Source organism: Hymenobacter lapidarius, from assembly GCF_001816145.1.
Taxonomy (GTDB): domain Bacteria; phylum Bacteroidota; class Bacteroidia; order Cytophagales; family Hymenobacteraceae; genus Hymenobacter; species Hymenobacter lapidarius.
On record NZ_MDZB01000131.1, the window covers coordinates 56,121 to 111,358 of the forward strand.

Consider the following 55,238-nt stretch of genomic DNA (forward strand, 5'->3'; position numbering starts at 1 on the left):
TAGTTCAATCCGAACGCTGTGCATCCAATTCAGGTGGAGCTTGCCAAAGTCGATGTCGTAGTTTTCAAACATGGGGAGCGGGTTAGCAAAACGCCACCCTGCTTTAAGGGTGGCGTTTCATTATGGTGAGGGTGGTTATCCAGGTCTAAAACGCCCCACCTCCATCAGCTGTTAGCCGACAATCTCATAGTTTTTACGACCCACACGCCTCGCACCCATCCGGGTTATCCAGCGAGCAGCTCATGTCGGATTGGTTCTGCTCCACCAGGGCCATGGGCTCCAGGGTTTCGGCGGCTTGCTTTTCCACCGTGAACTTGATGGCGTCGGCGGCGGCTTTGGTGCGCAGGTAGTACATGCCGGTTTTCAGGCCGCGCTTCCAGCTGTGGAAGTGCATGCTGGTGAGCTTGCCGAAGTTCACGTTTTGCACGTGCAGGTTCAGGCTCTGGCTCTGGCAGATGTAGGCCCCGCGGTCGGCGGCCTGGTCGATGATGCGGCGCTGCGAAATTTCCCACACCGTCTTGTACAGGTCCTTGATGTGCTGCGGAATGCGGGCAATGCCCTGCACCGAACCGTTGGCCGCGATGATTTCCTGCTTCATGCCGTCGTTCCAGAGGCCCAGGGCCACCAGGTCCTTCAGCAGGTGCTTGTTCACCACCATAAACTCGCCGCTGAGCACCCGACGCACGTAAATGTTGCTCGTGTAGGGCTCAAACGACTCGTTGTTGCCCAGAATCTGGGCGGTGCTGGCCGTGGGCATGGGCGCCACCAGCAGCGAGTTGCGGGCCCCGTGCTTCACCACCTCGGCGCGCAGGCTTTCCCAGTCCCAGCGGCCCGAGTCGGGCGTCACGTTCCAGAGGTCGAACTGGAACTTGCCCTGGCTCAGGGGCGAGCCGGGGAAGGTTTCGTAGTGCCCGTCCTTGATGGCCAGGTCCTTCGAGGCCGTCATGGCCGCGAAGTAGATGGTTTCGAAGATGTCCTTGTTCAGGCCCGAGGCTTCGTCGCTCTCGAAGGGCATGCGCAGGGCAATGAACGTGTCGGCCAGCCCCTGCACGCCCAGCCCGATGGGCCGGTGGCGGAAGTTCGACTTCTGCGTTTCGGGCACCGGGTAGTAGTTCACGTCAATCACCTTGTTCAGGTTCAGCGTGGCCTGGTAGGTCACCTCGTACAGCTTGTCGTGGTCGAAGGTGGTGTTGCCCTTGGCGTCCGTCACCAGGTAGCGGGGCAGCGCCAGCGAGGCCAGGTTGCACACCGCAATTTCGTCCTTATCGGTGTACTCAATAATCTCGGTGCACAGGTTGCTCGACTTAATCGTGCCCAGGTTCTGCTGGTTCGATTTGCCGTTGGCCGCGTCCTTAAACAGCATGTAGGGCGTGCCCGTCTCCGTCTGGCTTTCCAGGATGGCAAACCACAGCTCCTGCGCCTTGATGGTCTTGCGGCCCCGGCCCTCCTTCTCGTATTTCAGGTACAGCTTCTCGAATTCCGGACCCCAGGAGTTTTCCAGGCCGGGGCATTCGTGGGGGCACATCAGCGTCCAGTCGCCGTTTTCCTCCACCCGCTTCATGAACAAATCGGGCGTCCAGAGGGCGTAAAACAGGTCGCGGGCGCGCATTTCCTCCTTGCCGTGGTTCTTCTTCAGGTCTAGGAATTCGAACACGTCGGCGTGCCAGGGCTCCAGGTAAATGGCGAACGCGCCCTTGCGCTTTCCGCCGCCTTGGTCCACGTAGCGGGCCGTGTCGTTGAACACCTTCAGCATGGGCACCAGGCCGTTGGAGTTGCCATTGGTCCCTTTAATGTAGGAGCCCGTAGCCCGCACATTACTCACCGAAAGGCCAATGCCGCCGGCGCTCTGCGAAATCAGCGCGCAGTTCTTCAGCGTGTCATAAATGCCGTCGATGGAGTCGTCCTTCATCGTCAGCAGGAAGCAGCTGCTCATCTGCGGCTTCGGCGTGCCGGCGTTGAACAGCGTGGGCGTGGCGTGGGTAAACCACCGCTCGCTCAGCAGATTGTAGGTTTTGATAACCGAGTCAATATCCTCCTTGTGGATGCCCACCGACACGCGCATCAGCATGTGCTGCGGCCGCTCCACCACCTTGCCCTCCAGGCGCAGCAAGTACGAACGCTCCAGCGTCTTAAAGCCGAAGAAGTCGTAGTTGTAGTCCCGGTCGTAGATAATAGCCGAATCCAGGGTGTGGGCATTCTTATGAATCACCTCCCACACGTCGGTGGCGAGCAGCGAGGCATTGTCGCCGTTCTTCGGGTCCTCGTAGGTGTACAGCCGCTTCATGGTGCTGCTGAATGACTTAGAAGTCACCTTGTGCAGGTTGCTCACCGCGATGCGGGCCGCCAGAATGGCGTAGTCCGGGTGCTTGGTGGTGAGCGAGGCGGCCGTTTCGGCGGCGAGGTTGTCGAGCTCGATGGTCGAAACGCCGTCGTAGATGCCGTCAATCACCTTCATGGCCACGGCTATCGGCGAGACGAAATCCTGATTCAGGCCGTAGCACAGCTTCTCAATGCGCGCCGTGACTTTGTCAAACTTCACGGATTCGCGGCGGCCGTCGCGTTTAATTACTAGCATACCAGTGGTGTTTTGGTGTGGGTTTTTTCGTATAAAAAGCAGCCGCCGGATGGCCCCGTAGCCGCAACTTGTTAGCGCAGATGTGAAAGGGTAGCCTCGAAGGCACCGGAAAGTGAATGCCTCGTTTCATTCAATCCCGGAAATTACCGCTTCTGTTTTGGGAGGGCAAGGGAAAAATAGAGAAGTTTTCCACATAGGGCCTAAACAGAACGTCCGGCCGCATTTTGATACCAAGCCGGGCGGGAAAGAGATATACCGATACAATTACGCCCCACCTCACCTGGTGCTTTAGTCGCAAGTCTTGCGCTACTTGCTTTGACATTTCATCCATCCCGATTGTCACCAGCGCCGAGGGCGCGCCGGCTCTTGCTAACACCACTCGTTTTGCACAAAATTCTTCTGGCCACACTCCCCGTTCTGCTTTACGTTGTTGCCGCCTGCCAATCATCGCCCGAACACAAAATGCAAGCCCCTGCCTCTGCTGTTCAGCAGCTACAAGCCTTCAAAGCCTTACCCAAATTCGAGCCCGATGAAATGTATACCGGGGCTTGGCCGGCGGAAGTGCGCCCCGTACTAAACTCGGTCCTTAACCAATCAGCCGATGAATTTCTGGCCATCGCGACCTCCGGCCCTACCCAGGAGCGGTACCAACAAGCCCTTGCAACTGGCTTGGATAAAATTGACGGAGACGAGCTGGATACCGAAGACCGAGAACGGGTAGCCGTGCAGTACCAAAATCTCATGGACATTGTCGGTTTGCAAAGCTCGAATGGCCTGTTGAACAAATTCATGTACGGCGCCGTGCTGGGCAGCATCTTATCCGGCAGCCAAGACGCCCAAACCAACAGCACCCAAAGCTCCCCCAGCAAGTAGGACACTGGCCTGCCGGCTACCCCAATGGCACCTTACCGCCTTCAGCCAGCAGCAGCACCGCAGTTTCTACCCGGGCCACCTGCTGCTCTTCGGTATCCGCCGCTGCCACCCATCCGAGCCATTGCCGCTGCTGAGCAGGCGCTAACGCCTCAAAGCGGTGAAACGCCGCTGGCGCATCGGCCAGGCATTCCACAAAATCATCCAGCGAAACCGTCATGGCCGTCGGTTCTTCCACCGCAAATAGCTGCAGGTGCACCGTGTCGCCGGCCTGTTTGCCCAGCTTCTTGCGCAAAGCCGCATTCACTGGCAGGAAACGGGCACCCTTCCCCATGGGCATCAGGTGGGCGCCATCCAACGCCACCTCATCCAGCCGCCCCCTGACTTTCAGCACGCCGAAGTGGGTTTTGGGCTTGAAAGGCAGTTCACCTACGGGGGCATAGGTCCAGCCGCCCTTGCCGGGGAATTTGACCAGTATAACCTGAGCGTTGAACAGTTCCAGCATATGCCACACGCAGAAATGGGATTCTGCCCTCAAGGTATGAAGGCAGAATCCCATTCCAGTAGGTGGCGCGTTACGCCTGGCCCAGCAGTTGGCTTTGACCGTTGCTCAAGATGTACCTCCTAGAAGTCTTCGTCCAGCGAAAAGGCGTTTTCGGTGCGCTCGCTCATCACGCCGGCTTTCTGATACTCGGCCACGCGCTTCTCGAAGAAGTTGGTTTTGCCCTGCACCGAAATCATTTCCATGAAGTCGAAGGGGTTGGCCGTGTTGTAGATTTTGCCGCAGCCCAGTGACACCAGCAGGCGGTCGGCCACAAATTCGATGTAGTTCGCCATGTTCTTGGCGTTCATGCCAATCAGGCTAACGGGCAGGGCATCGGTCACGAACTCCTGCTCGATGCGCACGGCGTCGGCGATGATGCTCTGCACCCGCTCGGGGGCCAGCTTGTTCTGCAGGTAGCCATAGAGCAGGCAGGCGAAGTCGCAGTGCAGGCCCTCGTCGCGCGAAATCAGCTCGTTGGAGAATGTGAGGCCGGGCATCAGGCCGCGCTTCTTCAGCCAGAAAATGCTGCAGAACGAGCCCGAGAAGAAGATGCCTTCCACCGCGGCGAAGGCGATGAGGCGCTCGGCGAAGTTCTCGGAGTTAATCCACTTCAGGGCCCACTCGCCTTTTTTCTGCACGGCAGGCACCGTTTCGAGGGCGTTGAACAGATAATCCTTTTCCTTGGGGTCTTTGATGTAGGTGTCAATCAGCAGCGAATAGGTCTCGCTGTGAATGTTTTCCATCATAATCTGGAAGCCGTAGAAGCAGCGCGCCTCGGGCATCTGCACTTCCTGCATGAAGTTTACGGCCAGGTTTTCGTTCACGATGCCATCGGAGGCGGCGAAGAACGCCAGCACGTGCTTGATGAAGTGCCGCTCGTTGTCGTTCAGGTTGTTCCAGTCTTTCTGGTCTTGGCTCAGGTCGATTTCCTCGGCCGTCCAGAACGAGGCCTGCGACTTTTTGTAGAACTGCCACACCTCATCGTTCTGGATGGGGAAAAGCACGAAGCGGTTGGGGTTTTCGGCGAGGAGCGGCTCCATAACTATTGGGTTCTAAGTGGCGGGTTTCGTCGGGGAAGGTGAACAGTCAACTGCTGATATCGGGCAGATGTTTGGCGGACGGCGCAGAAAAGCGGCCCGCCTTCCAGCACCAAATATAGCCCAGTCCTGAAGGGGTATTGCCACATTTTTTGGGTTTTTATTCGTTAATTTTTCGTTAAGACCGCTGCGGTTTCAACTGGGCAATCGGTGCGTGCCGCCCCTGCACCGTTGCTCCGGCGACTCAAAAAACCCTCAAAATCAGCCGCTTTTCTTCTACTTATCCACATTTTGACTGTGGATAAACCCGCTTGTCCCCAAAATGGCAGACTGTACGTACGTGTTAGCGTAAATTATCAGGGCATCCGTAACCCGCACATCCTCCGCCTGAAGGCGGTTCTGACGGGTACTCCTGCGGCCAGCCAATGACGATTAACAACTTAGGCTTGGAAATCCCAAACCATAGTCGTACTTTTGCCTTCCCATTTCAGAAAAACCCGCGAAAGCTGATGTACGCAATTGTTAACATAGCTGGCCAGCAGACCAAGGTTGAGGCCAACAAATTCGTTTACGCTCACAAACTGGCCGGCAACGTCGGTGACGTCGTTACGCTGGGCAATGCCTTGCTGACCGATGACAACGGCACGCTGACCATCGGTGCCCCCGAGCTGAACATCGCCGTAACCGGCACCATCCTCGCTCACGTGAAGGGTGACAAAGTTCTCGTCTTCAAGAAAAAGCGCCGCAAGGGCTACCAGAAGATGAATGGCCACCGCCAGTCGTTCACCAAAGTAATGATTAACAGCATCGGTTAAGGGCAGTTATGAGTTAAAAGTTATGAGTTATGAGTTGGCAAATTGCCCGCTTTGACTCTGACCGAAACTCATAACTTTTAACTTTTAACTCATAACTATAACAACATGGCTCACAAGAAAGGTGTCGGCTCGTCCAACAACGGCCGCGAATCGCATTCCAAACGTCTCGGCGTAAAAATCTTCGGTGGCCAGGCCCTCGTTGCCGGCAACATCATCGTGCGTCAGCGCGGTACCAAGCACCACGCCGGCGAGAACGTAGGCATGGGCAAGGACCACACGCTGTTCGCCCTCGTTGACGGCGAAGTACAGTTCAAGAAAGGCCGCAAAGACCGTTCGTTCGTGACGGTGTTGCCCCGCGAGGTAGTTTCGGTTCCAGCTTAATTGCTGCTAGCCTGATACGAAAAGGGCTGCTCCTCACGGAGCAGCCCTTTTCGCGTTGTTGCTTACTGCGCTTGCGTTCTACTACACATAGCAGATGCATCAATTGACAGCGAAGTAGCCCAGCGGCCGCCTACCGCCCGAAGTACAAGCTGGCGTTGAGCTGGGTGGTGAAGGTGAAGGGGGCCGAAGAAAGGCCCAGCGTGGCGCCGTTGTAGCTGGCCCCGGCGCCAATGCCGGCGTTAATATCGAACAAGAGGCTGCGGTTGATACGCCGCTGCATGCCCCAGAGCAGGTTCAGGGAAGGCATGGTCTCCACGCTCCGGCCGTAGAGGCGGCGCATTTCGGCGTGCGCCTCCAGGCCCAGGTAATTGCCGATGAACTGCCCGTGGGCGCGGTTGTTGCGCGCACGGCCGACCTGGTTGTAGTAATAACGGCCGCCCAAGCCTATAGCGCCGGAGGGAATCAGGTTGCTGCGCTCGCCATTGAAAGTGGGTCGGCGTAGGCTGAAGTCGGCGTCAGCTTGGCCGTACAGGGTGAACTTAGAGCTCAGCGCAACCTCCGCTCCCACCGACAGTGGCACTCGGCCCAAGAACCCATCATAGCCACCCATCGTAATAGCGCGCCCTGCATTAAGGCCAACTTTTAGCAGGAGTTTATCGGAGGCCGCATCGGTTGGGGCCGGCCCGGCAGTTGGTAGCGATGGTGCGGCGCCGGGCGTGGCTGCCGGCGCCGGCGCAGTTTGGGCTGAGCTACGAGCAGTGCTGGCAACCAGCAGAACACCGGGCAGAAAAAGGCGAAGGGTACGCATAACGGGTATGTGAATAAGGGAAAGGTTCGTGCGGTAGATTCCGTGGCGGCCGGCACGGTTGCATGAACAGTCCGAACTCAAGCAGTAGCCAGCACCTTCAGGCGGTATAGCACGGGCTTGCTGGGGCTGGCATCCAGCTCCAGGCTAGTGACTTGGATGTTGAGGAGGTATAACCCATCCTGCGCTTCATCGGGCACGAAAATCAGCTCGGTGATGGTGGCGCTGCAGCGGGGAGCGACGGGGTACGTCCAGAAGGCGTGGTGGGCCAGGAGCTGGCCGGCATCTTCTTCGCGGTCCACGCTGGGCAGGTCGAGGAGGAAATGCTCGACGCCGTGCGCTACCAGGAAATGCGCCAGTGCGGGCTCTATGTAGGTGGGATTGGTGCCGGAATACTGGCGGGTGCGCTTGGCGGGGTCGTTGGGCAGGGTACGCAGTACCAGGGCTTCGGGCAGGGAGCGGTCGGGCTGCAGGGCCAGGGCGGCCTGCACATCGGCCAGCAGCACCACCAGGTCGCCGTTGGGCTGGGGCACTGGGGCCACGCTCACCAGCCGGGCCACAAACAGGAAGCGGCGCAGGCACTTGTTGAGGGTGGCGGCCGGGTCGGGCGAAATATGGCCGTAGCATTCGGTGTGGGTACCGTTGCCGTGGGGCGTGAGGTGCACGCGCTGGTAATTGGTGCTGCCGCCCAGCGCCACGCTGCCCACAAAGCTGCCCACCCGAATGGTATCGAACTGCACGGGCTCGGCCCAGAAGCAATTCACCTGGTCGGGGCCGGGGGCCAGGGGCAGGGAAATATCAATGGGCGCGGCGGGGTCGAAGGCGTAGGTGCGGCCGGCGTAGGGGTAAGTAGGAAGCATTGATAGCTGGCGTTAATGGTGCGTTGCGCAGGAGCCCACCCCGCCGTGCAGATGGCGTCTTGGTACAATAACCTAAAAATTACGTTGGCTCCACGGGTACGGCTTCGGCAAGTTGATTGAGGATGCGGCTGATTTCGGCGGCGCGGCTCACGACGATGAGATGGCCGCCTGGCAGCCGGTACTGGCTGTGCGTGGCCCCCTTGGGCAGCAGGCGGTCGGCGGTGCCGTGAATGCGGATGACGGCAGCATTGAGCTGGCCCGGCCACTGCACCAATTGGCCGATGGCCCAACGCGTAAAATCCGGGGCGGTATCGTGCAAAATCTGCCGAAGAAGCTGGTATTCGCTGCCGTTTTTCACGCCAAAAAACCACTGCGCCAGCCGCGGCAGGCGTGGCAACAGCTGCGGCGGCAGCAGGCGATGCAGGCCGGTGGCCCGCGCCAGGCCCGCCGCCCACGGCAGCTCGGCGGGCCCCGCGAAGCTGGATACCAACACTACGCGGGCCAGGGGACGCAATTGAGCTACTTCTAATGCTAATACGCCCCCAAAAGAAACGCCAACCAGCCAGCAGGCTTGCGCTGCGGGCACGGCCGCCGCGAGGCGGGCGGCGTAATGCGGCAGCGCCTCCCGGGGGGTTTGAGGCGGCAGCCAGCGTAGCACGTGTACCTCGCCCCGCAGACGCAGGAACTGAAACACCCGCTCATCGGCTCCCAGTCCGGGAATGAGATAAAAGATGGTGGGTGAAGCTTCCATTTTTACGTTTTCAGGCTCCCGGGCGAGCCCGGCAGCAACCAGCGGCCCTCACGTATCGAGCCGTACGAACACGCCTTCGAGATAGAAGATGTTGTGGGGCTGGGGGTCATCAGGACCTTCTTCGTCGCCGCTTTCATCGTCCTCGGTGGCGGGGTAGGTCACGGATAGTTTGAGGGCGACGCTGGGCAGCGGCACGGGCAGCTTGTCATCGGCGTTGTATTCGAGCAGGGCGGGCCACTCGGCGGCGGCCAGGGCCTCAGCCACTTCCTCCTGCAAGTCGGCGGCGCGGGTGTGGGCCAGGCCCAGCAGCACGTCCAGCGACTTGAAGGGCAGGGCGAGGTGGAAAAAGTGGCTGTCGTTGTCGAAAAACGTAGTAGCCCACACGGTCACGTCGTCGGTATTGTCGAAGACGATGGCCACAAGGTGAATTTGCTCCACGAAGAAGTCGGCATCGTCGGCAATGCTGTCGCTCAATAGCTTCATAGAATCACGGGTTTAGGCAGATTTAGCGGATAACACGGGCTAGCGGCTGTGCGGGCAGGGGCTTTTTTCGGGGCGCAATGCGTCAGTGCCAACCAATAATCCGTGAAATACGCCAAATCCGTCTCAATCCGCGACAAATAGCTCCAGGGTAATGTGGTCGGCCAGCAGCTTGCCGGCGTCGGTCAGGGTCAGGACTTCGCCGGCGAGGCGGGCCCAGCCGTTGGCCTGCAGCTCGGCCAGGTAAGCGGGGCGCGTGGCCAGCAGGTCGAGGCCGAGATGGGCGCGCAGGTGGGCCAGGTCGCAGCCGCGCGCGGTGCGTAGCGTGGTGAGCAGGTATTCGTTGGCGCGGTCGGTAGCGGTGAGGGCGTCCAGGGTCACGGGCACTTCGCCGCGCTCAAGCACGGCGGCCACGTACTGCGGGTTATTGGCCAGAGTAGACTGGCGGTTGCGGCCGTCGTAGCTGTGGGCGCTGGGGCCCAGGCCCAGGTAGGGCACGCCGCGCCAGTAGTTGCCGTTGTGGCGGCTCTCGCGGCCGGGCCGGCAGAAGTTGCTGATTTCGTACTGCTCGTAGCCGTGGGCGCGCATGGCCGCCAGCAGCATCTCAAACTGCGTGGCCACAAACTCATCGGGCGCGGCCCGGAAGGTGCCTTTCTGCAGGCGGTGGCCGAAGGCCGTGCCGGGCTCAATGGTGAGGGCATAGGCCGACACGTGCGGCACGCCCAGCGCAAAGGCATTGGCCAGGTCGGCCTCCCAGATGTGGTGGCCGGGCGCGGGCACCCCGTAAATCAGGTCAATGGACAGGTTTTCGAAGCCCGCGTCCTGGGCGCGGCGCACGGCCGTGGTGGATTCCTCGGCGGTGTGGGCGCGGTTCATCATCCGTAGGTGCGGCTCGTAGAAGCTTTGCAGGCCGATGCTGAGGCGGTTGACACCTGCCTGCCGCAGCTCCTGCAGCTTGGCGGCGCTCAGGTCGTCGGGGTTGGCTTCGAGGGTAATTTCGGCCTGCGGGGCCACGGCAAAATGGCGGTGAATGGCCGCAAAAATCTGCTCCAGCTCCGGGGCGGTGAGCAGGGAGGGCGTGCCGCCGCCGAAGTAGATGGTTTCCAGTGCCGGGGCAGCGCCCAGGTAGTCCCGGCGCAGCTCAATTTCCCGCACAATAGCTTCCACCAAACGGCTTTTCAGCCCCAGCGAGGTGCTGAAGTGGAAGTCGCAGTAGTGGCAAGCTTGCTTGCAGAAAGGAATGTGGAGGTAGAGGCCGGCCATGAAAGCGCGAATGCGGGGTATCAGCCGGCCACGGAACACCCGCCCCAGCCAGCGGTGCAGGGCCGCGCCCCGCAAAGGTAACTCCGGTGCCCAGGGCCAGGCCATCCGTAGCTACCTTTCATATTCCAAATGCCTCATCTGGCAGCGGGCAGCGGCTCAGGGGCCGCTTTACACAACAGCACGATGCAATGGAAGTTTTGAAGCGCAACAACGTCACGGTAACGGGGACGGGCCAGCAGGCCATGGTTTTTATGCACGGGTTTGGCTGCAACCAGCACATGTGGCGGCTGGTGGCCCCCGCTTTTGAGGACCGGTACCGCGTGGTGCTGCTCGACCTGGTGGGGGCGGGCAAGTCGGACCTCGCGGCCTACAACCCGGCCCGCTACAGCACGCTTGATGCCCACGCCGAAGACGTGCTGGACGTGCTGCAGGCGCTGGACCTGCACGACACCGTGCTGGTGGGCCATTCGGTGAGTGCCATGATTGCGGTGCTGGTGGCCATTCGGGAGCCGGCCCGGGTGGCCAGGCTGGTGCTGGTGGCGCCCTCGCCGCGCTACCTCAACGACGCCGGCTACACCGGCGGCTTCGAGCTAGCCGACATCGAGGAGCTGTTCGACACCATGGACAACAACTACCTGGGCTGGTCGGCGGGCATCACCCCGGTCATCATGGGCCACCCCGAGCGGCCCGAGCTTAGCGAGGAGCTCAACAACAGCTTCTGCAACACCGACCCCACCATTGCCCAGCATTTTGCCCGGGTCACGTTTCTCTCCGACAACCGGGCCGACCTGCCGCACGTGCGCACGCCGGCGCTCATTCTGCAATCGGCACAGGACGCCCTGGCGCCGCTGGCCGTGGGCCAGTACCTGCACCAGCACCTGGCCAACAGCCAGCTCACCGTTCTCAACAACCCGGGCCACTGCCCCCACCTCAGTGCCCCGCAGCAAACCATCAGCGCCATCAACCTATTTCTGGAGCCGGCGCGTATAGCGCAGGTATGAAGGAGGGCGACTTTATGAAGATGCCGGTGCTGGACCTGCGCCTGACGGAGGAAAACCTCGACGACCTCTACGATAACGCCCCCTGCGGCTACTGCTCCTGCCTGCCCGATGGTACGCTGGTTAAGCTCAACCACACCCTGCTCCAGTGGCTGGGCTACCAGCGCGAGGAGCTGGTGGCGCGCCAGTGCCTGCAGCAGCTCCTGACGGTGGGTGGGCGCCTGCACTTCGAAATGCACGGCGTGCCCCTGCTCCTGCTGCAGGGCCACATCCGCGAAATCAGCTACTCGCTGCGCACCAAAACCGGTGCCGCCGTGCCGGTGCTGCTGAATGCCGTGCTCCTGCGCGACGCCAATGGCAACCCGCTGGTGGTGCGCGTGACCCTGTTCGACATCACCGACCGCCGCAAGTACGAGCAGGAGCTGCTCCGGACCAAGGCCGAGGCCGAGGCGCAACGCGAGCAGCTGCGCAGCCAGAACGAGGAGCTCATCCGCATCAATGCCGACCTGGACAGCTTCGTGTACACGGCCTCGCACGACCTCCGGCAGCCGGTGCACAACCTGGCCGGCCTGTTCCAGGAGTTTGAGCGCAGCGCCACCTTTCACGACCCGGCATCGGCCAACATGGTGGGCATGTTCCACGAAGCCCTGCAGCAGCTTCTGGGCACAATTGACGGCCTCACGGAAGTGGTGCAGCAGCAGCGGGAACTGGCGCAGGCCCCCGCGGAGGCCGTGGAGCTGCAGGCTTTCACCGAAGAAGTTATCCGCAGCCTGCCCGCGGCGGTTGGCGAGCCGGAGGCGGTGTTCACGCTGGATTTTGGGGCGGTGCCCACCCTGCACATGGCGCGGCCCGGCCTGCAAAGCGTGCTTTACAACCTGCTCAGCAATGCCCTGAAGTATGCGCAGCCGGGCCAGGAGCCGCGCATTGCCGTGCGCACTGCCTACCACGACGACATGGTGGTGCTGAGCGTGCAGGACAACGGGCGCGGCATCGACCTGGGACGCCACGGCGGCGAGCTGTTTCAGCTGTTCCGGCGCTTCCACCCCGACGTGGCCGGGTCGGGCGTGGGCCTGTACCTAGTCAACCGCCTGGTGCACCTGGCCGGCGGGCGCATCGAAACCAGCAGCGAAGTAGGCCAGGGCACCACCTTCCGGTTGTTTTTGCCAAAGTAGGGGTTGTTTGTGGGTGCCCAACCTGGACGCTGGTTTCACGTTTCTGTCCCAAATTAAACAGACCAGACAGTTGACGCAAAGGCTTGTTATTGAACAAAAAAGCTGATTGCTATCAGCCAAAAGCTAATGGTTCGGCACTTACCTTCGGGAAATTAAACGCCGGCTTTCGCGTTGTGTGTCCGAATGGGTAAGCGGTTTCTATTGTGTTGTTTGGCCTGGCTGGTGCTTAGCGGGCTGCTGGGGCTGCCGGCCGGCCGGGCCCAAACCCCCTCCCTGAACTCCAACGTCCCCAACCAGCCCGGCCTCACGCCGCCCCCGGTGCCGCCCGCCGTCCCGGCTCCCGTGGCCGCCCCGCGCCGGGTGCTGAGCCGCCCGCGGGTGCTGGTGCTGGAAACCGAAGCCGCCGACCGCCCCGCCCTGCGCCGCTACAAGGTGCGCGCCACCGTGCCCGATTCCCTCACCGCCCTGCGCCAGGTGCGGAAGCTGGTGCTGGACCTGCAGGGCGATGCCTACCTCACCGCCTCGGCCGACGAGCTGCGCTGGACCCGCGACACGGTGCGGGTGCGCCTGTACGTGGGCCAGCCGTTTCGCTGGGCTTTCCTGCAAAACGGCAACCTGGGCGACGGCCTGCTGGCGCACGCCGGCTACCGCGAGAAGTTCTTCAACCAAACGCCCTTTGTGCCCGCCGACTGGGTGAAGCTGCAGGAACGGATTCTGGGCGAGGCCGAGAACCAGGGCTTCCCGTTTGCCACCGTGGGGCTGGACTCCATTCAGCTCAGCGACCACGACATTTCCGGGCGGGTGGTGCTGCGGCGCGGGCAGGCGGTGGTCTTCGACTCGCTGGAGATTGTGGGCACCACCAAAACAAAGAAGCGGTTTCTGACCAAATACCTCCAGATTTTCCCCAACCAGCCCTTCAGCCAGCAGCGGGTGGCGGCGGCGGCCCAGCTGCTGCGTCAGTTGCCCTACATACGCCTGCAGGCCGAGCCGGAAGTGCGCTTTGCGCGGGGCAAGGCCCGGGTGTACCTGCTGCTCGACGAGCGGCCGTCCAATCAGTTCGACGCCATTGTGGGCATTCTGCCCAATGCCGACGCCAGCAAAACCGGCGTGCAAATCACCGGCGACGTCACCATCAACCTGCGCAACATCAAGGGCGGCGGCAAGCAGTTCGGGCTGCAGTTTCGCAAAACCGACGCGTTTTCGCAGCTGCTCGATGCCCAGTACGTGCACCCCAACTTCTTCGGCTCGCCGCTGGAGGTGGCCGGCAGCTTCAACCTCTACAAGCAAACCAACGACTTCACCACCATCCGGCCCCGGCTGCAGGTCACGTACCCCACGGCGCGGGCGGGCCGCGTCAGCTTCTTCGCCGAGCAGCGCGGCTCGTTTCTCGACGCGCTGCAGGACACCACACGGCTGCCCCAAAACCTGGATTCGCAGTACAATTCCTACGGCATCGGCTACGCCTTCAATAGCCTCGACGACCTGTTCTTTCCCCGCCGGGGCTTCCTGCTCAACGCCCAGGGCGCCGTGGGCACCAAAACCATCAGCCTCAACGCGCAGCTGGCCCCCGAGCTGTACCGCGACCTGGCCCTGCGCTCCACGCAGTACACGTTTGGCCTGCGGGCCGAGCGCTACTTTCCCGTGAAGCGGGCCGGAGTGCTGCTGCTGCGACTGCGCGGCGAGTCCCTGCTCAACCCCCGCCTGTTCACCAACGACCTGTTCCGGCTTGGCGGGCTGAACTCGCTGCGTGGCTTCAACGAAAACCAGTTTTACACCAGCTCCTACGCTGTGGCCACGGCCGAATTCCGGCAGTTTATCGGTACCGATTCGTACGTGTTTCTCTTTGCTGACCAGGCTTATACGCGCTACGACGTCCCCAATTCCCGCATCGGCCCCGACCAGCCCACCGGGCTGGGGGCGGGCCTGAGCTTCCGCACGGCGGCGGGGCTTTTCCAGTTCGTGTACTCAGTGGGGCGGGCCAACGAACAGGTATTTGAGCTGCGCACCTCCAAGATTCACTTTGGCCTCACCAGCCGGTTTTAAGGGTTGCTGAAATAGGGCAAAAGACTGCCAATTCCCGCCATTTCGTCTGCCGAAATCCGGCATAACCCCAACAGTGCGCCACCCTGACCGACAGGGGCAAACAAGCCGCCAAAACTGCGTCAATACGGCTGATTTACAGCGCAGATAACCCCGAATTCAGATTGGTACATCATTTGTAATAGATGGTACGAAGCCGACCTAAAATCCGGCCCCCTACCATGAAATTCATCAGCCCTAAATTTATCCGCACCATCGCCCCGCAGCTCGACTTGCTGAACACCATTGGCGGCGGCGTGGCCCAGCCCCAGCTGCGCATCGACCAGCACCCCAAAGGCGTTATTGTGCGCGTGGCCATGCCCACCGTCACCGCCGATAGTTTCCGCGTGGTGCTCAACGACAAGCGCCTCACCGTGTTTGGTGAGTACCGCCACGAGCCCGACGACCAGTTGGCCGCCCCGCTCTTTGTGCAAACCCTCGACCTGCCTGAAAACCTCAACTTAGCCCGCATCGATGCCGTGCACGAGGCCAACGAACTGCGCGTGCGCATTCCTTTCCTCAATTCCACCGACCAACAGCGCGAAATCGACATTCGCCACAACTAAGCAAAGAATTATTGCGCCGCCCACGGCGTGCTATGCTATCCGCTTTGCTATCCTATCCATTATTTAGATTGATAACGCCGGGACCGACCGGCACCGCAGTCCATCTATAACGCCGGGACCGACCGGCTGCTACTTTCCCTTCTGGATTTCACCCTTGAGCCACCGCCCGCAGCGGTGGTTTTGCTTTTACCACGGATTAGGACGTGTGAACAATTAAAGCCACATCAGGATGGCTCCTAGCGTGACCATTGCCAGAAAGGTACTGGCGTTCTTCTCGTAACGCGAGGCGAGGGCCCGAAACCGCTTAAAGCGGTTGAAGCACCGTTCGATTTGGTTGCGGTTTTTGTAGATTTCTTCGTCGTGTTCAATCACTTGCGTCCGGTTTTTCTTGCTCGGAATTACGGCCTCAGCCCCGGCCTGCCGCAGTTGGTCGCGGACGTAGTCCGCGTCGTAGGCCTTGTCCGCCAGCACGCGCTGGCCGGGACGCAGGTCCGGTGCGAGCAAGGCTGGGGCGTGGGGGCAATCGCCCGCCTGCCCGGCCGTGAGGGCGAAGCGGCGCGGGCGACCCTGCGCGTCGCAGCTCAGGTGCAGCTTGGTCGAAAAGCCGCCCCGGCTGCGGCCAAGGGCCTGCGGGCCGTTTTTTTTCGCGCCCCGGCCGCGTGCTGGTGGGCGCGGACGATGGTCGAATCGACCATCAGCTCGTGCAGCCCGGTGTCGTCCTGGAGCGTAGCCAACACCTTGTCCCACACGCCTTTCTTTTTCCAGCGACCGAAGCGCATCGACACCGTGGACCACGCCCCGAAGCGTTCGGGCAAGTCCCGCCAAGGCGTCCCGCAACGCAACCGCCAGAGCACGGCTTCGACAAACAAGCGGGTGTCCTTGGCCGTCACGCCGCAGGTGCCCGCTTGGCCCGGTAAGAGCGGTGAAAGGCGTTGCCAGTGCGCGTCAGTGAGTAATGTGCGGTCTTTTTGCATCTTCAAAGCTACTTTAATTGTTCACGCGTCCTAGTTAAAGTGGAACGCCAGAAGGTATTTCACCGTTATGTCAGCATCCCCCCACAAGGTTGTATTATTCCCGATATTCAACACGTTGGGCCCTTCTATCCACTTGACTTTTCGCTAAGATTTATGAACCGCATTCCCCGTTTCCTGGCTCGCCCAGCTGCTTTGGCCGCCATGAGTCTTGTGTTGTTGCTGGGCGTCAGCAGTTGCACCACCGCTTCCCGCGTGGGCGTGACCAACGATTTCGACCACGCCGTAAATTTTCGGGCGTTTAAGACCTGGGCCTGGTACCCGCAGCAACCCACCGATACCGAAGGTGGCCCGGCCAAAGGCTACGAGTCCTTCCTGGATAAGCGCATGCGGGCTTCTGTGAGCGCCGAGATGGCCCGCAAAGGCCTGACCGAGGTAGAGAAGGCCCCCGATATTTACGTGGCTTACAGTGCCCGCGTCGAAGACAAGCAGCAGGTATCGCCTTACTACAACGGCCTGGGTTACCCATATGGCTATGGGTACGGCTACTATGGCCGCGGCATGCAGTCGGTGAGCCAGTACAAGGCCGGCACCGTGGTCATTGACATCATCGACGCCCGGCGCAAGGAACTGGCGTGGCGCGGTACCGGTCAGGCCCAGGTCGACCAGAATACCATCAACGAAGCCGAAACCGTGCGCATTGTCAACGGCATCCTGAGCACCTATCCTCCTCAGGATAACAACGCCCGTCGTTAGTTCTGCGGGTTTAGCGAGCACAAAAATGCCTCTCCAATACTGGAGAGGCATTTTTTTGTGCTGACTACATTGCTTTAAATAGCCGTAGCACCAGAATCACTACCAATAAAGACCGGCGACCACGCGGGTCGCTTGGGGTCCGGGCCAAACCGGTTGGGGCCAATGCTGCCCTGCACCAATTGCAGGCCACCACCCAGCACATAGCCCACAACGGGCAGCAAGCCCACCAGGGCCCACCACGCGCTCAGGTTCAGGTCGTGCAACCGAAGCAGCGCCTGAATGATAACCAGGTACCAGGCCACTGCTATGCCTGCCCCGGCAATTAGGCGCAGGATGGTTTGCAGTTCAGGGGCTGAGATGAGCGACGGCAGGGCGTAGAAGGCAATGGCCATTGCGTAGAGCAGTACCAGCCGCAGCACGTACTGGCGCCGTCGCAAACGCCCTTTCGCCGTAAAAAAGGCCATTGGGGTTGCACTATATCGGTACGTTGACGTGGCGCTCGGCGTGGTAGGAGCTGCGCACCAGCGGGCCGCTTTCCACGTACTTCAGGCCGCGGCGTAGGCCTTCTTCCTTGTAATGGGCAAACTGGTCGGGGGTGATGAACTCGGCCACGTCGAGGTGGCGCCGGGTGGGCTGTAGGTACTGGCCCAGGGTGAGGATGTCGAGGCCGTTGGCCACGAGGTCGTCCATGGCCTGGTACAGCTCGTCGGCCTTTTCGCCCAGGCCCAGCATGATGCCGGACTTGGTGCGGTGCCCGGCAGCTTTGGTGCGCCGGATTTGCTCCAGGCTGCGGTCGTAGCGGGCCTGCGGGCGCACAAGGCGGTAAAGGCTGCCCACGGTTTCAATGTTGTGCGAAATCACTTCCTGGCCACCCGAAATCATGACATCGAGCGCGTCCCAGTTGGCTTTCACGTCCGGAATCAGGGTTTCGATGGTGGTGCCGGGGCTGAGCTGCTTGGTGAGCACCACCGTTTCGCGCCACACGCTGGCGCCGCGGTCCTTCAGCTCGTCGCGGTTCACGCTGGTAATCACGGCGTGCTTCACTTTCATGAGGGCAATGGCTTCGGCCACGCGGCGGGGCTCGTCGAGGTCGTACTCGGTGGGCCGGCCGGTGGCCACGGCACAGAACGAGCACGAGCGGGTGCAGATGTTGCCCAGAATCATGAACGTGGCGGTGCCAGCGCCCCAGCATTCGCCCATGTTGGGGCAATTGCCGCTTTCGCAGATGGTGTGCAGCTTGTGCTCGTCCACGAGGCGGCGCACGGCGGCGTATTCTTCGCCCACGGGCAGCTTCACGCGCAGCCAATCGGGCTTGCGGGGGCGGGCAGGCGCAGCCGTTTCGGGCTGGATAACGGGCAAATCAATCATTTTCAGTTAACAATTAGCAGTTAACAGCGAGCAGTTAACCCTATAAAAAGCAATTAGCGGCCAAATCGTTTCAACTAGATGGGCCTCGCAAAATTAACGACAGAAGTACGCTCCGCCTTCCTACCGCTGCTAACTGTTCCCTGTTAATTGCTCACTGTTCTTACGAGCGGTGCCCGAAATAGAGCGTCAGGTACACCGAGGGGAAGAACTGGCGGTTGAGCGCGTCCACGTCCGAGAGATTGCCGGGGCTGAGAATAACCAGCCGCTTAGTGAATCCTTCAACCAGTACGCCCACTTCCATGCCCGTCACGGCGTCGCGGTAGCGGCCGTACTCAAAGCTGAGGCCGCCGCGCACGTGGAAGCCCGGCACCACCTTGGTACCGCCAATGCCCGCAAACAAGGGGCCCCGGTCCAGGATGGCGCCCGAGTCGGCGTGCTTGATGGGGTCGTACTGCTCGTCCACGATGTCGTCGGTCGCGACGTTGATAACCCGCGTTTGGGCGGCCGTGCGGTCGAAGCTGATGTAATACGGCATGAGCAGGCCGATGGAAGGACCCACGCTCAGCAGGCCATTTACCTGCACGCCGGCATCGGCCGCTTTGCGAAACAAAATGCGCTGCAGGCCCACCGAAGGCCGCAGCACAAAGGCATAGTTGGTCTTGCGGTCAATGTAGGTACCCCCGATTACGGTGTTGATGCGTTCCTCCTTGGCGTTTTTGAGCATTACGCCCTCAATGCTCCAGAAGCGCAGCAGCCGGTCGTCGAGCACGCGCGAGGAGCGCACGGAAGCCCCGCCCAGCAAGCCGCCCTGGGTATTGAAGTTGACGCCGTACACAAACTCTTTGCGGTACGACTGCTCTTCGGATGGGGCGGCGGGTACCGGTCCGGAACGCCGCCGCGGGGGCGCATCCTGGGGGCTGGGGGCTGGGGCCGGGTTGGCGGGCGCGGCCTGGCTGGGCGCCGGCGCCGGGCGCGCGGGGGTGTCCTGGGCGTAGGCAGCCACGGGCAGGCAGGCCACAGCCAGCCAACCAAAAAAACGCGAGGGAAGGAAAAGCATAATCGACCAAAAAGGAGCCCAACCAATCGCCAACGGCGCGGCGCACTAAGTAATACGTAAATTAGCTAACGAAGAAACAACTTATTAAAGGTAACTGCCTGACTTGATGAACACCGCCACCGCCCGCTACGCCGGCCACCTCCGCACCGAAGCCACGCACGTTGCTTCGGGCAACATTATTCAAACCGATGCACCCACCGATAACCACGGCCGCGGTGAAGCGTTTTCGCCCACCGACCTGGTGTGCACCGCCCTGGGCTCGTGCATGATGACGGTGATGGGCATCGTGGCCGACCGCCATAGCCTCGATTTGGTGGACAGCACCTTTGCGGTGATGAAGCACATGAGCACCGAGGCCCCGCGCCGCATTGCGCAAATCAACGTGACGTTCACCATGCCCGCCGCGCTCTCGCCCAGCGACCGCAGCTTGCTGGAGCGCACCGCCCTCACCTGCCCCGTCACACTCAGCCTGCACCCGGACATCAAGCAAAACGTGATGTTTGAGTACAAGTAGAGGGTCAACAGCTGGTTTAACAACTCTCGTCATGCTCATCTGGCGTCCGCTTGCCGAAGCATCTCTCCCGCGTAGCTAACCAATTTTAGTATTGCGGTAGAGATGCTTCGGCAAGCGGACGCCAGATGAGCATGACGTTTTTTAACCTGAACGTCAGCAGACTACTGGGCCACTTTCGCCGATACGTCGGCGAGGCGGATGCCCATATGCGAGGCATCGTAGCGGCATTCGCCGTCCTTAATCAGTAGCAATTGGGGCGACTCGTGCCGGATGCCAAACTGCTCGGCAATCTGGGCTGACAACGGACGGAAGCGCAGCAGGTCGAGGTAGTAGATGGGCACGTTCAGACCGCTATCGGCCCACTGGCGCTCAATCTTGCTTTTAGCGGCCGCACTGATGGAGCAGGTGGTGCTGTGCTTGAAAATGAGCACGGGCTGCTCGTGAGAAGCCTGGGCCAAATCGGTGATTTGCTGGGTTTGGGTAAGCGGAAGCCAGGGGGTTGACATAGAATGGGGGTTGGAAAAGCAATAATCTGGTAATTACCAGCAGCTTGCGGGACTACAGGCCCCGCAAATGCCGGTAACCGGCACGATACACAAGCCGGGCAAGTGCCGCCACTGTGCTACAACAGCTTGCTAACACTTGATTCCCGGAGAGCATTCATTTTTTTTTGCCGGGCGCGGCGGGCCGGGGCCGAGGCGAGGCTTTGCGACGCAACCCCAGGAAACCCACGGGCTTGGCCGGGCCCACTTTCCCGGGTTCAAAATCTACTTCGGGTTCGCCTTTGTTTAAGCCTTTGGCTTGCGGCGGGGCGCTTTGGCCGCGCTTGAGGCGGGCCGGCTTCACGGCGAGGTGGCTGTCTTTGTAGGGCGATTCGGTGCGGTGGGCGTCGCGCAGGGCCTGGCGGTTGGCCGCCTTCAGCTGGGCCGGCTTCTGGGGCTCAATCTGAGCCTGGGCCGCCTGGCCACACAGCAGCATTGCCAGTGCCAGCAGCGCGCTCCAGCAGCTGCTACGGCTTGCCATTGGAAGCGGGAACGGGCGCGGGCGCAGGGTCCGGCGCCATGTCGGGCTCAGCAGTGGGGGCTGGGCGAGCCGGCCGGTGGTCAGGGCTGTAGTTGGGTTTCGCATGGGCCTTGAATTTGAAGAAGTGACGGATGGACTTCACGGGCTTGAAGGGCTTGCGGGCGGGCTTGTTGATGCGCCGCCGCATCAGCTTGGGCTTTTTCATGAGCCCTTGCTTGTCGTAGCGCACCGTGGAGCGTTCGGGCAGGGTCCGCGTTTCGGTAGAGGCCACGGCCATCGGCACCGCGCCGCCGGTGGGCGTCGACACGTCGGTGGCGGCTTCCTCATCAACGGGGGGTCTTTTCTTGAAAAGCCCCGCGGGCTCGTTATTCTTCTTGCGGGCTTTGGCCGCTTTTTGCTGAGCTTTGAACTCCGGCGACGGCTTGGGCGTGGGCAGGCGATAGGGATGGAAAACGCTGTGGTACAGGCTACAGCCTCCCAAGCCTGCCAGCAGCAGCGCCCCCAACACACAACGCACAACAACAGCGGGTAGAAAGTACTTCACCGTAAGGCAGACAGATTCAGAATGTAAGCAAGAGAAAGATACGGCGGCCGGGCGCGAAAATCGGGCCCGGCCAGCGCAGCTCACTTTAGTAATTGCGCAAAGCCTCCACCTGCTCGCGCAGGCGCTGCTGGGGCAGGAAAGCGGCTTCCAGGGGCGGCGCAAACGGAATGGCAGTATCCAGCGAGGCCACGCGGCGCACGGGTGCGTCCAGGTGCTCGAAGCAATTCTCGCCAATCCAGGCCGCGATTTCGCCGCCGATGCCGCCGGTAAGGGTGTCTTCGTGCAGCACCAGCACGCGGCCGTTTTTTTTCACGGTGCGGCGCACGGCGTCCTGGTCCCAGGGCAGCAGGGTGCGCAAGTCGAGGATGTCGGCCGACACCTTCAGCTCCTTGCACACCTGCAGCGCCCAATGCACGCCCATGCCGTAGGTGATGATGCTCAACTCATCGCCCTCCGCGGCCAGCGCGGCCTTGCCGATGGGCGTGGTGTAGTACACCTCCGGCACGGGGCCGCTCAGGCTGCGGTAGAGCATTTTGTGCTCGAAGTACATCACCGGGTTGGGGTCTTCGAAAGCGGCGCAAAGCAGGCCCTTGGCGTCGTGCGGGTTGCTGGGATACACCACTTTCAGGCCGGGCACGTGCGTGAACCACGCTTCGTTGCTCTGGCTGTGGAAGGGGCCGGCGGCGCTGCCGGCGCCGGTGGGCATGCGCACCACTACGTCGGCGTTCTGGCCCCAGCGGTAGTGGCTTTTGGCGAGGTTGTTCACAATCTGGTTGAAGCCGCAGGTCACGAAATCCGCGAACTGCATTTCGACCATGCTCTTCTTGCCCTTGATGCTCAGGCCCAGGCCCGCGCCCACAATGGCCGACTCGCACAAGGGCGTGTTGCGCACCCGCGCCTTGCCAAACTGCGCCACGAAGCCTTCCGTGATTTTAAATACGCCGCCGTAGTCAGCAATGTCCTGGCCCATGAGCACCAGCTCGGGGTAGCGCTCCATGCTCTGGCGCAGGCCCTCCTGGATGGCGTCGATGAAGCGCAGCTCCTTCGTCGCAGTTAAGGGTTGAGAGTTAGGAGTTGAGAGTTGGTCTGCACCGGCTCCGTCAAATCTTACCTTATAACTCTCAACTTTTAACTCCGGCGCAGCCGGCGCGTACATGTCGGCAATTTCCTCCTCTATATCGGCGGTGGGCATGGACACGGCGTCGGCTTCCTGCAAGCCGGCTTCGATGGCCGCCTTGATGGTTTCGCGGATGCTGTGCTTGGCGGTTTCAGTCAGAATCCCTTCTTCGATGAGCCACTTCTCGTAATTCTCAACCGGGTCTTTCTGGGCCCATTCTTCCATCAAGCTTTGCGGCACGTACTTGGTGCCGCTGGCTTCTTCGTGGCCGCGCATCCGGAAGGTGAGGGCTTCTATTAGCACGGGGCGCGGGTTGTGGCGTAGGTCCTCGGCCAGGCGCTTCACGGTGCGGTACACTTCCAGCACGTTGTTGCCGTCGACCTGCACGGCTTCCATGCCGTAGGCCGGGCCTTTGTCCACGAAGGAATTGAAGCGAAACTGCTCGTTGCTGGGCGTGCTGAGGCCGTAGCCGTTGTTTTCAATCACGAAAATGACCGGCAGCTGCCACACGGCGGCCACGTTCAGGGCCTCGTGGAAGTCGCCCTCCGAGGCGCCGCCATCGCCGCTGTAGGTCAGGGTCACTTTGGGGTTTTTGTCGAGCACGTCGGCCAGAGCAATGCCGCCGGCCACGGCCAGTTGCGGCCCCAGGTGCGAAATCATGCCCACGATGTGGTGCTCGTTGCTGCCGAAGTGAAAGCTGCGGTCGCGGCCTTTGGTGAAGCCCGTGCGCTTGCCCTGCCACTGCGCGAACAGGCGCCCCAGCGGCACCTCGCGCCCCGTGAACACGCCCAGGTTGCGGTGCAGCGGCAGAATGTACTCGTCGGGTTCCAGGGCCAGGGTGCTGCCTACCGAAATGGCCTCCTGTCCGATACCCGAGAACCACTTGCTCACCTTGCCCTGGCGCAGCAGAATCAGCATTTTCTCCTCAATCAGCCGGGGCCGCAGCAGGTGCTGGTAGAGGTGCAGCAGGGTTTCGTTGGAAAGGTCGAGGCGGTCGAATCGAAGCGTGGTGGCAACTAACGTCATAGCAGAGCGGGTGGGAGATGCAGGACAAAGGTAGCGGCCAGAACGGCGCCTATATTTGGCTTCCCTTTATCTACCTACCAAACTCATGAATTTACGCTACCTGCTACTCTGGGCCGTAATGCTACTGGGATGCACCACCGTGTACGCCCAAGCTTCTGGCCCCGAAGCGCCGCACTGGAGCTGGGGCGCACGCCTCGGCCTCGGGCAAGGCCGCTTAACCTACGGTAATAACCGCCGGGAGTACGCCGACACTTACCTGAGCCCCAGCGGTGGGCTCACCCTAGGCTACTACTTGCCCAAGCTGCGGGCAAGTGTTCACGCCGAAGCCCTGTACACGACGCGGACGGTCCGGCTCACCTACACCGAAATAGCGGCGGGCACGGCTTACTACGATGTGACGGCGAACAGCCACCACCTATTCATGCCGGTGTACTTGCGCACCGGCAGGCCTTCCAGTCTTTTTCATTTCCTGGCGGGCGCAGGGCCGACCTTCCACCTCGGCACGAACGGGATGCCGGGCGACGCCCCCTACTTTCCGCGGCGGACCGAACTCACCGGTCTCCTGGGGCTGGAGTTGCGCCTGGCCCCGGTACGCCGTACCGAAACCACGGTGGACCTGCACCTGCGGGTGCCCTTCACCCCGGCGTACGAGTACGGAGCGGCAAACACCTATATCCAAGGCGGCCAGGTAATTTACGGACAAAGCCGCACCGCTTCCTACGCCCCATGGCTGGGCCTGACGGCGGCCTTCGCGGTGCATCCCCGCCTCCTGCCCCAAGGCAAGTGAGTCGCCCTTCCCTTCAGACGTGCGTCTTCAGGGGCTCCTACCGGTTCAACTGAATATCAAACCGGCCCTCGGTCAGCTGCACGTGGGCGGGCAGGTCGGCGGTAGGCACGGTGGGTTGCGTGGGCGCGGCGCGCAGCTCAAAGCGGCCCGCTACCACGGGGTGCGCCCCGGTGGTGTCGAGGCGGGTAATGGTGAGCGTGCCGGTCTGGTGGGCACTGGTGGCATATTCCAATTGGCCACTGGCGGTTTCCAGCATGGCGAAGCCGCCGGATTTCCGCTCCGCCGCGCCCAGCTGGTAGACGCCCGGCTTGGTAGCGCCGGCCACCGTGAAGTGAATGTTCGTGACCGGACCGGTTACCTGCAGGCGCCGAAAGGCGTCGATGCGCAGCAAGCCGTTGCGGTGGTGCGCGGTGGGAGTCAGTACTTTTCCGGTGAGGGTGGCGGTGTTGTTGGCCTCCCACACGTCGCCGTTCAGGCGGCAGCCAAGAACGTTGGCGCCGGTCTTGGTTTCGGCGGGCAGCTGCACGGGCTGGGCTTTGGGGTAGAGCTTGTCCAGCGAGTCTTCGCAGCTCAGGAGCAGCGGCAGCAGGAGCAGCAGGCTAGCTTTTTTCAGGAAAGCGGCGGGTAAAGTTGCGAGCATGTGGGTACCGGGGGAAAGCCAAGCGAGGCGGTTTTGAATAAGATGACTCTTGCATCAAATCTTATGCCCCGAATTTCACCAGCCGGCGCTTCTTGTACCTGGCCAGCGTGCCCATCGCAGCGCTTTACCTTAACTTGCCCGGTGTAGCCTCCCTGGCCTTTTGTCCACTGGCCACAGTTCAACAGTCTTTTTCGTGGCCCCTTCCTCTTCCATTTTTCACGCTCTTTTCCGGCGCATCGGCCCCATGCTCCTGGTGGTGGCCGTGGCCTACATGCCCTTGTTCTGGCTGCTGGGCAGCCACCCGGTGCAACAATGGGACGAAGCCCGCACGGGCCTCAACGGCCTCAACATCCTGCGCAACCACGAGTGGCTGGTGATGCGCGACGCCTGCAGCTGCCCGACCTCTGGAACTGCAAGCCGCCGCTGTGGCCGTGGCTGCTGGCCGTCAGCTTCAAGCTGCTGGGGCCTACTGAGCTGGGCTTGCGGCTGCCGGCCGCGCTGGCGGCGCTGGCCACCACGCTGGTGGTGTACCGGGCCGGGCGCCGGTGGCTGGGCAGCTGGGAAGGCGGGCTGCTGGCGGCGCTCATCCTGCTCACCTCGGCCGGCTACGTGCAGGAGCACGTCACCCGCACCGGCGACTTCGATGCCCTGCTCACGCTCTGGACCACGCTGGGGGCGCTCACCTGGCTGCGCTACCTGGCCGAGGGCCGCAGCCGCCACGCCTGGCAGGCGGGGCTGTTTTTCTTTTTGGCGGCCTTCACCAAGGGCGTGGCCGGGCTGCTGTTTGGGCCGGGCTTGCTGCTGGCCACTTTTGCGCTGGGCCAGGGGCAGCGCCTGCGGCGGCCGGCGCCCTGGCTGGCGGTGCTGGGGCTGCTGGCCGGCCTGGCGGCCTGGTACGCCGTGCGCGAGCACGCGGCCACCGGCTACCTGCAAGCCGTGTGGGAATTTGAGTTGGGCGGCCCGGCCCTGAACCAACTGGAGGGCCACACCACGGAAGTGTACTGGTACCTGACCAGCCTAATGGAAGTCAAGTTTATGTTTTGGCTGGTGCCGGCGCTGCTGGCGGGGCTGCTGGGCTGGTGGCTGCCGGCGGGCAGCCCGGGGCGTCTGCTGGCCCGGTTCGTGGTGTGCGTGGCGGGCTCGCTGATGGTTATTCTGGCCTTCACCCAAACCCGGCTGCCGTGGTACGATGCGCCCATTTACCCGCTGCTGGCGCTGCTCACGGCCAGTGGCCTGCTGCAAATGGCCCGGGCCGTGGCAGCGCAGCAGCACTGGCGGCCGGGCCCGGCGGCGCGGCTGGCGGCCGTGGCACTGGTAGTAGCCCTGCCCTACTGGGCGCAGTGCCGGACCCTGGCGCGGTTTTTTGACCGCCGCTACGAAGTGCCGTCTTTGCTGGTGGGCAACCACCTGCGCCACCAGGCGACGACCCTGCCCGCGGTGCGCAGCTACTATCTGGCCGAGGACAGCATTTTCAACGACAGCCCCACTTTTTATAAGGCCGCCATGGAGCGGCAGGCCGGGCACCGCATTGTGCGGGTGCCGCCCCGGAAAATAGCTGAAACCCCAACGGGCCAATTGGTAGTTGTGTGTGGGGCAGCCCTGCGGCGGGCCTGGGAAAGGAAGTACCGCACCCAGCTGGTCCTTCAAACCGATTCGTGCGTAACCCTGCGCCTGAACGCCCGGCCCTAACTTTCGGCCCGGCGGGCAGTAGCGCTAGCGCCCCCGGCTGCCGGGCTTGTCCCTCTTGTATTCGTTCTGTACTTTTTGATTTTATGATTCACTTCACCGAATTCACCCTCGACAACGGCCTGCGTTGCATCGTTCACGAAGATTTTTCTACGCCCATGGCCGTGCTCAACGTCATGTACGACGTGGGCTCGCGCGATGAGGACGCCGAGCACACCGGCTTTGCGCACCTGTTTGAGCACCTTATGTTTTCCGGCTCGGTGAACATCCCCAGCTACGACGAGCCGCTGCAGCGCGTGGGTGGCGAAAACAACGCCTTCACCTCCTCCGATGTCACCAACTACTACCTCTCGCTGCCCGCGGCCAACCTCGAAACCGGCTTTTGGCTGGAAAGCGACCGGATGCTGAACCTGGCTTTCTCCGAAAACGGACTGGAAGTACAGCGCAAAGTGGTGGTGGAAGAGTTCAAGCAGAGCTACCTCAACCAGCCGTATGGGGACGTGTGGCTCAAGCTCAAGCCCCTGGCCTACAACACCCACCCCTACCAGTGGAACACCATTGGCAAGGAGATTTCGCACATCGAAAACGCGGTGATGGACGACGTGCGCGGCTTTTTTCAAAAGCATTACGCGCCCCAGAACGCCGTGCTGGTGGTGGCCGGCGCCGTGAGCGAGGCCGATGTGCGCCGCCTGGCTGAAAAGTGGTTTGGCCCCATTCCCGGCGGCCCGGCCTACCAGCGCCAGCTGCCCACCGAGCCTGCCCAGCAAGAGGCCCGGCACCTCACCGCCTCGGCCACCGTGCCCCTGAGCGCCATTTATAAAGCCTACCACATGCCCGCCCGCGGCGACGACGGCTACCACGCCGTGGACCTGCTCAGCGATGTGCTGGGCCGGGGCAAGTCGGCGCGCCTGCACCAGCGCTTGGTGAAGGAGCAAGCCTTGTTCAACAATATTTCGGCCTCGCTCACCGGCTCGCTCGACCCTGGCTTGCTCATTATCAGCGGCAAGCTCAACACGGGTGTGGACCTGCAGGCGGCCAATGCGGCGGTAGAAGCCGTGGTGGCGGAATTCCTGGCCCAGGACGTGGACGCGCAAGAGCTGGAAAAAGTAAAAAACCAGGCCGAGAGCAGCCTGGTTTTTGAAGAAATCGACTTGTTAAACCGCGCCCTCAACCTGGCATACAGCAAGCTGCAGGGCGATGCCAACCTGGTGAACGACGAGAGCCGCCGCATTCAAGCCGTGACCGTGGCCGACGTGCGCACCGCCGCGCAAAGCATCCTGCGGCCCGAAAACTGCAGCACCCTCTACTACGAGGCGGTGTAGAGCGGAGCGCTCCGGTTATTTTTTAGCCGGGGCGTTGCTGTCGCGGCTGAGCGAGCTGTTGGCCGCCTTCTTGGGCATGGGCTTGCGCGTGCGGTTGTCGTTGTAGCCGCCGTTGGCATTGTAGCCTTCCTGCTTGCGCATGGGTACGCCGGGAGCCAGATACGAGGAGCCGTCTTTCAGGTCCTGCGACACGCCGTAGCCGAAGGGCTTGCCGGTGCGGGGATTGATTTTAACGGATGCCTTGCGGGGGCCACGGGCCGAGTACGGCGCTATTTTCTTGCGCGCGGCGCGGGGCGTGGTTTGGGCGTTGGCATCGGCCAGGGTCATAGCAAACAGCACCACTGAGGCGAGTAACAGGCGTATCATGGACGTATAAATATGGGGGTGGAAAGGAAAAAATCGGGTTAAAACCGCACCAGCTTTTACCATACGAACAAGTGCCTCATAAGTGACACTGCCGCATATGAAAGCCGATGAACCGCGGCTGAATCTCGTTGAGCCAGGCCCAAAGTCGGTTCAACTACCTCTTTTGAGCGTATTCGTACAGGATTGGGCAACAAGGAAGTATCCTCTCACCGGCGTACGATTTGTTCTGCGGTGATAAGATGCTTCCTTCGTCAGCATGACACAGGGTTAGGCGGATAGCTCCTTAGTTGCCGAGCGTGGTTTGCTGGCTTGTGGCCGTTTTGCGGGGCGGGCGCACGCTGTAGGGTACGGGCACTTTGCTGGTGCGAATGTGAACCGGCATGCCAGGCGCGCTGTACACGTTGGCGTTGTCGAGCTCGCCGCGCGAGGGCGTGGCGGCGCCGCCGTAGCCCCAGTCCGTATCGGTGGCCGTGGCCGTGGAGGCAACAGCGGGCTGGGCGTCTTCCAGAGGAGGCCAGCCGTCGTTGAGGGTCGCGGCGGCGGGGGCTTTTGCTACGGCCCGGGTCACTTTCTTCACCTCGCGGCGGGTGGTGCGGGCACTGGCTTTAGCCGACTTGGCTTTGGCCTTGGTGGTAGCTGCGGGGGCAGTTTGGGCACTAGCCTCAGCCAGCAGAAACAACGACAATGCGAGGGTGAATACGGAGCGGAACATAGCTAGGAAAAGAATAGGTGAGTGGTTGCCGAAGACAAATACGAGAACCGTGCCAACTCTCCATCCTGCTCCCTAAACCACGCAAAATGGCCCGGCCAACCCGTTTTCAACGGGTCGGCCGGGCCATTGTAGTTGCTATGCGGGTTGCGGAGCTAGCCGGGAAGCGAGCCTACCAACCGGCGGGGGCAGCAGGAGCCTTTTTCGGGGCTTTTTTGGCGGGAGCAGCCGCTTTGGTAACGGGAGCTTTAACAGCGGGCGAAACTGTGGGCATGGCGCCGGCGCCGCCGCTGGCGTTGGTGCCGCCCATGCTGGCATCGGCAGCCGCGGGAGCCGCCATTTCCATTGCCGGGGCCGGGACAGCGCTGGGTCGTTTGGCGCGCTGCAGGCGGCGCTCCCGGCGCTCGCGTGCGGCGGCTGCGTCGTTGGCCATTACGGTGCGGCCGCTTTGCATTTGAATGGGGGTGCCGGGCGCGGCCGACATGCCCATGCCCTGCGGCACACCGCTGCCACCAGAGGCGCTGCCGCCTACTGCGCCACCAAAGCCAGCGCCAGCCGATGCCTCGGCAGTAGCCGCGTCGGACTGGGGAACGGCGGGAGCTACGGCCTTCTGCATGCCTTTCCCGGTACCAGCGGCGCGGGCCGGGCTGCTGGTACCGGGGTTTTTCTTGGCAGCTTTCTTGGGGGCACCCCAGGAATCGGAAGAGTCCCAGCCACTCTGGGCCGATGCGGTAGCGGCTACCGCCACTATTAGTAGAAGCGAAAGGAAAGTACGTTTCATATCAAATGGAATTAATGTCGTAAAGAATACTAAAGCAACAGGAAGGGCAGGCGGGGGCGATAAGTTCCGGCTACATACGCGAATCGTTCTCTTAGGGCGCACCTATTGCCCTAACTTTGTGGCATGATGCAGGAATCCATTGCCAGCCTTGCGGCCGAAATCGCGGCCGCCGACTTGAGTAGCACCGCCCACCTCGATGCGTTTCGCATTAGCTACCTTGGCCGCAAAGGTCGTTTGGCCGATTTGTTTGACCAACTAAAAACCGTTCCGGCCGAAGAAAAACGTGCCGTGGGCCAGCAGCTCAACGCCCTGAAGCAGCAGGCCCAGGCCCGCTTCGACGAAGCCCAGCAGGCCACCGACTCGGCCACCGACAACACTCCCGCCAACCCCGACTTCGACTACACCCTGCCCCCCGTGCCCAACGCGCTGGGCACGCGCCACCCCCTGAGCCTGGTGCGCGAGGAGATGATGCGCGTATTTGCCCGCATCGGCTTCGCCATTGCCGAAGGCCCCGAGATTGAGGACGACTGGCACAATTTCACGGCCCTCAACTTCCCCGAGAACCACCCGGCGCGCGACATGCAGGACACGTTTTTTGTGGCCCCCGCCGCAGGAACCGCCCCCGATGCCCTGCCGTACTTGCTGCGCACCCACACCAGCACCGTGCAGGTGCGCGTGATGGAAACCGAGCCGCTGCCCATTCGCCGCGTGATGCCGGGCCGGGTGTTTCGCAACGAGGCCATTTCGGCCCGGGCGCACATGATGTTTCATCAGGTGGAGGGCATTTTTATTGACGAGGGCGTGAGCTTCGCCGACCTCAAGCAGACGGTGTACTACTTCGTGCAGGAGTTGTTCGGGGCCGACATCAACATCCGCTTCCGTCCCAGCTTCTTCCCGTTCACGGAGCCCAGCGCGGAAATTGACATCACCTGCCTGATTTGCAAGGGCGCGGGCTGCAACATCTGCAAGTACTCGGGCTGGGTCGAAATTGGGGGCTGCGGCATGGTTGACCCCGCCGTGCTCGAAAACGCCAAGATTGATTCCGACAAATACTCCGGCTACGCCTGGGGCATGGGCATCGAGCGCATTGCCATGCTCAAGTACCAGATTAAGGATTTGCGCCTGTTCACGGAAAACGACATGCGCTTTTTGCGGCAGTTTGAGGCGCTGTAAATCAGCCCTCTCCGAACCATTCCGCCGCTTAATCCATTCTATACAGCTTGCCTAATTCGCAGGCATCGATAAAACCGTGTTTCATGAAGGTTAGAAATCAGACGACCAATAAAGTAAACGTCATCACCCTGGGTTGCTCCAAGAACATCGTGGACAGCGAAGTGCTGATGGGCCAGCTGCAGGCCAACGACTTCGACGTGACCCACGAGGCGGAGAAGTCCGACGCCAACATTGTAATTATCAACACCTGCGGTTTTATCGATAACGCCAAGCAGGAGAGCATCGACACCATTCTGCGCTACGCGGATGAAAAGGCCGCCGGCCGCCTGGATAAGCTTTATGTGACGGGCTGCCTCTCGCAGCGCTACAAAGACGAGCTGGAAGTAGAAATCCCGCAGGTAGACGCCTATTTCGGCACCCTGGAGCTGCCCCAGATGCTGAAGGTGCTCAACGCCGACTACAAGCACGAGCTGATTGGGGAGCGCCTGTTGACTACGCCGCGCCACTATGCCTATTTTAAGATTGCCGAGGGCTGCAACCGCCCCTGCTCGTTCTGCGCCATCCCATTGATGCGCGGCAAGCACGTGGACCGGCCCATTGAGGACCTGGTGAAGGAGGCCAAGCGCCTGGCTGCTCAGGGGACCAAGGAGCTGATTCTCATCGCCCAGGACCTGACCTACTACGGCCTGCAGGCCTACGGCGAGCGCAAGCTGGCCGACCTGCTCCGCAACCTGTCCGACGTGGCCGGCATCGACTGGATTCGCCTGCAGTACGCCTACCCCTCGCAGTTCCCGCTGGATGCGCTGGACGTGATGGCCGAGCGCGAGAACATATGCAAATACCTCGACATGCCCCTGCAGCACGGTTCCGACAACATGCTAAAAAGCATGCGCCGGGGCATCACCAAGCGCCGCACGATTGAGTTGGTGGACACCATTCGGCAGCGCGTGCCGGGCATTGCCCTGCGCACCACGCTCATTAGCGGCCACCCCGGCGAGACGGAGCAGGACTTCCGCGAGATGTACGATTTTGTGGAGCAGACCCGCTTCGAGCGCTTGGGCATTTTTACTTACTCGCACGAGGAAAACACGCACTCGCACACACTGGTAGACGACGTGCCCGCTGAGCTGAAACAGGAGCGCGCCGACGCCATCATGGAGCTGCAGCAGGGCATTTCGATGGAGCTGAACGAGGCCCGCGTGGGCGAGACCTACAAGGTGCTGTTCGACCGCAAGGAAAGCGGCCATTTTGTGGGCCGTACCGAATTCGACTCGCCTGAAGTAGACAACGAAGTGCTGGTGCCGGTGGAGCGCGACACGTTTGTGCGCCTGGGCGATTTTGCCAACGTGAAGATTACCGCAGCCACGGACTTCGACCTCTACGGCAAGCTTGTCTGAGCTGCAGATTGGTCGGATTGCCCGGATTTTGGTACTGATTTGAATCCGGAATTTTTGATTGCACGGCTGGTTTCAGTTGGAATGTTTAGGGGAAAAAGGCAGCCAGGAGGCTGCCTTTTTTGTTAAAGCCCGACCTTCGTTCTTTCACGGCGTATCAGGCACGGCCCAGGGCCGTCTCCCAAAGCCGAAAAACCCGACCAATCCGATAAATCCGTGGTTCAGACACTCTCCTATGCCGAAACCGGCGCCTTTTCCGGTCTCCTGACCGACTACATTGCCCAGAAGCCAGAGTTGGCGCCCTTTTACCACCGCTTTCCTTCGCTGGAAAACGTGGCCGCTCAGCTGGAGGAGAAGAAAGCCGCCTACACCCCGGAGGCCCGCAAACGCCTGGTTTCGGCCCTGCGCGACCAGTACGGGCTGGCCCCCGAGCCAGAGCCCGCCATTGAGGCCAACCTGCTGCTGCTGGGCGAGCCCACCACGTTCACCGTGACCACCGGGCACCAGCTCAACCTGCTCACGGGGCCGCTGTATTTTATTTATAAGATTGCCACGACCATTAAGCTGAGCCGCCAGCTGAAGGCAGCGTACCCACAGTACGATTTTGTGCCGGTGTACTGGATGGCGACGGAGGACCACGACTTTGCCGAAATCAACCACTTCTCGCTCTTCGGCAAAACGTATTCCTGGGACGCGGCCACTACCGGCGGCCCCGTGGGCCGGCTGCCACTCGACGGCTTTGCCGAGCAGCTGCTGAGCCAGCTGCCGCCCGAGGTGCCGGCCGCTTTCCACAAAGCGTATTCGACCTCAAAAAACCTGGCCGAAGCCACGCGCAAGCTCACCGATGCCCTGTTTGGAGAGTTTGGCTTGGTGACGCTGGACGCCGACCGACCCGCCCTGAAACAGGCGCTGGTGCCGGTGCTGGAGCAGGAAATAGCAACGCAGGCGTCCAACACCGCCGTGCAGGCCACCAATGCCCGCCTCACCGCCGCGGGCTACAAGCCGCAGGTGTACTCACGGCCCATCAACCTGTTTTACATCACCGATGCCGGCAAGCGCGAGCGGCTGGAACCCGACGCTACCGGCGCCGATTGCGTGGAGGTAAGCATCCAGAACACGGCGCGCTACCACACCCAGGCCGAGCTGCTGGCCCTGGCCCGGCAGCACCCCGAGCAGTTCAGCCCCAACGTGGTGCTGCGGCCGGTGTACCAGGAGCTTCTGCTGCCCAACCTGGTGTACATCGGCGGGGCGGCCGAGGTGGCGTATTGGTTCCAGCTGAAGGACGTGTTTGCGGCCTTTGGCGTGCTCATGCCCATCGTACTGCCCCGCAATTCGGCCGAGTACATCAGCCGGGCCAATGCCGGCAAACTGAAAAAGCTGGGCCTGACCACCCCCGAGATATTCCGGCCCTTAGCGGACCTGAAAAAGCAGGTGGGCGCCGCCCTGGGCCAGGAAGAAATCAGCTTCAAAGACCAGCAGCAGGCCCTGGCCGCCGCTTTCCAGCAAGTGCAGGACGTGGCCCAGCGCCTCGACCCCACGCTGGTGAAGACGGTGGCCGCCGAAGCCCAGAAAGCCGCCGCCGGCCTCGCGGGCCTCGAAAAGCGCCTGAGCAAAGCCGCCGAAACCAAGCACGAAACCGCCTACACGCAGCTGGCGGCCCTCAAGGAGAAGCTCTTCCCGGGCGGCGGCCTGCAGGAGCGCAGCGAAAACGTGCTTAGCATCCTCATCAACAACCCGGAGTTTATTCAGGATGTGGTGAAGGCCTTTGAGCCGCTGGCGCTGGAGTTCACGGTGCTGGAGGAGAAATAAATACGCGGGGGGAGGCCTGTTCTTTGCATCCCAAAAACAGGTCTCCCCTCCCACTGAGCTGCCATCCGCTTTCGCAATCCGCCGGCTTCAGAGAGCCTCAACAGATGACCACCAAAGCCACCCTGCGCCGCGCCGCCCTGGCCCACCGGGCCGCCCTGCCCGCAGCCGAGGTGGCGCAACGTAGCACGCAGGTTTGTGAGCAGCTCTTCCAGCATTTTCCGGTGGCGCAGTGGCGCTGGCTGCACGTGTTTCTACCGCTGGCCAGGCGCAACGAGCCCGATACCTGGCGCATTATCCGCCGGCTGTGGTCGGAGGAGCTGCCGGTGCGGCTGGCCGCGCCCGTGGTCCAGCCCGACGGCATTTCCCTCAAACACTACGAGTTGACGCCCGCCACTCCGCTCCTGGAGAACCGCTGGGGCATTCCCGAACCAGTGGCGGAAGCAGCGGAAGTGGCGCCCGCGCTGCTGGATGCCGTGCTGGTGCCCCTGCTGGCCGTGGACGAGGCCGGGCACCGCGTGGGCTACGGGGGTGGCTTCTACGACCGGTTTCTGGCCCAGTGCCGGCCCGGTGCCCTGTTTATTGGGTTCAGCCTGCTTGATGGGCCGCCGCTGGCCCGCATGGCCGATGTGCTGCCCACCGATGTGCCCCTGCACGCCTGGCTGACGCCGGGCAGGGTGTGGCGGTTTTAGCACATCTGTAAATAACGCGGCACACAGACATAGTAGTATGCCGCTAAAAATTTATTTTTCGGGGCTAATATTCTCGCAATAAGGCCGTAAGCCGTTGCGTTGGTCGGGTATCTTTCACACTGTGCTGATTGAGACCATGGCAGAAATGCAGCGACATGCGAACGGGCCACCCCGGCCGGGCAAGCGACGAACACGGCAGGTGTCGACCAGCGTCGACACGATTCCGAGGGTGAAGCCGAGGGCATCCCCGGCAGGAAAGGCCAGGTGAATTCTGACAGGGAATTCACTTAAAAACTGGTACCCAAGTCGATATCAACTTTCTTAAAACCGCTGCCTTATGATGACCAATGCCCAGCTGGCCACGGCCAGCCTCGACGACATCGTGTTCGATGGTCGCAACCGCCACTACGGGGCCTACCAGCTCCGCGCCACCTACCAGCGCCACGTAACGCGCGCGCTGCTCATTGCCACCGCCTTGTGCGCGCTGCTGTTGCTGCTGCCGTATGTGGCGCAGCTGCTGAAGGCCGAGACGCCAAACGTGGCCGTGACCGAGGTACTTATCAATCCCATTTTACCGCCGCTGGGGCCCGACGTAGTGCCGCCCCCCGTGCCGCCCGCCGCCAAGCCGCCCGTACAGCCGCCCCAGCCCCCCACCGTCAAGGACCTCGTGCCGGTGGTGGTAGTGGACAAGGACGCGCCCAAAGAAGACGAGGTACCGGAGCGCAACCTGTTGGCCACCAAGGCATCCGGCCAGCAAAACATTGCCGGCGACTCCAGTGCTTCGCCTGATGCGACTCCCGCAGAGCTGGGCCCGCCCACCGGAAACGCCGCGACGGGCGAAACGGTGAAAGGGAAGCCTTACCTGTCGGTAGAGCAGATGCCCGAGCTGCCCGGCGGCGGCGGCACCGCGGCCATGGTGGCGGCCATTCAGCGCACCGTGAAATATCCCCGCCAGGCCCTGACCAACGGCATAGAAGGCAAAGTGTTCGTGAGTTTCACCGTGGACGCCAAAGGCGAAGTAATCGACGTGGCCCTCGTGAAAGGCCTGGGCTTTGGATTGGATGAAGAAACCATGCGGGCCATCAAAGCGCTGCCCAGGTTCATTCCAGGCCGCCAGAACGGCCGCGATGTTAGCGTGTCGTTCACGGTGCCCGTTACCTACCGCATCCAATAGCGAAAGCTATAAGAGCTCAGCATGACGTTATTTTTTTCTCTGATAGCCTACTGAAATGGCATTACTTGGCTCTCGTTCTCCCCCGCCCTGTTTCTTCCACGTTGGCAATGCGGGCCTGGCCCCAGGGCGCAATGCTCACGCGCACGCGCAGCGGGTGCAGGCGGCCGGCTCGTTCGAGGCGCAGGCCGCTGCCCTCGGGCACGTAGTAGCGCTCCAGGTTGAAGCGCAGGGCGAAGGAAGTGCGGTACACGTTCGTGACCCAGCCGCGCAGCACGGCCTGGTTGGCGCCCGGCTTTGGGGCCCTGGCATACACGCCGATGGGCGCGCTCACGCTGTCCGGGCCGGGGGCCAGCAGCACGAACACGGCCTGCCGGCGGCGGGGCGGCTGGGCCGGGTCGCGCCACAGGCGCAGGGGTGTTTCGCTGATGTTGTAGCGCAGACGCACAAAGTCGCCGTAGAGCAAATCGCGCGGGTCGATGGGCGTGGTGGTGAGGATGATATTCTGCCCCAAGGCCGCCGTGGCATAGCCCGCGGCCGCCACGCCCAGCACGTACAGCACCTGGGCCGCAACGAGCAGGCGCAGCAAGGGTCGGCGGCGCACCGGGTCGGCGGCCCAGGTAAACGGGTTAGTCATGGCGCGGCGGGGTAGTGGGCGGAGATGCCGGGGCGTTGGGAACGGGGGTTCCGGCCTGCTGGGCCACGGGCGGGGCGGCGGCGGCCAGCACCTGGGCATTGCGGCGGCGCAGGTACCAGCTCAGGCTGAGCAGCAGCACGCCGCCCAGCAGGAAAAAGAGCGACTTGTCCAGAAAGGCCCAGGTCAGCTTGAAATATGCCACCATGGTAGCCGCCACAAATAGCACCGCGCCGATGGTGAGCTGCTCGGGGTCTTCGTCGCGGTGGGCGCGCACCAGCACCGAGCCGGCGTGGGCATACAGCACCACCAGCGTGGCCACCGCCAGCGGCAGCCCGCCCGGCAGGTAAAACCCCGGCAGCAGCAGCAGCCAGTCGGGCAGCGTGCCGAGCCGGCCCCGCGCCCGCTTGCCGGCCACCGACAGCGCCAGCACCGCGCCCAGCGCCGCCAGGTAGGGCAGCAGCGGCGGCCGCAGCACGTTGGCATAGGTATCGGTTTCGCCAAAGGTGGCCAGCCCGAACATGAACAGGTAGGCCGCCACCAGCGGCGGCCCCTGCAAGGCCCGGCCCCCCGCCCGGTTGGGTTGCCAGTCGCCGGCCGCGTAAACGAGCATGGCAGGCACGAAAAACCAGGTAATTTTGGCGTGCAGCACGATAATCAGCAACCCAGCTTGCCACAGCAGGCCCGCGGCCAGCACGGTGCTGCTCACGGCATCGGGGCGGCGCCACCAGTAGTAGCCCATGCCGCCGGCCACCAGCAGGGCCGTGGCGTAGCTGAAGCTGCCCAGCGCCTGCACGCAATAGGTTTGCACGGCCGCCCCAATCAACACGGTGAGCAGCACCAGCAGGCGCGAGCCGTACACGTAGCTCAGGGCCACGCCGGCCACCACCCAGGCCACCAGGCCGCTCACGTCGTAGCCCACCAGCTGGTAAAGCTGGCTGGTGAGAATGATGCTAGCTCCGAACAATATCAGCCCCAGGCCAATGAGGCCGTGGCCCACATCGGGGTTGCCGCGCCGCAGGAAGTAGGCGCCAGCTGCGTAGGCCCCCGTGAGGCTGCCCAATAGCAGCGCCAGACGCAGCACCTCGGGCAGGGCCTGCCAGTTGGCCGCCACCAAGCTTAGGCCGCTCAGGCCCACCAGGAGGCTGCCCAGCACCGGCAGCAGGCCCAGGGCCTGGGCCTCGGGCGGGTAGCGGGCCAGCAGCAGTTGCCGCTGCTCTTCGCTGATGAGGCCGTCGGTGACCCAGGCGGGGCCGTCGGTTTCGAGAAATTTACGGGACAAGCGCGTGACGGAGTGAGGAAGTGACCGAGGGCAGCCAGCCGGCTGCATTGCAAAAGAACATCATGCTTCCTTTACGCAGCTATTCCCTCGCTCATTCGCGCTGCCGCGCCCGCGCTGCTTCGCGGTTGGCCGGGCACGGCGGCGGTGCCTGCGTCGTGGGCCGTCGTTCGCACTTCTACCTTTGGGACTTTGGCGGCGGGCAACCACCCGACCGGCGTGGGGACGCGAACTATAAAATTCGCGCTACACCCTGTTGCGTAATATCATTTACTTATTCACCCGTTCACTCATTGCCCAAATGGCCCGCATCAAAGTAACCCTGCCCGACACCTTCTCATTCACGACTGAGATTCCGGTGCGCATCACCGACCTCAACTACGGCGGGCACCTCGGCAACGACGCGCTGCTGAGCATTCTGCACGAGGCACGGGTGCATTTCCTGCGCTCCATCGGCATGGAAAGCGACTATGACCCTATTAGTAAGCTCGGCCTCATCATGGTGGATGTGGCCATTGAATACAAGGGCGAGGCCTTTCACGGCGATGTGCTGCGCATCCAAATGGCCGCCGCCGACCTCAACAAGTACGGTTTCGACGTGGTGTACCACGCGCACAACCAGGCCGGCAAGGAAATAGCCCGCGCCAAAACCGGCATGCTCTGCTTCGACTACAACGTGCGCAAACTGCGCCTGCTGCCCGAGGAACTGGCGGCGCGGGTGGGCCCACCAAGCCAGTGAGTAAGCAAGCGTACATTTGAAATTCTACCTCCCAAAACGTCACATGTCTTTTCTCCTACGCCCCTTGAGCGCATTGGCCGCGAGCTGCTGGCTGCTGGGCATCCAACCGGCAGCAGCACAAGCACCTCAACCCACCCCGCCAAAGGCCGTGTATACCTACATCGACCACCCACCACAGCTGGCCGGCAAGGGCGGAGTCCCGGCCATTTCGGCAGCGGTGCAGCAGCAGCTGGCGTATCCGCCCCGGGCGCTACGGGACGGCGTGGCGGGCCGGGTCTTCGTGGACGTGCTGGTGTCCACCGATGGGGCCGTTTCCGAAGCCAAAGTGGTGAAAGGCCTGCGGCCCGATTGCGACTCGGCTGCGGTAGCCGCTGTGCAGCGCCTACCGCGCCTTTCGCCCCCCCGCATGAACGGCCGGGCGGTGTACTACAGCTTCACGCTACCCGTCGTATTCCAGGCCCCGGCTGCGGCTAGCAAACCCTAAAGCAGGAAGTAATCCTAGCCGGGGCTTTCGCGGGAACCCAACGCCCTGTCGGCTTGTATCTTTGTGCTATGTTACTTGAACTGCCCCTCGCCCCTACGCCCACCAAACGCGACATTCGCAAAACTTCGCCCGACGACCTCAAGGCGTTTATGGTGGAGCACGGCGAGAAGCCCTTCCGCGCCAAGCAGGTGCTGGAGTGGCTGTGGAAGAACACCGCCGCCACGTTTGAGGAGATGAACAACATCTCGGTGACCACCCGCGAGCTGCTGGCCAGTCACTTCGTGATAAACGGCGTGACGGTGCAGAACAAGCAGCTCTCGAACGACGGCACCATCAAGTCGGCCTTCCGGCTCTACGATGGCAACGTGGTGGAAGGCGTGCTCATTCCGCACGACACGCGCATGACGGCCTGCATCAGCAGCCAAGTGGGCTGCTCGCTCACGTGCAAGTTTTGCGCCACCGGCTACATGGACCGCAAGCGCAACCTCGACGCGGCTGAGATTTACGACCAGGTGGTGCGCATCCGGGAGCAGTGCGAAAGCCAGTACGGCACGCCCCTCACCAACATTGTGTACATGGGCATGGGCGAGCCGCTGCTCAACTACGCCAACGTGGTGGAAAGCGTGCGCCGCATCACCGCGGCCGATGGCCTGAACATGGCCCCGCGCCGCATCACCATCAGCACGGCGGGCATTGCCAAGATGATAAAAAAGCTGGCTGATGACGACGTGAAGGCCAACCTGGCCCTCTCGCTGCACGCGCCCACCGACGCCAAGCGCAACGAAATAATGCCCATCAACGAGGCCAATTCCCTCGCCGCGCTGAAAGAAGCCCTGCAGTACTACCACCAGAAAACCGGCCGCAAAGTCACGTACGAGTACATCGTGTTCGATGGCTTCAACGACGGGCTGGACGATGCCGAGCACCTCGCCAAAATAGCGAAGTGGCTGCCCTGCAAGGTGAACCTTATCGAGTACAACCCCATCGAAAACGCCGACTACCAGAACGCCGAGGCCGACAAAATCACCGCCTTCCACAAGTACCTGGCCGACCGCGGCGTGCAAACCAACATCCGCCGCTCGCGGGGCAAAGACATTGACGCCGCCTGCGGGCAGCTGGCCGTGAAGGAGGAGAAAGTGGCATCGGAATAACGGTCAACCATTTCATAAAAAAAGCCGCTGGTGTACTACCAACGGCTTTTTTTGTGTTTCAGGATTTCGACTATTATTTCACACCCTTACCGAAGCGGAACGTGAAATCGTAGTAAAGCGGTATGATGTACGAGGTGACAAATTCGCCCCCCTGGCGGTAAGTCCGGGTGGTGGTGACGTACTGGCTGCCGTCGTATTCGGTGTAGCTCTTGGTGCGGTCGTGGGGGAAGGTGGCCACGTAAGCGGCGCCCAGGCCCAGACTGGTGCGGCGCCAGTTGATTTTGATGCCGTAGAGCCCGCCCATTCCGGCCTTGGAATCGGCAATGATGTAGTTTTCGCTGATGAGCGACACCCGGCGCGACACGCGCTTTTGGCCGCCAAACTGCAAAATAGGAGTAGAGCCGACTTCGCCTTCAAAGAAGCCGTAGCCCAGGCCCGCTGTCACGTTGTTGTCGGCCGAGCCGTAGGTGGCCGCGCCGTAGAGTATGCCCGCGCCGTAGGATTTGTCCAGGGTGCCGCCGAAGTCCGGAATGCGCAAATAGAGCGCCCCGATGCCAACGTGCACCTTGCTGCTCACCGGGATGCTGAACTTGGGCGTGAGGAGCAGGAACTGATTGCCGATGCCCACGCCGGGAATAACCGACACGTACCCGCCGAGGGAAATATTGTCGGTGATGCCGAAGTTGCCACCTATCAGGTAGAGGCTGACGGCCTGCAGTGAGTTTTCGCCTTTGCGCAGGCCGCGGCCGGTGGGGGCAAAAAAGAGGCGGTTGCCGTTGCCAATGTCGAAGTAGCCGGGCTTGTTGCCTACGCCGGCAGCGGCCGGCCCCTGCAGGTCGGCGCGGCGAATTTGGGTGCGCTCCAGGCTTACGCGGCCCATCTCCTGGGCGTCGAATTCCAGCTTGTCGAGGCTCATGCTTACCAGCGTGCCGGTGAAGGAGGTGCCTTTCATCGTTTCGACGCGGTAGCTGCGGCCCAGCAGGTAGGTTTCTTTGGGCAGCGGGGCGGCGGCCGGCGGCAACGCCGGAACGGTGGGCGGGGCGGTTTGGCCGTGGGCCGTGGTGCCGGCCAGGGCCAGCGCCAGAATCAATGCGCGTAAAGTCTGTTTCATGGGGAGGTAGTTTTCCCCAAAGATGCTGTGTTTACCCGCTATGATTGCAAAAAACTATTTACAAAAAAGGACTTTACAGCACCGGATTCAAACACAAAACTTAAGACTATTCTCGCCGTATACTGTTCACAAAGAATTGATTGCATACTAGCAAAACAATCAAATCAGCAGGAATTAAAGGATATTAGGGGCTGAAATATTTTACCCGCGCCAGCTGCCGGTAGAACGGGGCCGGCCGGTGGCTTTTTCTTCTTCTGACTCGCCGGGGGCGTATTCCTGCAGCCGCACGCGCACGGCGTGGACTTTAGGCTGCACTTTTTGTCCGTAAGCATCGGCAAACTGCTGGGTAAACTCGGCCCCGAAGAAGATGATGAGCGACGAATAGTTGACCCACAACAGCAGCACAATGGCCGAGCCCGCCGCTCCAAACGCCGAGCCCGGCTCGGCCTTCGCAATGTAAAAAGCAATGAGAAACTTGCCAATCACGAACAGCAGGGCCGTGATGAAAGCGCCAATCAACACGTCGTTCCAGCGGATGATGGCATCGGGCAGAAACCGGTAAATTAGGGCAAACAGCAGCGTGGTCACGCCCAGCGACAAGGCAAAATCGACCACCCGAATGGCTATTACGCCTATCATGGGCAGCAGTTCCTGCAGCCAGCCCGTGAACGCACTCAGCACAGCGCTTACCACAAAGGAAATGAGCAGCAGCAGGGCCACGCTAAGAATCAGCCCAAACGACAGCACCCGCTGCTTAATGAAAGCGCCGATGCCGATGCCTTCGGTTTTCACCTTTAGGTTCCAGATGTCGTTGATGCTTTCCTGCAGCGTAACAAAAAACGTGGTGGCCGCAAATAGCAGCGTGCTGATGCCGATGGCCGTGGCCACCGGGCCGCGCTGCTGCAAGGTAAATTTGGCAATGCTGTCTTGCAGAAACTTGGCAGATTCCGAGCCCACCAAGCCTTTCAGCTGCCCGTAGACCTGGCCCGTCAGGGCCTCGCCGCCGAACACCGCGCTGGCCACCGTGATGACGATGAGCAGCAGCGGGGGCAACGAAAAAATGGTGTAGTAGGATAGAGCGGCCGCGTGCCGAAAGGAATTGTTGTTGCCGAACTCCCCGGCGGATGATTTGAGGACGGCCAGAACGTCAGAAAACTTATAATGTGCCATGCAGCGGGAAATAGTTAGCAGCAACAAAGGTGCGTGTGTCCTTTGTAATACGGCCCACGTGCTGTGGCGTTGGCCGCAACGCCCGCACGCAGTCCCGCCGGCTGGCGCCACACGGCGAGGCGGCGCTACCTTAGCAGCAGCGGGCGCGTCCCGCGCAGCCGGTTCTGCGTGCCCCGGGCACGCAGTAGCTTTGTTCAACTTTTTTCCGTTATGCTCATGCGCTTTTGTTTACGATTTGCCCGCACGTTGGTGCCCGCGTTGTTCGGCCTGCTCCTTTTGACCGCGCCTGCTCACGCCCAAAACCAGAAAATTAAAATAAAGGGGAACGCCTCCTACCCCGCCGCCGAAGGCTTCGACGCGGCCGGCTCCGACGCCAAAGCCGTGGCCATTGCTGACCGCGCCATGCGCGAGATGGGCGGCTACGAAAACTGGAAAAACGCCCGCTACTTCGCCTGGAGCTTTTTTGGCGGCCAGTACCAAATTTGGGACAAATACACCGGCGATTTTCACTGGGAAAAAGACACCTTGGTGGCCAACTACAACCTAAACACCAAGCAAGGCCGCGTGTACAGCCGCGGCCAGGACATTTCGGCCTCGCCCACCGGCCAGAAGGTGCTGGACCGCATGACCGGCATCTGGATAAACAACGCTTACTGGCTGGTAATGCCGTTTAAGCTGAAAGATTCCGGCGTGACCCTCACCCACAAAGGCGAAGCCAAAACCATGGATGGCGCCACCGCCGACCTGCTGCAAATGACGTTCAAGAACGTGGGCGTGACGCCCCAAAACCGATACGAGCTGCTGGTGAACCGCGCCACCGGCCTAGTAGAAGAATGGGCGTACTTCGCCAACGCCACCGATGCCCAGCCGGGCTTCCGCCGCCGCTGGAACCAGTACACGAAGTTTGGCAACTTGCTGCTGGCCGCTGACCGCAGCGATGCCAGCAAGCCCACCCGCCTCGACAACATTGCCCAGGTGCAAACCCTGCCCGAAGGCGTGATGAGCAGCACCACGCCGGTAGCCAAAGTCAAATAGAACCACGTCTGCACAGCGCACCGTGCAGACGTGGCGCAGTACCGGGGGCCAATATGTTGCGCGGCTACTTCGCGCTGGGCCGCAATTCCCAGCACAGGGTTTCGATGGGCGCGGCGTGCAAAGCGCCCGCCAGCTCGGCATCGTCCTGGAACTGCAGCTGCGTGAGCACGCTGGTCTCCACGCTCACGGAGGCGGTTTTTTCGCGAAACGGCCAGGGGTGAATGATAACCGGGCCGCCGGGCTCGGGCTGGGCCAGGGTGTGCATGGTGCCATCGGGCCCGCGGTGGATTTCTACGGCGCGGCCCATTTCCGGGATTTCGTGCCGGCACAGGATGAGCGACAGCCGGTCGCACCAGTGCAGCAGGTCGTAGGCCTGCTGGGCTTCGGCCTTGGTAATCTTGAGGGCGCGGCGCCACTCCTGCTGGCGGGCCTTGAGGTAGTCGAGGAAAGAGGTTATTTCTTCGGTATCGCCCCGCATCCCTTCGTATAAACAGCTCAGGTGCAGGCTGGTGAGAAGGCTGCGCCAGCGCCCCTGGAAACGGGCTGCCGTGAGCACGCCGGTGGCCTGTTCCAGCGAAAATTCCTTTTGGGTGAAATTGGCCGGGGCGCCGGCGGGCGTGAGGCCGTGGTGCCCGCCGCGGCCCCGCCAGGCCGCCTGCTCGTCGTCGTGCTGGGCAATGGCGGCCATCAGCCCCACCCAGCGGTCGGGCTCCAGGGTGTGGGGCCAGTGCCAGGCCAGCTGCGTAGCCAGCAGGGCGTGGGCCTGTTGGTAAATAATTTGCCAGCCAGCGGGGGTGGAGTTTACTATCATCAGAAAACGAAGCCAAGTTTAGGCCTGTACAACTGTAAAAGAAGGGCCCGGGTTGTGCGCCCGGCCCCCCGCCACTCCATCCGCCACCGCGCCAACTCCGTGGCTCGCTCTTCGTAGTTCACCCATGCCCGAACCCCAGGAAAGCCGCCTGGCCCACGACCTGTTCACCCCGCTCACCGTGCGGCTCCCCGATGGCCGCACCCTGGGCTTGACGCGCTACGGCAATCCCACGCACCAGCCGGTGGTGTTTCACCACGGCTTTGGGTCCTCGGGCCGCGAACTGCCGCCCGCTACGGCCCTGCTGGCTCGCCTGCAGCTGCAGGTACTGGCCCCCGACCGGCCCGGCGTGGGCCAGTCCAGCGTGTATCGCCGCCTCACCTTTCCCTCCTTTGCCGATGACGTAGTGGCCATGCTCGACGCCCTGGAAATAGCCGGGCCAGTGGGCGTGATGGGGTGGTCGGTGGGTGGAGTGCACGCGCTGGCGCTGGCCGCGCGCTACCCGCAGCGGGTGGCCGCCGGGCAACTGCTCAGCACCTGCCTGCCGCTGGGCGAGCCCATTTCCTACCGGCACCTGTCGCCGCTGTGGAAGGCTCTGCGCTGGGGCCAGACCGGGTTTCCGTGGCTGAACCGGGCCACTTTTTTGTGGCTCAGCCGGCAGTGGGCCCGGCGCCCCGACACCACCATCAATTGGTTTATTCGCCTGATGTGGGAGGCGGAGCAGGACGTGACCGGCCGGCCCGGCTTCCGGGAGCTGCTGCGCGATGCGGCTGCGCAGGGCTTTGCGCACCACGGCCGCGGCGTGTACGACGACGCGCAGGCGTGGTGCGCCCCCCGGGCTTTGCCATTGAAGACGTGCAGGCGCCCATCAGCCTGTGGCACGGCACCGACGATGGCGTGTGGGCACCCGGCAACATTCCGTACCTGGCGAACCGGCTGCCCCGGGCCCACGTGCACCTGCTGCCCGGCGAGGGCCACATGCTGTACCTGGAAAACTGGGAGGCCATACTGACCGCAATGCGGACCTTGCTCGACGCAGCCGGCGCGGCCCCGGCCACCGGCAGCTGAAGGCACTTCATTAGCCCACAGCTATTCCCTCCGGCCCTGTCATGCTGAGCACGTGGCATTCATTGCTCAATTTATTGTAACCTTGCCGGACTGAATTCGCGCCTTATTCCCTTCCCTGCATGAAGCACGTTGTACCTACTTCTTCCCTTGCTCTGACATTATTTGTTCTCTTAACCGCGCTGGGCCCGGCCGCCCAGGCCCAACGGCCGGCTGCTGCTGGCGCGAAAAAGGTAGCACCCGCCACGCCAGCCACTTCCCTGGCCGCGCAGACCAAGGGCATGCAGAAATTCGACGGGTACTTCCCATTTTATTACGACCAGAAAACGGGCAAGGTGCTGCTGGAAATCGAGCGGTTCAACGAAGAATTTCTGTACTTCGGCTCCATGGCCAGCAGCGTGGGCAAGGGCATTGAGCGGGGCCAGAGCAACTCGGCCATTGCCAAGTTTATCCGGGTGGGCGGCAAAGTGCTGCTGGTGGAACCCAACTACGACTACCGCGCCGTAACCGACAACGCCGACGAGCAGCGCGCCGTGGACAATGCCTTTGCCAAATCGGTTATCTGGGGCTTTGTGCCAGTTGCCATCGAGGGCAACAAAGCCCTAGTGGACCTAACCCCATTTCTGGTGCGCGACAGCCAGAAAATTGCCGAAGGCCTGGGCAGCCGCGGCTACCAGGGCCCCGGCGCCAGCCTGATGGGCGGCCCCGGCGGCGGGCAGCCCATCAGCTATAAAGTCGACGAGTCGCGCTCGGCCGTGTACCTGGATAATACCCGCAACTTTCCCAAAAACTCGGAGTTTGAGGCCCTGGTTACGTTTACGAGCACCCCGGGGCGCGGCGCCGACAATCTCATTGCGCCCGACCCGAACGCCGTGACCGTGCAGATGCACCAGGCCTTCATTGCGCTGCCGGAAAAGGGCTTCCGCACCCGCAAGTTTGACCCACGCTCGGGCTTTCAGGACTTCAGCTACCTGGATTTTGCCGCGCCTATGAGCCAGCCGCTGGCCCAGCGCTTCACCGTGCGGCACCGGCTGGCCAAGAAAGACCCCGCGGCGGCCGTGAGCGAAGCCGTGGAGCCCATTGTGTACTACGTGGACCGGGGCGCGCCCGCCGCCATCAAAAAAGCCCTGCTGGAAGGGGGCGCGTGGTGGAACCAGGCCTTTGAGGCTGCCGGGTACCAGAATGCCTTTCAAATAAAAGAGCTGCCGGTGGGGGCCGACCCGCTGGACATACGCTACAACGTGGTGAACTGGATAAACCGCTCCGGCACCCCACGGGCGTACTCCTACGGGGCCTCGTACGTGGACCCGCGCACCGGCGAAATCATCAAGGGCGTGGTGTCGCTCGGCGCCGACCGGCACCGGCAGGACTACCTCATCGCCGAAGGCCTGCTGCAGCCCTACGAGGACGGCAAGCCCGTGCCCGAGCAGATGGAACAGCTGGCTTTGGCGCGCGTCCGCCAGCTGTCGGCCCACGAAATAGGCCACACCCTGGGGCTGCACCACAACTTCACGGCCAGCAGCAAAGACCGCGGCTCGGTGATGGACTACCCGTTCCCGCGCTTCACCATGCAGGCCGATGGCCGGCTTGACGTGTCGCAGGCCTACGCCACGGGCATTGGCAGCTGGGACAAGCGCGCCGTGCAGTGGGGCTACGCCGACTTTCCGGCGGGCACCGACGAAAACCAGGCCCTGGACCGCATCATGCAGGAGACGCTGCAGCAGGGCTTCCGCTTCATTCCCGACATTGGCGGCTACGCCCACCCGGCGGCCAACCAGTGGGACGAAGGCACGGACCCCGTGGCCCAGCTGACTTCCCTGATGGCCGTGCGCCGCAGCGTACTCGACCGCTTTTCGGAAAAAGCCATTCGGCCGGAGGCGCCCATGGCCACGCTGGAGGAGGTGCTGGTGCCCATTTACCTGCTGCACCGCTACCAGGTAGAAGCCGTGGCTAAGTCGCTGGGCGGGCAGTACTTCAGCCACGCCGTGAAGAACGATGGCCAGGCCCCCACCCAGATGGTGGAACCGGCCGTGCAGTGGCAGGCATTCAATGCGCTGCTGGCCACCATCTCGCCGGCCGCGCTGCAGCTGCCCGAGGCGCTGATTGCCAAGATTCCGCCCCGCCCCTCGGGCTACCCGGCCACGCTGGAAACCTTCGGCGGCTACACCGGCCCCACCTTCGACCCGCTGGCCGCCGCCGAAGCCGCCGCCGCGCCCACCATTGCCGCTATTCTGAGCCCCCAGCGCGCCGCGCGGCTGATTGAGTATCAGGCCCGCGACAGCAGGCAGCCCGGGTTCCAGCCCGTGGTGGAGCAGCTGCTAGCCAGCACTTGGCGCGCCAAGCCCGAAACCGGCTACGCCGCGCCCTGCAAACCGTGGTGAACAACCTGACCCTGCAGCACCTGCTGCAGCTGGCGGCCGACACCCGCGCTGCGGCCAGCGTGCGCGGCCAGGCGCTGCTGGCGGTAGACGGGCTGGAAAAATGGATGAGCAAGGAGGCCAAACGGGGCAAGGCCCCGCAGCAAGCCAACGTGTTGTTCGGGCTGTCGGAAATCCAGCGCTTCCGAGCCGAGCCCGGCAAGTTCACGCCGCCGCCAGCCGTGGAAATGCCTCCCGGAGCGCCCATCGGCATGCCAGGCATGGGGTTCATAGATTAAAAGTCTATCTGAATAGGCAAAAAATGAACGGTCATGCTGAGCTTGTCGAATAAGCTCTACGCTCAGGCTTTATTTTCACTTCTTTTTGTCCCCTTCCCGATGAAAAAACTTATTGCTTTCTGCTGCTGCTTAGCGCCTTTTCTGGCGGCGGCCCAGCCAAACACCGACATTTACCTTTTCGACCTGGCCGTGAAAGGCACGAAGGTGGTTCTGAGCAAGCCGCTCAACATCACGCCCCACGTGGGCTACGACAACCAGCCCTTCTTCCACCCCACGCAGCCGCTGGTGTACTACACGGCTGTGGCCGACAGCGGCCGGACCGACCTGCGGGCCTACAACTACCAATCAGCCCAAAGTCAGGCCATTACCACCACCCGCGAGCGGGAGTTTTCGCCCACCCTCACCGAAGACCAGCAGTTTCTGTCCTGCATCATTCAGCGCGACAACGGGAACCAGGACCTGGGCCAATATCCCTTGGCAGGCGGCCCGCCCACCGTGTTGATTGACAACCTGAAAGTGGGGTACCACGCCTGGATTGACCGCACCCGCCTGCTCTTGTTTGTGCTGGCAACGCCCGTCAACGCGCTGCACTACCACGACCTGGCCACCGGCCGCGACACCGTGGTGGCCCGCAACATTGGGCGTTCCATCAAGCGCATTCCCAACCAGGCGGCCATCAGCTTCATGCAACAAACCCCGGAGGGCACCTGGCTCATTCAGCGGTTCGATACGAAAACCCGCGCCATCACCACCATCGCGCCGGGCCTGGCAGGGTCAGAGGACGTGGCCTGGACGCGCAACGGGCTCATGCTAATGAGTAACGGCGAACAGATTTACAGCCGCCGCCCCGGTGCCCGCGGCACCTGGCAGCCCGTGACGATAAAAGGGGCCCCCACGGCGCTGAAGAAAGCCAGCCGCCTGGCCATCAACGCTGCTGCTGATAAACTGGCGGTGGTAGTGGACGAATAGCGCCGGAATTTCCGGCGAGGTTAACGCGTTGCCAAATAGCGCATTACCATAAAAAAGACCTCGTGCTCAACTTCCTGCCGGAGGCTGAACACGAGGCCTTTTCATAGCGAGAATAAAAAAAAGGCTACGCCGGCTGCATCTCTTTCAAGTGCAGCAGCATATCGGCTGTCATTTTATCCAGGTCGAAATCGGGCTGCCAGCCCCAGTCCTGCCGGGCCTTCGAGTCGTCGATGCTGGCGGGCCAGGAGTCGGCGATTTGCTGGCGGCCGTCGGGCTGGTAGGTGACGTTGAAATCGGGCAGGTGGCGCTGGATGCTGGCGGCGCTTTCGGCGGGCGAGAAGCTCATGGCGCCCAGGTTGTAGCTGGTGCGCACCTTGATTTGGTCGGCCGGGGCGTGCATCAGGTCCAGCGTGGCTTTGAGGGCGTCGGGCATGTACATCATGGGCAGGTAGGTGTCCTCGCTCAGGAAGCACTCGTAATTCTCGCCGGCCACGGCCTTGTGGTAAATGTCCACGGCGTAGTCGGTGGTGCCGCCGCCGGGCAGGCTCTTGTAGCCGATGAGGCCGGGGTAGCGCAGGCTCCGCACGTCCAGGCCGTGCTTGCGGTGGTACCATTCGCACCACTGCTCGCCGGCCAGCTTGCTGATGCCGTACACCGTATTCGGGTTCATGATGGTGACCTGCGGCGTGTTGTCGCGCGGGGTGTCGGGGCCGAACACGGCAATACTGCTGGGCCAATACACCTGGGCCACGCCGTGGGCCACGGCCGCTTCGAGCACGATGAGCAGGCCGTCCATGTTCAGCTGCCAGCCGAAAAGCGGGTTTTTCTCTGCCGTGGCGGAGAGCAGGGCCGCGAGGTGGTAAATCTGCTTGGGGCGGTATTGGCGAATGAGCTTATCGAGGCGCGAGCGGTCGAGCACGTCGAGCAGCTCGAAAGGGCCGCCGGCCAGCAGCTCGGGGTTTTTGGGGGGCCGCACGTCGGCGGCTACCACGCAGTTGGGGTCGTAGCGCTGGCGCAGGGCCGCTACCAGCTCAAGGCCCAGCTGGCCGCAGGCGCCAATAACCAGCACGGAGCCGGGTAAAACAGGGATTTCAGTGTCGCCGGGAGTGGTGGCCATGCGCGGAGTCGGGGTTGGGTGGGATGGTGGGAATGCAGATGAAGGTGCAAAGATACCGGGCCGGCCGTCGCCACAGCAGCTGTTGCGCGCTACGGTATATTTGGCCCCATGTATAAGCGCGTTTTTTTTATAGGTTTTATCAGTTTATGGATGCTGCTGGCGAGAAGCGCGGCCAGTGGCCAGCCACCAGCGGCGGTTTCCCCACCCCGCTACCGCAACCTGGTGATGGAAGGCGGCGGCATTCGCGGCATTGCCTACGGCGGCGCCCTGCAGGAGTTGGAACAACAAGGCGTCCTCGCGGGCATCACGCGGGTGGGCGGCACCTCAGCGGGCGCCATTCAGGCGGCGCTGCTGGCGGTGGGCTACTCAGCCAGCGAAATTGTTGCGGTGGTGAATGCCACGCCCGTGCAGCGCCTCAACGATGGCCGCTTCATCTTTTTCGGCGGCAGCCACCGGCTGGTAAAGCAGTACGGCTGGTACCGCGGCGATGAGTTCGCCACCTACCTCAGCGAACTGGTGGCCCGCAAAACCAAGCAGCCCGACCTGACGCTGGGCGAGCTGCACGCCCTGGCCCTGGCCCAGCCCACGCGCTTCCGCGACCTCTACACCACCGGTACCAACCTCACCACCCAGCGCGTGCAGGTGTTCAGCTACGAAACCACGCCCGCCATGCGCGTAGCCGACGCCGTGCGCATTAGCATGAGCATTCCGCTGTATTTCCGGGCCGTGCTGCTCGATGCGCAGAACAACGTCATTACCGGCACGCCCACGCCCGGCCAGCCCGTTCAGGTACTGGTGGATGGCGGCCTGCTGGCGAATTACCCCGTCGATTTATTCGACAAGCCCCGCTACCTGCCCGCTGGCACCGCCGCCACGCCCGATGCCAGCGGCAACGTTTTCAACCCCGAAACCCTGGGCCTACGCCTCGACCGCGCCGAGCAGATTCCGATGGATACGGCCACCACCGGCCGCCGCCAGCTGGCCCCGTACGACATTCAGGATTTCAACACCTATGTGGGCGCCCTCTACACCGTAGCCCTCGAAAACCTCAACCCCGTGCAGCCGCAGGACTGGAAACGCACCGTGAGCATCAACTTTCTGGGCTTTAGTCCCAAAATCAAGCGGGTGACAGATGTAGAGAAAAAGGCGCTAATGGATAGCGGGCGTGAGGGAGTGAAGGCGTTTATGGCGCGGCAGCCCAAGTAAGGCCAAGAAGGACCGTTCATGCTGAGCACCGCCGAAGCATCTCGCCCGCAACGCGGTTGTACGGCTGGCACGCTACAACTGTGTAATTTTGCTTCACTACTTCTCACCACTTCCCACCGACCCATGTACGCCACTCTCCAGCCCGACCTCACGCAGCAGCTTCAGGAAATAAAGGATGCCGGCCTTTTCAAGAAGGAGCGCATCATTACCTCGCCCCAGGGCGCCGAAATTGAAACCGACGAGGCCGGCGAAGTGCTGAACTTCTGCGCCAACAACTACCTGGGCCTAAGCTCGCACCCCGAGGTGATTGCCGCCGCCAAAGCCGCTATTGATTCGCACGGCTACGGCCTGTCGTCGGTGCGCTTCATCTGCGGCACCCAGGATATTCACAAAGAGCTGGAAGCCAAGCTGGCCGAGTTCCTGGGCACCGAGGACACCATTCTCTACGCCGCGGCTTTCGACGCCAATGGCGGGGTATTTGAGCCGCTGTTCAACGAGCAGGACGCCATCATTTCCGATGCGCTGAACCATGCCAGCATCATCGACGGCGTGCGCCTGTGCAAGGCCCAGCGCTACCGCTACCTCCACAACGACATGGCCGACCTGGAAAAGCAGCTCCAGGACGCCCAGGCCAAGGGCTCGCGCCACCGCATCATCGTCACGGACGGCTCGTTCTCGATGGACGGCACCATTGCTCGGCTCGACCTCATCTGCGACCTCGCCGACAAATACCAGGCCTTAGTGATGGTGGACGAATGCCACAGCAGCGGCTTCCTGGGCAAAACCGGCCGCGGCACTCACGAGCTGCGCGACGTGATGGGCCGCGTCGACATCATCACCGGCACGCTGGGCAAGGCCCTGGGCGGCGCCATGGGCGGCTTTACGTCGGGCCGCAAAGAAATCATCGACATGCTGCGCCAGCGCAGCCGGCCGTATCTGTTCTCCAACACCCTGGCGCCCGCCATCGTGGGCGCCTCACTGCGCGTGCTACAGTTGCTGACGGAAAGCACCGCCCTGCGCGACCAGCTCGAAGAAAACACTACCTACTTCCGCGAAAAGATGACGGCCGCCGGCTTCGACATTCGTCCCGGGCAGCACCCCATCGTGCCCGTCATGCTCTACGATGCCAAGCTGGCCCAGGAATTCGCCGCCAAAATGCTCGACAAGGGCATTTACGTGGTGGGCTTCTACTACCCCGTGGTGCCGCAGGGCCAGGCCCGCATCCGGGTGCAGCTCAGCGCCGGACACACCCGCGCGCACCTGGACAAGGCCATTGCCGCCTTCATCGCCGTGGGCAAAGAGCTGGGCACGCTGAAAGATTCCGGCGCAGCGGCTGACGCACCCCGAGGCGAGCAGGTGGTGACCAACACGCCCTGATTTTTAGCCAAATAATCAAGCCAAAAAAAACCGCTTCCTTGCACAGGAAGCGGTTTTTTTTGGGCCTTCGCAGGATGGAGGCTAGGCGGCTTTAAAGCCTGTGGCCTGGCGCACGCTGCGCTCGTTGCCACTCACGGGGTCGGCGTAGGAATGGTCGCTCACTTCCACCGACAAGCGCTTGCCGATGAGCTGCTTGGTGTCGAGGTCTTTGCCTTCTTCGGGCTTGATGCCCGCGGCCGAATACAGCTGCAGGATGATGGGATGGCCGGCTTCGGAATTGTAGAAGCGCTGCGATACATAACCATCTTCGCTTTCCATGCGGGCAGCGAAAAAAGGCACATTTTGGTGCTCGCTGGTGCCTTCCTCAATGGCGGTGATTTCGACCACGTGGCGGCCGTCGGGCAGGAAGCCTTTGTCCTGGCCTGCTTCAACTGAGATTTTCATATAACTAAATTTATTGGGGACCTCAAACTAATTACATTAGCTTAAACGAGGCTCCTGCAGCAGGGTTACGCCCAAGCCGCAGCTGACGCCGGCCGGCTGTATTTGTCGCTCTTCTGGCGTTGTTCCACTCAGGCCGCTTTCACGCCTACCGAACTGCTGGAGCTGGCGGCCGGGCGGCCGGTGCCGCTGCTCAGCAGCCACTCGTTGAGGCGGTTGCGCAGCTCGGAGGTGGCCAGGTTGCGGTATACTTCGCCCCGATACACCAAGCTCATAGCGCCGGTTTCTTCGCTCACCACCAGCACCACGGCGTCGGTGACTTCGCTCAGGCCGATGGCGGCCCGGTGACGCAGGCCGAGCGAGGCGGGCACGTCGGGGTTTTCGCTCACGGGCAGAATGCAGCGGGCGGCCTGGATGCGGCCGTTGGCCACAATCACGGCGCCGTCGTGCAGGGGGCTGGTTTTATTGAAAATGGAAAGCAGCAGCCGCTTGCTGATTTCAGCGTCGAGCCGGTCGCCGGATTCGGCATACGGGGTGAGGTCGGAGGCCTGGGCGAAGCAGATGAGGGCGCCGGTAAACTTGTTGGAAAGGCTTTTGGCGGCCTCCACGAAGGGGCCCACCGACAGGGGCGTGGCCGTGGCGGGGCGGCCCCACTTCCAGCCGCGCACCCGTTCCAGGGCCGTGGCTTTGCCCACGCTCAGCAGAAACCGCCGGATTTCCTGCTGAAACAAAATGATGCTGGCCAGCACGCCCACGCTCATAAACTGCCCCAGGATTTTGGTGAGCAGCTCCATGCCGGTGGCTTTCACCACGAGGTAGAGCAGGTAGATGGACACCAGGCCCAGGGCCACATTCAGGGCCACCGACCCGCGCAGCAGCTTGTAGAGCTGGTAGAGCAGGATGGTCACCAAAAGCACATCGGCCGCGTCAATCCAGCCGAAATGCAGGAAATTGATGGGGAAAGGGCCGGACATATGGCGGGGCTGAAGAAAAGTGCGGCAGACAGGGAGCCGTGGGTAAAAGAGACGCTCCGGAGCGGGGCCGTTGCACGGCAAGCCTACCAGCACTCAAATTACGGCCTTTATTCCGCCATTGGAAAGGTATTCGCAAATAATTGTATGGTTTGATGGGCTTCGGCCACGTCGTGCGCCCGCAGCAGCCGGGCCCCGCCCTGCAGCGCCACCATGTGCAGGGCAGTGGTACCGTTGAGGGCCGAATCGGGACTGAGCCCCAAAGGCCCGTACACCATTTTCTTGCGCGACAACCCGGCCAGCATGGGCCGCCCCAGGGCCTGCAGCTCCGGCAGGCGGCGCAGCAGCTCGTGGCTCTGGGCGGCGGTTTTGGCAAAGCCGAAGCCGGGGTCGAGCAGCACATCGACCACGCCGGCCTGGCGCAGGGCCACAAGACCGTCGCGGAAGTGGCGCAGCAGGATGAGCACCAGGTCGTCGTCGTAGTGCGTGAGGCGGGTCATGGTTTGGGGCGTGCCGCGCAGGTGCATCAGCACGTAGGGCGCCCGCAGGCGGCCCACGGTGGCAAACATGGCCGCGTCGAGGGTACCGCCGCCCACGTCGTTCACCATGTCGGCCCCGGCGACCACCGCGGCGTGGGCCACGCGGGCCCGGAAAGTGTCGACGGACAAAAAGGCTTCTGGAAACTCCTGGCGTAGCAGCTGCACGGCGGGCAGCAGCCGCCGGGTTTCTTCGGCTTCCGAAATATCGTCGGCGCCGGGCCGGGTGCTGTAGGCGCCTAGGTCGAGCACGGCGGCTCCGGCGGCCAGCATGGCTGTGGCCCGCGCGAGCAGGTCTTGTTCCGAAGCCACGCGGCTGCCGGCGAAAAAAGAGTCGGGCGTGAGGTTGAGGATGCCCATCACCCGCGGCTGGTGCAGGCTGAGCAGCCG

The 55,238-nt window shown here is 62.3% G+C and carries 57 protein-coding genes (2 of these 57 cut by a window edge); 27 read left to right on the forward strand and 30 right to left on the reverse strand.

Going from position 1 to position 55,238, the window contains the following annotated elements:
* Both BEN47_RS15080 and BEN47_RS15085 read right to left on the reverse strand, forming a co-directional pair.
* Window positions 1–72, reverse strand: the beginning of a protein-coding gene (locus tag BEN47_RS15080; protein WP_070729312.1) for a hypothetical protein. 222 nt of this gene lie to the left of the window's left edge; the window shows 72 of its 294 coding nt (coding positions 1–72); it begins with the start codon at window positions 70–72; its stop codon lies off the left edge, out of view.
* Window positions 73–193: 121 nt separating this feature from the next.
* Window positions 194–2,575 (reverse strand): ribonucleoside-diphosphate reductase subunit alpha, encoded by a 2,382-nt coding sequence (locus tag BEN47_RS15085; RefSeq protein WP_070729314.1) that lies wholly within the window; start codon window positions 2,573–2,575, stop codon window positions 194–196.
* Window positions 2,576–3,037: 462 nt separating this feature from the next.
* Here BEN47_RS15085 and BEN47_RS15090 point away from each other — a divergent pair, with 462 nt between their 5' ends.
* Entirely contained in the window at window positions 3,038–3,448 is a 411-nt protein-coding gene (locus BEN47_RS15090; protein ID WP_070729315.1) for a DUF4844 domain-containing protein, read from the forward strand.
* A 16-nt stretch (window positions 3,449–3,464) separates the two neighbouring features.
* Here the strand turns inward: BEN47_RS15090 and BEN47_RS15095 are convergent, their stop codons facing one another.
* Complete coding sequence (locus BEN47_RS15095) at window positions 3,465–3,950, reverse strand: YdeI/OmpD-associated family protein (RefSeq protein WP_070729317.1); 486 nt, start codon at window positions 3,948–3,950, stop codon at window positions 3,465–3,467.
* 119 nt (window positions 3,951–4,069) lie between these two features.
* Window positions 4,070–5,029: a ribonucleoside-diphosphate reductase small subunit gene (locus tag BEN47_RS15100; protein WP_070729319.1), complete on the reverse strand. Its 960-nt coding sequence runs from the start codon at window positions 5,027–5,029 to the stop codon at window positions 4,070–4,072.
* 506 nt (window positions 5,030–5,535) lie between these two features.
* Between BEN47_RS15100 and rplU the strand changes: the two genes are divergently transcribed.
* Window positions 5,536–5,841, forward strand: coding sequence for a 50S ribosomal protein L21 (gene rplU, locus BEN47_RS15105; protein WP_035560717.1), 306 nt, complete (start codon window positions 5,536–5,538; stop codon window positions 5,839–5,841).
* Window positions 5,842–5,946: 105 nt separating this feature from the next.
* A complete protein-coding gene (gene rpmA, locus BEN47_RS15110; RefSeq protein WP_070729322.1) occupies window positions 5,947–6,222 on the forward strand; it encodes a 50S ribosomal protein L27 in 276 nt (91 codons plus the stop codon).
* 130 nt (window positions 6,223–6,352) lie between these two features.
* On the opposite strand, the gene BEN47_RS15115 is transcribed toward rpmA, so the two are convergent.
* The 5 genes from BEN47_RS15115 to hemW form a co-directional block, all read right to left on the reverse strand.
* Window positions 6,353–7,030, reverse strand: coding sequence for a hypothetical protein (locus BEN47_RS15115; protein ID WP_125921706.1), 678 nt, complete (start codon window positions 7,028–7,030; stop codon window positions 6,353–6,355).
* 77 nt (window positions 7,031–7,107) lie between these two features.
* Window positions 7,108–7,887, reverse strand: a complete 780-nt coding sequence (locus tag BEN47_RS15120; RefSeq protein WP_070729325.1) for a cyclase family protein — start codon at window positions 7,885–7,887, stop codon at window positions 7,108–7,110.
* 79 nt (window positions 7,888–7,966) lie between these two features.
* Window positions 7,967–8,638: an alpha/beta hydrolase gene (locus BEN47_RS15125; RefSeq protein WP_070729328.1), complete on the reverse strand. Its 672-nt coding sequence runs from the start codon at window positions 8,636–8,638 to the stop codon at window positions 7,967–7,969.
* 48 nt (window positions 8,639–8,686) lie between these two features.
* Entirely contained in the window at window positions 8,687–9,121 is a 435-nt protein-coding gene (locus BEN47_RS15130; protein ID WP_070729330.1) for a hypothetical protein, read from the reverse strand.
* A gap of 123 nt (window positions 9,122–9,244) precedes the next feature.
* On the reverse strand, window positions 9,245–10,381 hold the full coding sequence (hemW, locus tag BEN47_RS15135) for a radical SAM family heme chaperone HemW (protein ID WP_070729468.1): 1,137 nt from the start codon (window positions 10,379–10,381) through the stop codon (window positions 9,245–9,247).
* Between the two features lie 188 nt (window positions 10,382–10,569).
* Between hemW and BEN47_RS15140 the strand changes: the two genes are divergently transcribed.
* From BEN47_RS15140 to BEN47_RS15155, 4 genes are all read left to right on the forward strand, one after another.
* Entirely contained in the window at window positions 10,570–11,382 is an 813-nt protein-coding gene (locus BEN47_RS15140; RefSeq protein ID WP_070729333.1) for an alpha/beta fold hydrolase, read from the forward strand.
* Window positions 11,379–12,551 (forward strand): PAS domain-containing sensor histidine kinase, encoded by a 1,173-nt coding sequence (locus tag BEN47_RS15145; protein WP_070729334.1) that lies wholly within the window; start codon window positions 11,379–11,381, stop codon window positions 12,549–12,551. The genes BEN47_RS15140 and BEN47_RS15145 overlap by 4 nt, the downstream gene beginning before the upstream one ends.
* A 210-nt stretch (window positions 12,552–12,761) precedes the next feature.
* On the forward strand, window positions 12,762–14,594 hold the full coding sequence (locus BEN47_RS15150; RefSeq protein ID WP_070729336.1) for a BamA/TamA family outer membrane protein: 1,833 nt from the start codon (window positions 12,762–12,764) through the stop codon (window positions 14,592–14,594).
* 218 nt (window positions 14,595–14,812) lie between these two features.
* Entirely contained in the window at window positions 14,813–15,196 is a 384-nt protein-coding gene (locus BEN47_RS15155) for an Hsp20/alpha crystallin family protein (protein WP_070729338.1), read from the forward strand.
* Between the two features lie 213 nt (window positions 15,197–15,409).
* Here the strand turns inward: BEN47_RS15155 and BEN47_RS20430 are convergent.
* Window positions 15,410–16,170 (reverse strand): IS5 family transposase gene (locus tag BEN47_RS20430; protein WP_438830492.1). Its coding sequence is split into 2 segments (ribosomal slippage): window positions 15,410–15,847 and window positions 15,850–16,170, totalling 759 coding nucleotides; the frame shifts between segments, so codons are not numbered across the junction.
* 153 nt (window positions 16,171–16,323) lie between these two features.
* Between BEN47_RS20430 and BEN47_RS15170 the strand changes: the two genes are divergently transcribed.
* On the forward strand, window positions 16,324–16,923 hold the full coding sequence (locus BEN47_RS15170) for a DUF4136 domain-containing protein (RefSeq protein ID WP_070729341.1): 600 nt from the start codon (window positions 16,324–16,326) through the stop codon (window positions 16,921–16,923).
* A 74-nt stretch (window positions 16,924–16,997) separates the two neighbouring features.
* On the opposite strand, the gene BEN47_RS15175 is transcribed toward BEN47_RS15170, so the two are convergent.
* From BEN47_RS15175 to BEN47_RS15185, 3 genes are all read right to left on the reverse strand, one after another.
* On the reverse strand, window positions 16,998–17,387 hold the full coding sequence (locus BEN47_RS15175) for a DUF805 domain-containing protein (protein WP_083322465.1): 390 nt from the start codon (window positions 17,385–17,387) through the stop codon (window positions 16,998–17,000).
* 10 nt (window positions 17,388–17,397) lie between these two features.
* A complete protein-coding gene (gene lipA / locus BEN47_RS15180; RefSeq protein ID WP_070729345.1) occupies window positions 17,398–18,291 on the reverse strand; it encodes a lipoyl synthase in 894 nt (297 codons plus the stop codon).
* 160 nt (window positions 18,292–18,451) lie between these two features.
* The gene (locus BEN47_RS15185) at window positions 18,452–19,348 is read right to left on the reverse strand and encodes a hypothetical protein (RefSeq protein WP_070729347.1); all 897 of its coding nucleotides are present in this window, start codon (window positions 19,346–19,348) and stop codon (window positions 18,452–18,454) included.
* Window positions 19,349–19,454: 106 nt separating this feature from the next.
* Between BEN47_RS15185 and BEN47_RS15190 the strand changes: the two genes are divergently transcribed.
* The gene (locus BEN47_RS15190; RefSeq protein ID WP_070729349.1) at window positions 19,455–19,862 is read left to right on the forward strand and encodes an OsmC family protein; all 408 of its coding nucleotides are present in this window, start codon (window positions 19,455–19,457) and stop codon (window positions 19,860–19,862) included.
* A gap of 161 nt (window positions 19,863–20,023) precedes the next feature.
* On the opposite strand, the gene ytxJ is transcribed toward BEN47_RS15190, so the two are convergent.
* From ytxJ to BEN47_RS15210, 4 genes are all read right to left on the reverse strand, one after another.
* Window positions 20,024–20,368 (reverse strand): bacillithiol system redox-active protein YtxJ, encoded by a 345-nt coding sequence (gene ytxJ / locus BEN47_RS15195; RefSeq protein ID WP_070729351.1) that lies wholly within the window; start codon window positions 20,366–20,368, stop codon window positions 20,024–20,026.
* A gap of 154 nt (window positions 20,369–20,522) precedes the next feature.
* Window positions 20,523–20,885, reverse strand: coding sequence for a hypothetical protein (locus tag BEN47_RS15200; protein ID WP_125921707.1), 363 nt, complete (start codon window positions 20,883–20,885; stop codon window positions 20,523–20,525).
* Window positions 20,872–21,402 carry a hypothetical protein gene (locus tag BEN47_RS15205; RefSeq protein ID WP_125921708.1) on the reverse strand — a complete coding sequence of 177 codons (531 nt, stop codon included), beginning with the start codon at window positions 21,400–21,402 and terminating at the stop codon, window positions 20,872–20,874. The genes BEN47_RS15200 and BEN47_RS15205 overlap by 14 nt, the downstream gene beginning before the upstream one ends.
* Before the next feature lie 112 nt (window positions 21,403–21,514).
* A complete protein-coding gene (locus tag BEN47_RS15210; protein ID WP_070729356.1) occupies window positions 21,515–23,572 on the reverse strand; it encodes an alpha-ketoacid dehydrogenase subunit alpha/beta in 2,058 nt (685 codons plus the stop codon).
* Window positions 23,573–23,657: 85 nt separating this feature from the next.
* On the opposite strand from BEN47_RS15210, the gene BEN47_RS15215 reads away from it, so the two are divergent.
* A complete protein-coding gene (locus BEN47_RS15215) occupies window positions 23,658–24,359 on the forward strand; it encodes a hypothetical protein (protein WP_070729358.1) in 702 nt (233 codons plus the stop codon).
* A 37-nt stretch (window positions 24,360–24,396) separates the two neighbouring features.
* On the opposite strand, the gene BEN47_RS15220 is transcribed toward BEN47_RS15215, so the two are convergent.
* Complete coding sequence (locus tag BEN47_RS15220; RefSeq protein WP_070729360.1) at window positions 24,397–24,999, reverse strand: Riean_0653 family protein; 603 nt, start codon at window positions 24,997–24,999, stop codon at window positions 24,397–24,399.
* Window positions 25,000–25,365: 366 nt separating this feature from the next.
* On the opposite strand from BEN47_RS15220, the gene BEN47_RS15225 reads away from it, so the two are divergent.
* Together BEN47_RS15225 and BEN47_RS15230 are read left to right on the forward strand one after the other, a co-directional pair.
* Window positions 25,366–26,688, forward strand: coding sequence for an ArnT family glycosyltransferase (locus BEN47_RS15225; protein WP_070729361.1), 1,323 nt, complete (start codon window positions 25,366–25,368; stop codon window positions 26,686–26,688).
* Window positions 26,689–26,771: 83 nt separating this feature from the next.
* Window positions 26,772–28,007 (forward strand): M16 family metallopeptidase, encoded by a 1,236-nt coding sequence (locus BEN47_RS15230; protein ID WP_070729363.1) that lies wholly within the window; start codon window positions 26,772–26,774, stop codon window positions 28,005–28,007.
* Between the two features lie 15 nt (window positions 28,008–28,022).
* Here the strand turns inward: BEN47_RS15230 and BEN47_RS15235 are convergent, their stop codons facing one another.
* From BEN47_RS15235 to BEN47_RS15245, 3 genes are all read right to left on the reverse strand, one after another.
* A complete protein-coding gene (locus tag BEN47_RS15235) occupies window positions 28,023–28,373 on the reverse strand; it encodes a hypothetical protein (RefSeq protein ID WP_070729366.1) in 351 nt (116 codons plus the stop codon).
* 283 nt (window positions 28,374–28,656) lie between these two features.
* A complete protein-coding gene (locus BEN47_RS15240) occupies window positions 28,657–29,085 on the reverse strand; it encodes a hypothetical protein (protein ID WP_070729367.1) in 429 nt (142 codons plus the stop codon).
* Window positions 29,086–29,254: 169 nt separating this feature from the next.
* Window positions 29,255–29,863: a hypothetical protein gene (locus BEN47_RS15245; RefSeq protein WP_125921709.1), complete on the reverse strand. Its 609-nt coding sequence runs from the start codon at window positions 29,861–29,863 to the stop codon at window positions 29,255–29,257.
* Window positions 29,864–29,989: 126 nt separating this feature from the next.
* Between BEN47_RS15245 and pheS the strand changes: the two genes are divergently transcribed.
* The 5 genes from pheS (at window position 29,990) to BEN47_RS15270 (ending at window position 36,102) form a co-directional block, all read left to right on the forward strand.
* Window positions 29,990–31,036 (forward strand): phenylalanine--tRNA ligase subunit alpha, encoded by a 1,047-nt coding sequence (pheS, locus tag BEN47_RS15250; RefSeq protein WP_083322479.1) that lies wholly within the window; start codon window positions 29,990–29,992, stop codon window positions 31,034–31,036.
* Between the two features lie 83 nt (window positions 31,037–31,119).
* On the forward strand, window positions 31,120–32,433 hold the full coding sequence (gene rimO / locus BEN47_RS15255; protein ID WP_070729374.1) for a 30S ribosomal protein S12 methylthiotransferase RimO: 1,314 nt from the start codon (window positions 31,120–31,122) through the stop codon (window positions 32,431–32,433).
* A gap of 213 nt (window positions 32,434–32,646) precedes the next feature.
* The gene (gene bshC, locus BEN47_RS15260; RefSeq protein WP_070729376.1) at window positions 32,647–34,239 is read left to right on the forward strand and encodes a bacillithiol biosynthesis cysteine-adding enzyme BshC; all 1,593 of its coding nucleotides are present in this window, start codon (window positions 32,647–32,649) and stop codon (window positions 34,237–34,239) included.
* A gap of 104 nt (window positions 34,240–34,343) precedes the next feature.
* Window positions 34,344–34,928 carry a 5-formyltetrahydrofolate cyclo-ligase gene (locus BEN47_RS15265; RefSeq protein WP_070729378.1) on the forward strand — a complete coding sequence of 195 codons (585 nt, stop codon included), beginning with the start codon at window positions 34,344–34,346 and terminating at the stop codon, window positions 34,926–34,928.
* A gap of 337 nt (window positions 34,929–35,265) precedes the next feature.
* Window positions 35,266–36,102: an energy transducer TonB gene (locus tag BEN47_RS15270; RefSeq protein WP_083322467.1), complete on the forward strand. Its 837-nt coding sequence runs from the start codon at window positions 35,266–35,268 to the stop codon at window positions 36,100–36,102.
* 61 nt (window positions 36,103–36,163) lie between these two features.
* Here BEN47_RS15270 and BEN47_RS15275 read toward each other — a convergent pair whose 3' ends face one another.
* Window positions 36,164–36,736: a GDYXXLXY domain-containing protein gene (locus tag BEN47_RS15275; RefSeq protein WP_158011042.1), complete on the reverse strand. Its 573-nt coding sequence runs from the start codon at window positions 36,734–36,736 to the stop codon at window positions 36,164–36,166.
* The gene (locus tag BEN47_RS15280) at window positions 36,729–38,015 is read right to left on the reverse strand and encodes a DUF2157 domain-containing protein (RefSeq protein WP_070729379.1); all 1,287 of its coding nucleotides are present in this window, start codon (window positions 38,013–38,015) and stop codon (window positions 36,729–36,731) included. The genes BEN47_RS15275 and BEN47_RS15280 overlap by 8 nt, the downstream gene beginning before the upstream one ends.
* Before the next feature lie 253 nt (window positions 38,016–38,268).
* On the opposite strand from BEN47_RS15280, the gene BEN47_RS15285 reads away from it, so the two are divergent.
* The 3 genes from BEN47_RS15285 to rlmN all read left to right on the forward strand — a co-directional run bounded on the left by BEN47_RS15285 (window position 38,269) and on the right by rlmN (window position 40,386).
* Window positions 38,269–38,751, forward strand: coding sequence for a thioesterase family protein (locus BEN47_RS15285; RefSeq protein ID WP_239691626.1), 483 nt, complete (start codon window positions 38,269–38,271; stop codon window positions 38,749–38,751).
* Between the two features lie 43 nt (window positions 38,752–38,794).
* On the forward strand, window positions 38,795–39,235 hold the full coding sequence (locus BEN47_RS15290) for an energy transducer TonB (RefSeq protein WP_083322470.1): 441 nt from the start codon (window positions 38,795–38,797) through the stop codon (window positions 39,233–39,235).
* A 68-nt stretch (window positions 39,236–39,303) separates the two neighbouring features.
* Complete coding sequence (gene rlmN, locus BEN47_RS15295) at window positions 39,304–40,386, forward strand: dual-specificity RNA methyltransferase RlmN (RefSeq protein ID WP_070729384.1); 1,083 nt, start codon at window positions 39,304–39,306, stop codon at window positions 40,384–40,386.
* 73 nt (window positions 40,387–40,459) lie between these two features.
* Here the strand turns inward: rlmN and BEN47_RS15300 are convergent, their stop codons facing one another.
* Window positions 40,460–41,497, reverse strand: coding sequence for a hypothetical protein (locus tag BEN47_RS15300; protein ID WP_125921710.1), 1,038 nt, complete (start codon window positions 41,495–41,497; stop codon window positions 40,460–40,462).
* Between the two features lie 201 nt (window positions 41,498–41,698).
* Window positions 41,699–42,667 carry a YihY/virulence factor BrkB family protein gene (locus BEN47_RS15305; protein WP_070729388.1) on the reverse strand — a complete coding sequence of 323 codons (969 nt, stop codon included), beginning with the start codon at window positions 42,665–42,667 and terminating at the stop codon, window positions 41,699–41,701.
* A 210-nt stretch (window positions 42,668–42,877) separates the two neighbouring features.
* Between BEN47_RS15305 and BEN47_RS15310 the strand changes: the two genes are divergently transcribed.
* Entirely contained in the window at window positions 42,878–43,702 is an 825-nt protein-coding gene (locus BEN47_RS15310) for a hypothetical protein (protein WP_158011044.1), read from the forward strand.
* 64 nt (window positions 43,703–43,766) lie between these two features.
* Here the strand turns inward: BEN47_RS15310 and BEN47_RS15315 are convergent, their stop codons facing one another.
* Window positions 43,767–44,513, reverse strand: coding sequence for a DUF3891 family protein (locus BEN47_RS15315; RefSeq protein WP_070729390.1), 747 nt, complete (start codon window positions 44,511–44,513; stop codon window positions 43,767–43,769).
* Between the two features lie 124 nt (window positions 44,514–44,637).
* Between BEN47_RS15315 and BEN47_RS15320 the strand changes: the two genes are divergently transcribed.
* The 4 genes from BEN47_RS15320 to BEN47_RS15330 all read left to right on the forward strand — a co-directional run bounded on the left by BEN47_RS15320 (window position 44,638) and on the right by BEN47_RS15330 (window position 49,200).
* Complete coding sequence (locus tag BEN47_RS15320; RefSeq protein ID WP_070729392.1) at window positions 44,638–45,522, forward strand: alpha/beta fold hydrolase; 885 nt, start codon at window positions 44,638–44,640, stop codon at window positions 45,520–45,522.
* A 175-nt stretch (window positions 45,523–45,697) separates the two neighbouring features.
* Window positions 45,698–47,956: a zinc-dependent metalloprotease gene (locus BEN47_RS15325; protein ID WP_239691627.1), complete on the forward strand. Its 2,259-nt coding sequence runs from the start codon at window positions 45,698–45,700 to the stop codon at window positions 47,954–47,956.
* Window positions 47,953–48,231: a hypothetical protein gene (locus BEN47_RS22285; RefSeq protein ID WP_239691628.1), complete on the forward strand. Its 279-nt coding sequence runs from the start codon at window positions 47,953–47,955 to the stop codon at window positions 48,229–48,231. Before BEN47_RS15325 ends, BEN47_RS22285 begins: the two co-directional genes overlap by 4 nt.
* A gap of 99 nt (window positions 48,232–48,330) precedes the next feature.
* On the forward strand, window positions 48,331–49,200 hold the full coding sequence (locus BEN47_RS15330; protein ID WP_070729394.1) for a TolB family protein: 870 nt from the start codon (window positions 48,331–48,333) through the stop codon (window positions 49,198–49,200).
* Between the two features lie 124 nt (window positions 49,201–49,324).
* On the opposite strand, the gene BEN47_RS15335 is transcribed toward BEN47_RS15330, so the two are convergent.
* On the reverse strand, window positions 49,325–50,317 hold the full coding sequence (locus BEN47_RS15335) for an NAD-dependent epimerase/dehydratase family protein (RefSeq protein ID WP_070729396.1): 993 nt from the start codon (window positions 50,315–50,317) through the stop codon (window positions 49,325–49,327).
* A gap of 108 nt (window positions 50,318–50,425) precedes the next feature.
* Between BEN47_RS15335 and BEN47_RS15340 the strand changes: the two genes are divergently transcribed.
* Both BEN47_RS15340 and kbl read left to right on the forward strand, forming a co-directional pair.
* A complete protein-coding gene (locus tag BEN47_RS15340) occupies window positions 50,426–51,523 on the forward strand; it encodes a patatin-like phospholipase family protein (RefSeq protein ID WP_083322472.1) in 1,098 nt (365 codons plus the stop codon).
* Window positions 51,524–51,646: 123 nt separating this feature from the next.
* Window positions 51,647–52,900, forward strand: a complete 1,254-nt coding sequence (gene kbl / locus BEN47_RS15345) for a glycine C-acetyltransferase (RefSeq protein ID WP_070729401.1) — start codon at window positions 51,647–51,649, stop codon at window positions 52,898–52,900.
* An 81-nt stretch (window positions 52,901–52,981) separates the two neighbouring features.
* On the opposite strand, the gene BEN47_RS15350 is transcribed toward kbl, so the two are convergent.
* The 3 genes from BEN47_RS15350 to folP form a co-directional block, all read right to left on the reverse strand.
* Window positions 52,982–53,344 (reverse strand): hypothetical protein, encoded by a 363-nt coding sequence (locus BEN47_RS15350; RefSeq protein WP_070729402.1) that lies wholly within the window; start codon window positions 53,342–53,344, stop codon window positions 52,982–52,984.
* A 128-nt stretch (window positions 53,345–53,472) separates the two neighbouring features.
* Window positions 53,473–54,315, reverse strand: coding sequence for a diadenylate cyclase CdaA (gene cdaA / locus BEN47_RS15355; RefSeq protein ID WP_070729404.1), 843 nt, complete (start codon window positions 54,313–54,315; stop codon window positions 53,473–53,475).
* A gap of 107 nt (window positions 54,316–54,422) precedes the next feature.
* Window positions 54,423–55,238, reverse strand: partial view of a dihydropteroate synthase gene (gene folP / locus BEN47_RS15360; protein ID WP_070729472.1) — the 3' portion only. The gene runs 63 nt beyond the window's last position; only the last 816 of its 879 coding nucleotides appear in the window; its start codon lies beyond the right edge, outside the window; the stop codon is at window positions 54,423–54,425.

Coding starts and splice junctions, on each gene's coding strand:
- BEN47_RS15085 (WP_070729314.1), bottom strand. CDS start 2,575: ATGCTAGTAATTAAACGCGACGGCCGCCGCGAATCCGTGAAGTTTGAC.
- BEN47_RS15090 (WP_070729315.1), top strand. CDS start 3,038: ATGCAAGCCCCTGCCTCTGCTGTTCAGCAGCTACAAGCCTTCAAAGCC.
- BEN47_RS15095 (WP_070729317.1), bottom strand. CDS start 3,950: ATGCTGGAACTGTTCAACGCTCAGGTTATACTGGTCAAATTCCCCGGC.
- BEN47_RS15100 (WP_070729319.1), bottom strand. CDS start 5,029: ATGGAGCCGCTCCTCGCCGAAAACCCCAACCGCTTCGTGCTTTTCCCC.
- rplU (WP_035560717.1), top strand. CDS start 5,536: ATGTACGCAATTGTTAACATAGCTGGCCAGCAGACCAAGGTTGAGGCC.
- rpmA (WP_070729322.1), top strand. CDS start 5,947: ATGGCTCACAAGAAAGGTGTCGGCTCGTCCAACAACGGCCGCGAATCG.
- BEN47_RS15115 (WP_125921706.1), bottom strand. CDS start 7,030: ATGCGTACCCTTCGCCTTTTTCTGCCCGGTGTTCTGCTGGTTGCCAGC.
- BEN47_RS15120 (WP_070729325.1), bottom strand. CDS start 7,887: ATGCTTCCTACTTACCCCTACGCCGGCCGCACCTACGCCTTCGACCCC.
- BEN47_RS15125 (WP_070729328.1), bottom strand. CDS start 8,638: ATGGAAGCTTCACCCACCATCTTTTATCTCATTCCCGGACTGGGAGCC.
- BEN47_RS15130 (WP_070729330.1), bottom strand. CDS start 9,121: ATGAAGCTATTGAGCGACAGCATTGCCGACGATGCCGACTTCTTCGTG.
- hemW (WP_070729468.1), bottom strand. CDS start 10,381: ATGGCCGGCCTCTACCTCCACATTCCTTTCTGCAAGCAAGCTTGCCAC.
- BEN47_RS15140 (WP_070729333.1), top strand. CDS start 10,570: ATGGAAGTTTTGAAGCGCAACAACGTCACGGTAACGGGGACGGGCCAG.
- BEN47_RS15145 (WP_070729334.1), top strand. CDS start 11,379: ATGAAGGAGGGCGACTTTATGAAGATGCCGGTGCTGGACCTGCGCCTG.
- BEN47_RS15155 (WP_070729338.1), top strand. CDS start 14,813: ATGAAATTCATCAGCCCTAAATTTATCCGCACCATCGCCCCGCAGCTC.
- BEN47_RS15170 (WP_070729341.1), top strand. CDS start 16,324: ATGAACCGCATTCCCCGTTTCCTGGCTCGCCCAGCTGCTTTGGCCGCC.
- BEN47_RS15175 (WP_083322465.1), bottom strand. CDS start 17,387: ATGGCCTTTTTTACGGCGAAAGGGCGTTTGCGACGGCGCCAGTACGTG.
- lipA (WP_070729345.1), bottom strand. CDS start 18,291: ATGATTGATTTGCCCGTTATCCAGCCCGAAACGGCTGCGCCTGCCCGC.
- BEN47_RS15185 (WP_070729347.1), bottom strand. CDS start 19,348: ATGCTTTTCCTTCCCTCGCGTTTTTTTGGTTGGCTGGCTGTGGCCTGC.
- BEN47_RS15190 (WP_070729349.1), top strand. CDS start 19,455: ATGAACACCGCCACCGCCCGCTACGCCGGCCACCTCCGCACCGAAGCC.
- ytxJ (WP_070729351.1), bottom strand. CDS start 20,368: ATGTCAACCCCCTGGCTTCCGCTTACCCAAACCCAGCAAATCACCGAT.
- BEN47_RS15200 (WP_125921707.1), bottom strand. CDS start 20,885: ATGGCAAGCCGTAGCAGCTGCTGGAGCGCGCTGCTGGCACTGGCAATG.
- BEN47_RS15210 (WP_070729356.1), bottom strand. CDS start 23,572: ATGACGTTAGTTGCCACCACGCTTCGATTCGACCGCCTCGACCTTTCC.
- BEN47_RS15215 (WP_070729358.1), top strand. CDS start 23,658: ATGAATTTACGCTACCTGCTACTCTGGGCCGTAATGCTACTGGGATGC.
- BEN47_RS15220 (WP_070729360.1), bottom strand. CDS start 24,999: ATGCTCGCAACTTTACCCGCCGCTTTCCTGAAAAAAGCTAGCCTGCTG.
- BEN47_RS15230 (WP_070729363.1), top strand. CDS start 26,772: ATGATTCACTTCACCGAATTCACCCTCGACAACGGCCTGCGTTGCATC.
- BEN47_RS15235 (WP_070729366.1), bottom strand. CDS start 28,373: ATGATACGCCTGTTACTCGCCTCAGTGGTGCTGTTTGCTATGACCCTG.
- BEN47_RS15240 (WP_070729367.1), bottom strand. CDS start 29,085: ATGTTCCGCTCCGTATTCACCCTCGCATTGTCGTTGTTTCTGCTGGCT.
- BEN47_RS15245 (WP_125921709.1), bottom strand. CDS start 29,863: ATGAAACGTACTTTCCTTTCGCTTCTACTAATAGTGGCGGTAGCCGCT.
- pheS (WP_083322479.1), top strand. CDS start 29,990: ATGCAGGAATCCATTGCCAGCCTTGCGGCCGAAATCGCGGCCGCCGAC.
- rimO (WP_070729374.1), top strand. CDS start 31,120: ATGAAGGTTAGAAATCAGACGACCAATAAAGTAAACGTCATCACCCTG.
- BEN47_RS15265 (WP_070729378.1), top strand. CDS start 34,344: ATGACCACCAAAGCCACCCTGCGCCGCGCCGCCCTGGCCCACCGGGCC.
- BEN47_RS15270 (WP_083322467.1), top strand. CDS start 35,266: ATGATGACCAATGCCCAGCTGGCCACGGCCAGCCTCGACGACATCGTG.
- BEN47_RS15275 (WP_158011042.1), bottom strand. CDS start 36,736: ATGACTAACCCGTTTACCTGGGCCGCCGACCCGGTGCGCCGCCGACCC.
- BEN47_RS15290 (WP_083322470.1), top strand. CDS start 38,795: ATGTCTTTTCTCCTACGCCCCTTGAGCGCATTGGCCGCGAGCTGCTGG.
- rlmN (WP_070729384.1), top strand. CDS start 39,304: ATGTTACTTGAACTGCCCCTCGCCCCTACGCCCACCAAACGCGACATT.
- BEN47_RS15300 (WP_125921710.1), bottom strand. CDS start 41,497: ATGAAACAGACTTTACGCGCATTGATTCTGGCGCTGGCCCTGGCCGGC.
- BEN47_RS15305 (WP_070729388.1), bottom strand. CDS start 42,667: ATGGCACATTATAAGTTTTCTGACGTTCTGGCCGTCCTCAAATCATCC.
- BEN47_RS15310 (WP_158011044.1), top strand. CDS start 42,878: ATGCTCATGCGCTTTTGTTTACGATTTGCCCGCACGTTGGTGCCCGCG.
- BEN47_RS15315 (WP_070729390.1), bottom strand. CDS start 44,513: ATGATAGTAAACTCCACCCCCGCTGGCTGGCAAATTATTTACCAACAG.
- BEN47_RS15320 (WP_070729392.1), top strand. CDS start 44,638: ATGCCCGAACCCCAGGAAAGCCGCCTGGCCCACGACCTGTTCACCCCG.
- BEN47_RS15325 (WP_239691627.1), top strand. CDS start 45,698: ATGAAGCACGTTGTACCTACTTCTTCCCTTGCTCTGACATTATTTGTT.
- BEN47_RS15330 (WP_070729394.1), top strand. CDS start 48,331: ATGAAAAAACTTATTGCTTTCTGCTGCTGCTTAGCGCCTTTTCTGGCG.
- BEN47_RS15335 (WP_070729396.1), bottom strand. CDS start 50,317: ATGGCCACCACTCCCGGCGACACTGAAATCCCTGTTTTACCCGGCTCC.
- BEN47_RS15340 (WP_083322472.1), top strand. CDS start 50,426: ATGTATAAGCGCGTTTTTTTTATAGGTTTTATCAGTTTATGGATGCTG.
- kbl (WP_070729401.1), top strand. CDS start 51,647: ATGTACGCCACTCTCCAGCCCGACCTCACGCAGCAGCTTCAGGAAATA.
- BEN47_RS15350 (WP_070729402.1), bottom strand. CDS start 53,344: ATGAAAATCTCAGTTGAAGCAGGCCAGGACAAAGGCTTCCTGCCCGAC.
- cdaA (WP_070729404.1), bottom strand. CDS start 54,315: ATGTCCGGCCCTTTCCCCATCAATTTCCTGCATTTCGGCTGGATTGAC.